The organism is Corynebacterium sp. UD i78, assembly GCF_056280545.1.
Window position 1 is genome coordinate 1,830,479 of sequence record NZ_JBWCED010000001.1, and the last position, 57,179, is coordinate 1,887,657.

50 protein-coding genes, 1 tRNA gene and 1 pseudogene (2 of these 52 running past the window's edge) are annotated in these 57,179 nt (G+C 67.9%); 21 read left to right on the forward strand and 31 right to left on the reverse strand.

What is annotated here, in order from left to right; all coding sequences use genetic code 11:
* Both ACZ9GM_RS08625 and ACZ9GM_RS08630 read right to left on the reverse strand, forming a co-directional pair.
* Positions 1-212: the 5' end (the start) of a YhjD/YihY/BrkB family envelope integrity protein gene (locus ACZ9GM_RS08625; RefSeq protein WP_476037647.1), read on the reverse strand. It extends 904 nt beyond the left edge of the window; 212 of the gene's 1,116 nt are visible here — the first part of the coding sequence; its start codon is at positions 210-212; its stop codon lies off the left edge, out of view.
* 285 nt (positions 213-497) lie between these two features.
* Positions 498-1,142 carry a hypothetical protein gene (locus ACZ9GM_RS08630; RefSeq protein ID WP_476037648.1) on the reverse strand — a complete coding sequence of 215 codons (645 nt, stop codon included), beginning with the start codon at positions 1,140-1,142 and terminating at the stop codon, positions 498-500.
* A 365-nt stretch (positions 1,143-1,507) separates the two neighbouring features.
* Between ACZ9GM_RS08630 and ACZ9GM_RS08635 the strand changes: the two genes are divergently transcribed.
* A complete protein-coding gene (locus ACZ9GM_RS08635; RefSeq protein WP_476037649.1) occupies positions 1,508-2,074 on the forward strand; it encodes a hypothetical protein in 567 nt (188 codons plus the stop codon).
* Between the two features lie 30 nt (positions 2,075-2,104).
* Positions 2,105-2,977 (forward strand): N-acetylmuramoyl-L-alanine amidase, encoded by an 873-nt coding sequence (locus ACZ9GM_RS08640; RefSeq protein WP_476037650.1) that lies wholly within the window; start codon positions 2,105-2,107, stop codon positions 2,975-2,977.
* Here the strand turns inward: ACZ9GM_RS08640 and ACZ9GM_RS08645 are convergent.
* The 3 genes from ACZ9GM_RS08645 to ACZ9GM_RS08655 form a co-directional block, all read right to left on the reverse strand.
* Complete coding sequence (locus ACZ9GM_RS08645) at positions 2,889-3,521, reverse strand: hypothetical protein (RefSeq protein ID WP_476037651.1); 633 nt, start codon at positions 3,519-3,521, stop codon at positions 2,889-2,891. The two genes, ACZ9GM_RS08640 and ACZ9GM_RS08645, sit on opposite strands and share 89 nt — an antisense overlap.
* Positions 3,522-3,648: 127 nt before the next feature.
* Positions 3,649-4,656 carry a tryptophan--tRNA ligase gene (gene trpS, locus ACZ9GM_RS08650; protein WP_291474013.1) on the reverse strand — a complete coding sequence of 336 codons (1,008 nt, stop codon included), beginning with the start codon at positions 4,654-4,656 and terminating at the stop codon, positions 3,649-3,651.
* Between the two features lie 11 nt (positions 4,657-4,667).
* A complete protein-coding gene (locus tag ACZ9GM_RS08655) occupies positions 4,668-5,597 on the reverse strand; it encodes a LysR family transcriptional regulator (RefSeq protein ID WP_291474014.1) in 930 nt (309 codons plus the stop codon).
* A gap of 203 nt (positions 5,598-5,800) precedes the next feature.
* Here ACZ9GM_RS08655 and ACZ9GM_RS08660 point away from each other — a divergent pair, with 203 nt between their 5' ends.
* Positions 5,801-6,646 carry an SLAC1 family transporter gene (locus ACZ9GM_RS08660; protein WP_476037652.1) on the forward strand — a complete coding sequence of 282 codons (846 nt, stop codon included), beginning with the start codon at positions 5,801-5,803 and terminating at the stop codon, positions 6,644-6,646.
* Here ACZ9GM_RS08660 and ACZ9GM_RS08665 read toward each other — a convergent pair whose 3' ends face one another.
* The 3 genes from ACZ9GM_RS08665 to ACZ9GM_RS08675 are packed head-to-tail and all read right to left on the reverse strand — an operon-like array spanning position 6,647 to position 9,837.
* Positions 6,647-7,489, reverse strand: coding sequence for an SDR family oxidoreductase (locus ACZ9GM_RS08665; protein ID WP_476037653.1), 843 nt, complete (start codon positions 7,487-7,489; stop codon positions 6,647-6,649).
* Positions 7,490-7,535: 46 nt separating this feature from the next.
* Positions 7,536-8,510 (reverse strand): exodeoxyribonuclease III, encoded by a 975-nt coding sequence (locus ACZ9GM_RS08670; RefSeq protein ID WP_291474017.1) that lies wholly within the window; start codon positions 8,508-8,510, stop codon positions 7,536-7,538.
* Between the two features lie 10 nt (positions 8,511-8,520).
* Positions 8,521-9,837, reverse strand: a complete 1,317-nt coding sequence (locus ACZ9GM_RS08675) for an MFS transporter (protein ID WP_476037654.1) — start codon at positions 9,835-9,837, stop codon at positions 8,521-8,523.
* A 403-nt stretch (positions 9,838-10,240) separates the two neighbouring features.
* On the opposite strand from ACZ9GM_RS08675, the gene ACZ9GM_RS08680 reads away from it, so the two are divergent.
* From ACZ9GM_RS08680 to ACZ9GM_RS08705, 6 genes are all read left to right on the forward strand, one after another.
* Positions 10,241-12,481: an NADP-dependent isocitrate dehydrogenase gene (locus ACZ9GM_RS08680; protein WP_476037655.1), complete on the forward strand. Its 2,241-nt coding sequence runs from the start codon at positions 10,241-10,243 to the stop codon at positions 12,479-12,481.
* 384 nt (positions 12,482-12,865) lie between these two features.
* A complete protein-coding gene (locus tag ACZ9GM_RS08685) occupies positions 12,866-13,591 on the forward strand; it encodes an ATP-binding cassette domain-containing protein (RefSeq protein ID WP_476037656.1) in 726 nt (241 codons plus the stop codon).
* Positions 13,592-13,637: 46 nt separating this feature from the next.
* Positions 13,638-14,786, forward strand: coding sequence for a SufD family Fe-S cluster assembly protein (locus ACZ9GM_RS08690; RefSeq protein WP_476037657.1), 1,149 nt, complete (start codon positions 13,638-13,640; stop codon positions 14,784-14,786).
* Positions 14,787-14,949: 163 nt separating this feature from the next.
* Positions 14,950-16,290 carry an O-acetylhomoserine/O-acetylserine sulfhydrylase gene (locus ACZ9GM_RS08695; protein WP_476037658.1) on the forward strand — a complete coding sequence of 447 codons (1,341 nt, stop codon included), beginning with the start codon at positions 14,950-14,952 and terminating at the stop codon, positions 16,288-16,290.
* Positions 16,291-16,299: 9 nt separating this feature from the next.
* Positions 16,300-17,421 (forward strand): homoserine O-acetyltransferase MetX, encoded by a 1,122-nt coding sequence (gene metX, locus ACZ9GM_RS08700; RefSeq protein ID WP_291474022.1) that lies wholly within the window; start codon positions 16,300-16,302, stop codon positions 17,419-17,421.
* Between the two features lie 112 nt (positions 17,422-17,533).
* Positions 17,534-17,619: transfer RNA gene (locus tag ACZ9GM_RS08705), tRNA-Leu, on the forward strand.
* 73 nt (positions 17,620-17,692) lie between these two features.
* On the opposite strand, the gene ACZ9GM_RS08710 is transcribed toward ACZ9GM_RS08705, so the two are convergent.
* From ACZ9GM_RS08710 to ACZ9GM_RS08750, 9 genes and pseudogenes are all read right to left on the reverse strand, one after another.
* Positions 17,693-18,679 (reverse strand): sulfate/molybdate ABC transporter ATP-binding protein, encoded by a 987-nt coding sequence (locus tag ACZ9GM_RS08710; protein ID WP_291474023.1) that lies wholly within the window; start codon positions 18,677-18,679, stop codon positions 17,693-17,695.
* The gene (locus ACZ9GM_RS08715; RefSeq protein ID WP_291474024.1) at positions 18,676-19,482 is read right to left on the reverse strand and encodes a sulfate ABC transporter permease; all 807 of its coding nucleotides are present in this window, start codon (positions 19,480-19,482) and stop codon (positions 18,676-18,678) included. The genes ACZ9GM_RS08710 and ACZ9GM_RS08715 overlap by 4 nt, the downstream gene beginning before the upstream one ends.
* Positions 19,479-20,264 carry a sulfate ABC transporter permease subunit CysT gene (gene cysT / locus ACZ9GM_RS08720; RefSeq protein ID WP_476037659.1) on the reverse strand — a complete coding sequence of 262 codons (786 nt, stop codon included), beginning with the start codon at positions 20,262-20,264 and terminating at the stop codon, positions 19,479-19,481. Before cysT ends, ACZ9GM_RS08715 begins: the two co-directional genes overlap by 4 nt.
* Complete coding sequence (locus ACZ9GM_RS08725; RefSeq protein ID WP_476037660.1) at positions 20,261-21,418, reverse strand: extracellular solute-binding protein; 1,158 nt, start codon at positions 21,416-21,418, stop codon at positions 20,261-20,263. Before ACZ9GM_RS08725 ends, cysT begins: the two co-directional genes overlap by 4 nt.
* A gap of 142 nt (positions 21,419-21,560) precedes the next feature.
* Complete coding sequence (locus ACZ9GM_RS08730; RefSeq protein WP_476038334.1) at positions 21,561-22,508, reverse strand: TIGR03571 family LLM class oxidoreductase; 948 nt, start codon at positions 22,506-22,508, stop codon at positions 21,561-21,563.
* Between the two features lie 26 nt (positions 22,509-22,534).
* Positions 22,535-22,906: a DUF3017 domain-containing protein gene (locus ACZ9GM_RS08735; protein ID WP_291474027.1), complete on the reverse strand. Its 372-nt coding sequence runs from the start codon at positions 22,904-22,906 to the stop codon at positions 22,535-22,537.
* A 6-nt stretch (positions 22,907-22,912) separates the two neighbouring features.
* Entirely contained in the window at positions 22,913-23,770 is an 858-nt protein-coding gene (locus tag ACZ9GM_RS08740; RefSeq protein ID WP_291474028.1) for a bifunctional methylenetetrahydrofolate dehydrogenase/methenyltetrahydrofolate cyclohydrolase, read from the reverse strand.
* Between the two features lie 20 nt (positions 23,771-23,790).
* A pseudogene (locus tag ACZ9GM_RS08745) lies at positions 23,791-24,274 on the reverse strand (tRNA (cytidine(34)-2'-O)-methyltransferase).
* Between the two features lie 26 nt (positions 24,275-24,300).
* Positions 24,301-25,599 (reverse strand): M18 family aminopeptidase, encoded by a 1,299-nt coding sequence (locus tag ACZ9GM_RS08750; RefSeq protein ID WP_476037661.1) that lies wholly within the window; start codon positions 25,597-25,599, stop codon positions 24,301-24,303.
* A 121-nt stretch (positions 25,600-25,720) separates the two neighbouring features.
* On the opposite strand from ACZ9GM_RS08750, the gene ACZ9GM_RS08755 reads away from it, so the two are divergent.
* Positions 25,721-27,055, forward strand: a complete 1,335-nt coding sequence (locus ACZ9GM_RS08755; protein WP_476037662.1) for an HNH endonuclease signature motif containing protein — start codon at positions 25,721-25,723, stop codon at positions 27,053-27,055.
* Positions 27,056-27,216: 161 nt separating this feature from the next.
* Here ACZ9GM_RS08755 and ACZ9GM_RS08760 read toward each other — a convergent pair whose 3' ends face one another.
* Both ACZ9GM_RS08760 and ACZ9GM_RS08765 read right to left on the reverse strand, forming a co-directional pair.
* Complete coding sequence (locus ACZ9GM_RS08760) at positions 27,217-29,046, reverse strand: alpha/beta hydrolase family protein (protein ID WP_476037663.1); 1,830 nt, start codon at positions 29,044-29,046, stop codon at positions 27,217-27,219.
* Positions 29,047-29,055: 9 nt separating this feature from the next.
* On the reverse strand, positions 29,056-30,318 hold the full coding sequence (locus tag ACZ9GM_RS08765; protein WP_476037664.1) for a circularly permuted type 2 ATP-grasp protein: 1,263 nt from the start codon (positions 30,316-30,318) through the stop codon (positions 29,056-29,058).
* Between the two features lie 51 nt (positions 30,319-30,369).
* Between ACZ9GM_RS08765 and ACZ9GM_RS08770 the strand changes: the two genes are divergently transcribed.
* A complete protein-coding gene (locus ACZ9GM_RS08770; protein WP_476037665.1) occupies positions 30,370-31,770 on the forward strand; it encodes a C1 family peptidase in 1,401 nt (466 codons plus the stop codon).
* A gap of 46 nt (positions 31,771-31,816) precedes the next feature.
* Positions 31,817-33,169, forward strand: coding sequence for a C1 family peptidase (locus ACZ9GM_RS08775; RefSeq protein WP_291474155.1), 1,353 nt, complete (start codon positions 31,817-31,819; stop codon positions 33,167-33,169).
* An 18-nt stretch (positions 33,170-33,187) separates the two neighbouring features.
* On the opposite strand, the gene ACZ9GM_RS08780 is transcribed toward ACZ9GM_RS08775, so the two are convergent.
* The gene (locus tag ACZ9GM_RS08780) at positions 33,188-34,282 is read right to left on the reverse strand and encodes a CE1 family esterase (RefSeq protein ID WP_291474034.1); all 1,095 of its coding nucleotides are present in this window, start codon (positions 34,280-34,282) and stop codon (positions 33,188-33,190) included.
* Positions 34,283-34,396: 114 nt separating this feature from the next.
* Here ACZ9GM_RS08780 and ACZ9GM_RS08785 point away from each other — a divergent pair, with 114 nt between their 5' ends.
* Positions 34,397-35,749 carry a lipase family protein gene (locus tag ACZ9GM_RS08785; RefSeq protein WP_476037666.1) on the forward strand — a complete coding sequence of 451 codons (1,353 nt, stop codon included), beginning with the start codon at positions 34,397-34,399 and terminating at the stop codon, positions 35,747-35,749.
* Here ACZ9GM_RS08785 and ACZ9GM_RS08790 read toward each other — a convergent pair.
* Positions 35,709-36,158: a hypothetical protein gene (locus tag ACZ9GM_RS08790; protein ID WP_476037667.1), complete on the reverse strand. Its 450-nt coding sequence runs from the start codon at positions 36,156-36,158 to the stop codon at positions 35,709-35,711. The genes ACZ9GM_RS08785 and ACZ9GM_RS08790 overlap by 41 nt on opposite strands.
* Before the next feature lie 217 nt (positions 36,159-36,375).
* Here ACZ9GM_RS08790 and ACZ9GM_RS08795 point away from each other — a divergent pair, with 217 nt between their 5' ends.
* Positions 36,376-37,350 (forward strand): MinD/ParA family ATP-binding protein, encoded by a 975-nt coding sequence (locus ACZ9GM_RS08795; RefSeq protein ID WP_291474036.1) that lies wholly within the window; start codon positions 36,376-36,378, stop codon positions 37,348-37,350.
* A gap of 103 nt (positions 37,351-37,453) precedes the next feature.
* Here the strand turns inward: ACZ9GM_RS08795 and ACZ9GM_RS08800 are convergent, their stop codons facing one another.
* Complete coding sequence (locus ACZ9GM_RS08800; RefSeq protein WP_476037668.1) at positions 37,454-40,717, reverse strand: error-prone DNA polymerase; 3,264 nt, start codon at positions 40,715-40,717, stop codon at positions 37,454-37,456.
* 152 nt (positions 40,718-40,869) lie between these two features.
* On the opposite strand from ACZ9GM_RS08800, the gene ACZ9GM_RS08805 reads away from it, so the two are divergent.
* From ACZ9GM_RS08805 to ACZ9GM_RS08820, 4 genes are all read left to right on the forward strand, one after another.
* A complete protein-coding gene (locus ACZ9GM_RS08805) occupies positions 40,870-41,775 on the forward strand; it encodes a MetQ/NlpA family ABC transporter substrate-binding protein (protein WP_476037669.1) in 906 nt (301 codons plus the stop codon).
* Positions 41,775-42,809, forward strand: coding sequence for a methionine ABC transporter ATP-binding protein (locus tag ACZ9GM_RS08810; RefSeq protein WP_476037670.1), 1,035 nt, complete (start codon positions 41,775-41,777; stop codon positions 42,807-42,809). Before ACZ9GM_RS08805 ends, ACZ9GM_RS08810 begins: the two co-directional genes overlap by 1 nt.
* Positions 42,806-43,501, forward strand: a complete 696-nt coding sequence (locus tag ACZ9GM_RS08815; RefSeq protein WP_291474039.1) for a methionine ABC transporter permease — start codon at positions 42,806-42,808, stop codon at positions 43,499-43,501. Before ACZ9GM_RS08810 ends, ACZ9GM_RS08815 begins: the two co-directional genes overlap by 4 nt.
* 144 nt (positions 43,502-43,645) lie before the next feature.
* Positions 43,646-44,317 (forward strand): AMIN-like domain-containing (lipo)protein, encoded by a 672-nt coding sequence (locus tag ACZ9GM_RS08820; protein WP_291474040.1) that lies wholly within the window; start codon positions 43,646-43,648, stop codon positions 44,315-44,317.
* A gap of 2 nt (positions 44,318-44,319) precedes the next feature.
* Here ACZ9GM_RS08820 and ACZ9GM_RS08825 read toward each other — a convergent pair whose 3' ends face one another.
* Genes ACZ9GM_RS08825 through ACZ9GM_RS08835 form a run of 3 tightly spaced genes read right to left on the reverse strand, consistent with a single transcriptional unit; the run spans position 44,320 to position 48,025 of the window.
* Positions 44,320-45,645, reverse strand: coding sequence for a sucrase ferredoxin (locus ACZ9GM_RS08825; protein ID WP_476037671.1), 1,326 nt, complete (start codon positions 45,643-45,645; stop codon positions 44,320-44,322).
* Between the two features lie 11 nt (positions 45,646-45,656).
* Positions 45,657-47,291 (reverse strand): Y-family DNA polymerase, encoded by a 1,635-nt coding sequence (locus ACZ9GM_RS08830; protein ID WP_291474042.1) that lies wholly within the window; start codon positions 47,289-47,291, stop codon positions 45,657-45,659.
* Positions 47,288-48,025, reverse strand: coding sequence for a hypothetical protein (locus ACZ9GM_RS08835; protein ID WP_291474043.1), 738 nt, complete (start codon positions 48,023-48,025; stop codon positions 47,288-47,290). The genes ACZ9GM_RS08830 and ACZ9GM_RS08835 overlap by 4 nt, the downstream gene beginning before the upstream one ends.
* Before the next feature lie 411 nt (positions 48,026-48,436).
* Here ACZ9GM_RS08835 and ACZ9GM_RS08840 point away from each other — a divergent pair, with 411 nt between their 5' ends.
* The gene (locus ACZ9GM_RS08840) at positions 48,437-48,874 is read left to right on the forward strand and encodes a hypothetical protein (protein WP_291474044.1); all 438 of its coding nucleotides are present in this window, start codon (positions 48,437-48,439) and stop codon (positions 48,872-48,874) included.
* Positions 48,875-48,905: 31 nt separating this feature from the next.
* On the opposite strand, the gene guaA is transcribed toward ACZ9GM_RS08840, so the two are convergent.
* The 3 genes from guaA to guaB are packed head-to-tail and all read right to left on the reverse strand — an operon-like array spanning position 48,906 to position 53,262.
* Positions 48,906-50,495, reverse strand: a complete 1,590-nt coding sequence (guaA, locus tag ACZ9GM_RS08845; RefSeq protein ID WP_291474045.1) for a glutamine-hydrolyzing GMP synthase — start codon at positions 50,493-50,495, stop codon at positions 48,906-48,908.
* A 52-nt stretch (positions 50,496-50,547) separates the two neighbouring features.
* Positions 50,548-51,705, reverse strand: coding sequence for a GuaB3 family IMP dehydrogenase-related protein (locus ACZ9GM_RS08850; protein WP_291474046.1), 1,158 nt, complete (start codon positions 51,703-51,705; stop codon positions 50,548-50,550).
* A gap of 27 nt (positions 51,706-51,732) precedes the next feature.
* Positions 51,733-53,262, reverse strand: a complete 1,530-nt coding sequence (gene guaB, locus ACZ9GM_RS08855) for an IMP dehydrogenase (RefSeq protein ID WP_291474047.1) — start codon at positions 53,260-53,262, stop codon at positions 51,733-51,735.
* 135 nt (positions 53,263-53,397) lie between these two features.
* On the opposite strand from guaB, the gene ACZ9GM_RS08860 reads away from it, so the two are divergent.
* Positions 53,398-53,817 (forward strand): DUF5319 domain-containing protein, encoded by a 420-nt coding sequence (locus ACZ9GM_RS08860; RefSeq protein ID WP_291474048.1) that lies wholly within the window; start codon positions 53,398-53,400, stop codon positions 53,815-53,817.
* A 22-nt stretch (positions 53,818-53,839) separates the two neighbouring features.
* On the opposite strand, the gene ACZ9GM_RS08865 is transcribed toward ACZ9GM_RS08860, so the two are convergent.
* Positions 53,840-54,676: a hypothetical protein gene (locus tag ACZ9GM_RS08865; RefSeq protein WP_291474049.1), complete on the reverse strand. Its 837-nt coding sequence runs from the start codon at positions 54,674-54,676 to the stop codon at positions 53,840-53,842.
* Positions 54,673-55,272 carry a sigma-70 family RNA polymerase sigma factor gene (locus tag ACZ9GM_RS08870; protein ID WP_291474050.1) on the reverse strand — a complete coding sequence of 200 codons (600 nt, stop codon included), beginning with the start codon at positions 55,270-55,272 and terminating at the stop codon, positions 54,673-54,675. The genes ACZ9GM_RS08865 and ACZ9GM_RS08870 overlap by 4 nt, the downstream gene beginning before the upstream one ends.
* Before the next feature lie 425 nt (positions 55,273-55,697).
* Between ACZ9GM_RS08870 and ACZ9GM_RS08875 the strand changes: the two genes are divergently transcribed.
* Positions 55,698-56,045, forward strand: coding sequence for a WhiB family transcriptional regulator (locus tag ACZ9GM_RS08875; protein WP_291474051.1), 348 nt, complete (start codon positions 55,698-55,700; stop codon positions 56,043-56,045).
* Between the two features lie 231 nt (positions 56,046-56,276).
* Here the strand turns inward: ACZ9GM_RS08875 and groL are convergent, their stop codons facing one another.
* On the reverse strand, positions 56,277-57,179 hold the 3' portion of the coding sequence (gene groL, locus ACZ9GM_RS08880; protein WP_291474052.1) for a chaperonin GroEL. The gene runs 714 nt beyond the window's last position; the window shows 903 of its 1,617 coding nt (coding positions 715-1,617); its start codon lies off the right edge, out of view; the stop codon is at positions 56,277-56,279.

Below are 57,179 nucleotides of genomic sequence, written 5' to 3' on the forward strand. Positions count from 1 at the left end.
ATCAGCGGGAAAATCGACAGCACCGAGAAGTAGGTGATACCCGCGGCATAGTAGTTTCCGCCCTGCTCCCCGTACCGGTCGTTCATGTGCATGACGTGGTCGAGCCAGGGCCATTTCGCCCGGAACTTCTCCACGGCGGACTGCTTCTCTTCGGCGCCACCGTCGCCGTTGTCGTCGGTGCCTGTGGTCGTGACTTCAGTGCTGGCGGCCATCGGTACATCCTCACGGTCGTCTGATCTAGGGGCAGTTCTCCACACTAATGCGGAAAACACCGGGCATACGTTGCAATTGGCACGGTACATCGATCACGACTGTTGCGTCGGAAGAAAGAACCGGGCGCACGACGATCAGGAGAACACCATGTCCGGCGTGGATGTCAGGGACCAGGACGACTTCCCGGTCACCGACCACTCCGACGGGCGGCTCGACAATCTGCGGGCGCCCTCGGACGAGTACGACCGGCCGCGCCTGGCGATCGGGGTGCCGGAGCCGTCCCGTCAGCAGGGCGAGGAGTACGAGGTGTCGTTGTTGAGGAGGCGGGCGTTGCCGCCGCCGTTGCGCTCTGCGGTGCACAGTGCCGCCAGGTCATCGCCGTAGTCGATGACGAACGCGTAGACCGAGGCGCCGCTCTTGGGCTCTGCAGGGCGCAGTGACGGGCAGTCGCCCGGCTCCATGAGAATCGCGTCCGGCCACTGTGTCCGGGAGTCTGTCATCTGCTGGTCGAAGTTCTGGGCGTCGTCCATGACCGAATTCACGATAAGGACGCCGCGTCCGTCGCAGGCCAAGGGGCCGGAGCCGGAGGGGGCGTCCTCCGGGGAAGGGTCCGGGGAAGACTCCGGAAGCGGTACGGCCGTCGGCGTCGTGGTCTCCACGGCCTGTTCCTCCGGAGCCACCGTCACCGTCGTGAGTGTGGCCGGAGCGTCCGACGTGACTTCGGGTGATTCGGTAGATGTCGTCGCGGCGGTGTCACTGTCGTCTGAGTCATTGCCGGTCAGTGCCCACGCACCGACCACGACAAGCACCACCACAACGAGGACGGCCGCCACGGTCGCCAGGGCCTTCCCCCGGCGTGGACTCCCCTGCGACTGTTGCTGAGGGGCATTCACCCACGGGTTGGCGGGAGTCTGCCGACTGTCGTTCATATGGTCTCCTTCATCAGTCTTCCTCAGGGTATCCGAGGATCATCCCGGGCCCTGGCGTATCTCTCAGATTCTGCGCCGGGGTTTCACAGACACAGAGCCCCCAGAACCTGGGGCTCACCGCAGACTCACCCGAATAGAAGAAACCCAGGTAACGGTCTATTCTTCTTCCTGACAACCCCTGGTTTCATGACCTCACCTAACCCCACCTAACCCCACCTAACCCCACCTACGGATGGGCACACACGTCGATGAGCAACACGAATCCCTTTTACCCCCAGCAGCCTCAAGGACAATTCTCCCCTCAGGGCCAGTTTCCTGCTCCCTTCTGTTCCCCACAACCGTCACGACCGGCCTGGTTGATCCCTGTGATCGTCGGCGTCACTGCACTGGTGGTCGTTGCAGCTCTCGTCGTCTGGTTGGTCGCGTCCGGCGGTGATGACAAGGACTCTGCGGCACCGGCCCAGACCACGGTCGTCGTCATCACCGAACAGTCTGATTCTTCCGACCCTGACCCAGACTCCGGTAGCTCTTCGATGCCCACGGCAGTGCAGTCCGCTCCGTCGTCCGACGGGAACTCAGGTGGCAGCTCCAGCGGCTCCGCCAGTTCGGGAAGCAGTTCCGGATCGGGCAGCATCGGCAGCGGGTACTACGGTGCAGGACTCAACGTTCAGCAGGACTGCGGATCCACCGGGACCTCGGCAAGCTATGTCCTCACCGGTGCCGGCACCGCACAATGCGACTTCGCCCGCGATGTCGGCGATGTGCTGTCCGGGACCACGGTCCACGAAGGATCATCGCGGAACATCACCGTCTACAGCTACAACCGCAGCGAGAACGTCGACCTCTCCTGCCTCAAGGCTCAGGACAGTGACCGGGATTTCCTCTGGAAGTGCACGACCGAGTTCAACAGTATCGTTTACGTCTATCCCTGATCACCCGACCTGCCCGCAGAAAAGAACCTCATGATCCTCAAGACCCGACTGACTGTCGGTAGCGCCCTCGCAATCTCACTGCTGGCACTCTCCGCCTGCACCATCGGTGATGTCGAGACCTCCGACGACGGTCCCACCATCGTGACCGTCACCCGGTCGTCATCTGACGACTCAGATGCCGCGCCCTCACCTACCCTGGAAGCTGCCCAGGAAAACGCCCGGGAAAGTGATCCTCCCTTGTCCGCACCCGCCGGAAATCTCGCCGCACTCGCAGACCGCACCGTCTACCTCGACCCGGGCCACGCCGGTACTGCCCCACCCGCGGAGCTCACGGCCGACGACGGCCGGGGCGGCACGAAATCGTGCAACACCTCAGGCACGGCATCCGACGACGGGTGGCCGGAACACACCTTCACCTGGGAGATCGGTCAGCAGCTCCGGGCCATCCTCGAGGACGCCGGGGCCACCGTCCTACTGTCCCGGACCGATGACGTCAACCGCGCCGACTGCATCGACGAGCGGACGTACAAGGAGAACGCCTCAGCGGCGGACGTCATCGTCAGTCTCCACGCCGACGGATCCGGGCCCGGGAACACGGGGTTCCACATTTCCGCGGTCACCGACCCTCTGCCGCAGAACCTGTCGGAGGAGTCCTCCCGGCTGGCGTCCACCGTGCGGGACACCATGGTCGCCGCCGGGCTTCCCACCTCCAACTATCTCGGGGTCGACGGACTGAACCCGCGCGCCGACCTCTCCGGACTCAACCTCTCGACGAAGCCGAAGATCCTCATCGAGTTCGGCAACATGCGTGACCTCAATGATCTGGCGGCGCTGCGGTCCCCGGAAGGACGCCAGCAGCGCGCCCAGGCGGTGGCGGAAGGCATCGCCACCTACCTGGCCTGATCCGGTCGCCCGGACTTCTCCACCGGTAGTCGGCGACGAACGGAATCGTCTCGTCGAAGAGCTTCTTCAGGTTGGACGATCGGTCGCCGTCTTCCGCGCCGGACACGACGACCGAGACCAGGGCTGCGCTGTACTCGTCGCGCAGTTCCTGGACACCGCGTCGTCCTCGCGGGCCCTGGTTGTCGGGCTCCTGGAAGTCGATCTTCCCGGCGTGGGCGAGGTTGACCTTGCCCTCGATGTCGGAACGGTCCAGGGTACGGTTCATGCCCTCGACGCCCTCGTTGATGGCGTCGGTGATCTCGGCTTCGCCGCCCTGCTCTTCTTCGGCATCGACGGTGTACAGGACGGGCAGATCGATGGTCCGCTCCGCAGAGATCCTGTCCTCGCTGAGGTCGTCGAGGGAATCCAGGGAACCTGGGACGGTCGACGATGCGGCTGCCAGGGACGAGGAGGGGCGAGGAGGGGCTTCGTCAGCGCCGGTGAACGGCACGCGTGTCACGGTCTGGATCGTGGAGTCGATCCGGCCGCCGGACGAGAAACTCACGCACCTTCACAAAAAGGCGCCCTAGTCTCAAACCGTCAGTGCAACACTGGTGGGAATGGAGGTGAACATCATGGCGAAGATTGGACGGCCAGGGCACCATGCGATGCCCCGAGCGCCCTGCAGCGCTCTACCGCAGCAGACCCATCCGCTCGTAGACCTTCGCCACCAGCGGCTCAGCGACGGCAGCGGCCTTCTCCGCACCCCGGTCGAGGATGCGCTTGAGCTCCGCCGGATCAGCCATGTATTCGTCGTAGCGGGCCTTCAGCGGCGTGGTGAACGCCTCGAGGGCGTCGGCGGTGTCCACCTTCAACGCGCCGTACTGCGCACCTGTGGCCTGGTAGCCTGCCACGATCTCGTCGATCGACCGGCCGGTCAGTGCGGACTGGATGACCAACAGGTTCGACACGCCCGGCTTGTTGTCTCTGTCGTAGCGGATCTCACCGTCATTGTCGGTGACCGCGGACCTGATCCGCTTGGCGGAGGTCTTCGGTGCGTCCAGCAGGTTGACGATGCCCTTCGGGTTCTCTCCCGACTTGCTCATCTTCGCCGTCGGCTCCTGCAGGTCGTAGATCTTCGCCGCACCCTGCGGAATGAACCCGTCCGGCACCACGAAGGTCTCACCGAAGCGCGCGTTGAACCGCTCGGCGAGGTTGCGGGTCAGCTCCAGGTGCTGACGCTGGTCCTCGCCCACCGGCACGAGCTGCGGGCTGTAGAGGAGGATGTCCGCCGCCATGAGCATCGGGTACATGAACAGGCCGGCCGAGGTACGCTCCGCGCCGCGCTTGGAGGACTTGTCCTTGAACTGCGTCATGCGGGACGCCTCGCCGAACCCGGTGAGGCAGGTCAGCACCCACGCCAGCTCTGCGTGCTGCGGAACCTGGGACTGCACGAAGATCGTCGACTTCTCCGGGTCGATCCCGAGCGCCAGCAGCTGGGCGACCCCGGCCGTGGTGCGGTCGCGCAGCTCCGTCGGATCCTGGTCCACGGTGATGGCGTGCAGGTTGGGGATGAAGTAGAAGGCGTCGTAGTCGTTCTGCAGGTCGATCCACTGCTTGACCGCTCCCAGGTAGTTCCCGAGGTGGTAGGAGTCCGCGGTGGGCTGGATTCCGGACAGGACGCGCTGCATTTCACTCATGACCAGCAACCTTACATCGGTGACCCGACCGCTCCACCGATTCCCTCCCGGGCGATGTCCAGCAGCGCCGCGGCGTCCCTCTCCAGGGCGCCGTGACGGGGGAAGACCGCGCGGATCAGGCGGCGGAACGTGGCGTCCTGCACGGGGACGCGGACCAGTTCACCCAGCTTGAGCTCACGGGCGACCGCACGTGCCGCGATGAGCGTCGGCTCCCCCATCCCCGTCACCGCCGCCCGCTGTGCCGACAGTGACCCGAACTCACCGGCCGGGGTGGCGACCGTGCCGAGGACGTCCTCGACGACATCACGTGACCCCGAGCCTGCCTCGCGCATGATCAGCGGCGTCCGACGCAGTTCCGCCGCCGTCACCCCCGGACCCGTACGCACATCACGCTGCGCCCAGGCGTGGGACGCCGGGACCACGAGAATAAGGTCGTCCACCCCGACCACCGCAGAATCCAGGCCGTGACTGACCGTCGTCCCCTCGACGAAACCGAGCGGGCAGTCCCCGTCGGAGACCGCCTCCCCCACCGCTGCCGAGTTGCAGGGACGCAGCAGCAACCGGACCTGCGGATTCTGCTTGTGGAAGCGGGCCGCCCACGACGGGAAGTACAGTTCGGCGACCGTGTTGGAGACCGCCACCGGCAACGACCGGGCGGCGTCTGGACGGGCGGCCCCGGCGATGACACGGGAAAAGCCGCCCACCGCGTCGAGGTACTCGTGCGCGGCATCGAGGACCGCCCGCCCCCGTTCGGTCGGTTCAGATCCGCCGATACCACGCCGGAACACCTTCACCCCCAGGGTCCTCTCGGCGGACGCCACCCTCGCACTCACCGTCTGCTGGCTGAACCCGAGAGCGCGGGCCGCCGATGCGATGCTGCGGTGCTCGTCGACGGCGATGAGTGTGACGAGCTGGTCGACCGGCGGCACGTTGGGGTACATGCTCGCATTGTACCCCCGACGGTGAAACTCGTTATCCCTGGTCAGAACGAATACGGATTAGCGTGAAACCCATGTCCGTGAAACACACCACCGCCCGGGTCGCCGGATCTGCACCAGGCCCGGCACAGAGTCCGGGACCGGTCACTGCACCCGTGGCGGCACCGGCACTGCCCGGTCCGGGGGCCGCCTGGGGAGGGGCCGTGATGGGACTGTCTGTCACGGGGTCCCTGCTCGGCATCCGTCTTGCGGCCCCGCTCGGCGCCGCAGTCACCGTCCTGGCGGCCGGTGTCCTCCTCATCCTGGTCGCCGGTGCGGTGAGGGCACCACGGTTCAGCGACATCCCTGCCTGGTCGATGATGACGATGGGTGTCCTCGCTCTCGGATCCGCTGTGGACACCACGTTCGGCTGGTCCGGCGCACACGCCGTCACCTGGGTCCTCGGTTCGGTTGCCGCTGTGGTCGTGCTGATGGTCCAGGGCGTCCGTTTCCTGCGCGGTGAGGTACCCGCGACCTTCCCCGGCGTCCTCCCCCTCGTCACCCCGATGGTTGCCGCGACCAATGCCGCCCAGCTCGGCCACCCGCTACCCGGCGTGCTCTGTTTCGCCGCGTCCCTGCTGACTGCTGTCCCCGCCTTCGCGCGCGTGTACCTCTGTGCCGGACGCCGCCCGCCCGCCGAGACCGCGGCGGCCACATGGATCCCGCTCGGGGTGGTCGGCCAGAGTTCCGCTGCGGCACTGCTGCTCACCGACGGGGCCACGGTCGGCGTCGTCTACGCCGTGACAGTGCTGTGCCTGGGATTTCCCGCGGCGGGCTGGGCGGCCGTGAACCACTGGGGCGCACTCCTCCACCGTCCGATGCCGAATCCCTCGTGGTGGGCCGCGACCTTCCCGGTCGGCACCTGCAGTCTGGGGACGCACACTCTCGCGGCAGTGACGGGCGTGGCGTGGGTGGACGCGGTGAGCGCCGGGCTACTCCTGTTTCTGTGCATCCACGTGGCGCTGGCCGCCATCGGTACCGCGTCCGCCGTACGTCGGCGGCACCTCGGCTGATCAGTCCAGGAAGATGTCCCGGTGCAGTGCGGAGTCCGGGGTCCCAGGAACCGCGGCGTAGCCCGACAGGTCGGTGACACCATGCTCGGCGAGCAACTCCTCCATGATCAGCGACTGCCCGGTGATCTCCCGGGAATCCGTGGTCAGCAGGGCGTAGGCGGAATCCGCGGCGATGTCCGGGGTACGGGAGACACGCATCATCTCGTCGCCGCCGAGGGCGTACTTCACCGCGGCGGTGGCGACCGTGGTGGCCGGCCACAGCGCATTGGCGGCGATGCCGTCGTCGGCGAACTCGGCGGCCAGGCCCAGGGTGGCCATGGTCATCCCGTACTTCGCCAGGGTGTAGCCGGTGTGCGCGCCGAGCCACTGCGGGGTGGTGTTCAGCGGCGGGGACAGGGAGATGATGTGCGGGTTCTCCGCCTGCTTCAGGTACGGCACGGCCGCCCGGGAGAGCATGAAGGTACCGCGGACGTTGACGTCCTGCATGAGGTCGTATTTCTTCTCCGCCAGGTCCAGCGTACGGGACAGGTCGATGACGCTGGCGTTGTTCACCACCGCGTCGATCCCGCCGAAAATCTCGACGGTCGTGGCGACGGCGCGGGCGATGTCCTCGTCGTTGCGGACGTCACCGTGGATCGGCAGGGCCTTCCCGCCCGCCTCCTCGATGGCGTCGGCCGCGGTGTGGATGGTGCCCTCCAGCTTGGGATGCGGGGTGTCGGTCTTCGCGAGGACGGCGACATTCGCGCCGTCGCGGGCGGCCCGCAGCGCGATCGCCAGGCCGATGCCGCGGCTACCGCCGCTCATGAGGATGGTCCTGCCTGCCAGGGTTGCTGAGTTACTCATGCAGGCAACCCTAACCGCCGGGAGGACGCGGCGGGGCGACTTCCGCCTAGTTGTACTCCACCAGCACCGGGGAGTGGTCGCTCCACCGCAGGTCGTAATCGGGTGCCTTGTCCACCCAGGCCGCGACAGCGCGCTCGAACAGCGGGCGGGTCGCGATCTGGTAGTCGATGCGCCAACCGGCACCCGTGTCGAAGGCCTTCCCGCGCCAGGTCCACCAGGAGTACGGCCCCTCCTCCTCATCGGCATGCAGCTGACGCAGCACATCGAACCACTGCGGGTCACCGGACGCTCCCCCGGCCACCCGGGCTCGGGCCACCTGCCCCGGCGTGTAGTCCACTGCGCCGAAGAAGTCCCCTGCCCCACCGGCCGGATTGCCGTTGCGTCCCGCGTCCGTGGCGTCCCCGACCTGCGTCGTGGCGTCCGGGAAGGTGCCCAGCAGGGAGTCCATGAAAGCGCGCTCGTCGGGCAGGAAGCCGGACTTCTTCCGGTTGGGACGCCAGTTCTTCAGGTCGGCGCGGCGGTGGCAGATGTTCCAGTCACCGCCGACGACCATCTCCTCCCCGCTCGCGGCACGGGCGGCGAGGTAGGGACCGAGGACATCGAGGAAGCGGTACTTCTCATCCTGCTTGGTGGTGTTCTCCGCGCCGGAGGGCAGGTAGACGCTGGCCACGGTGATGCCGGCGGTCTTCGCCTCGATCCACCGCCCGGCGTCCCCGAACTCCTCGGCACCGGGCATCTCACCGAACCCGACCTGCACGTCGTCGATCCGCGCGCGGGAGAGGATCGCGACACCGGCGCGCCCCTTCGCCGCCGCCTCGGCCTGCACCAGGTGCCAGCCGGACGCCAGCGCCGGGGCGAGCGTCGCCTCGGTCTGCTCCGGGGTGGCGCGGACCTCCTGCAGCAGGACGATGTCCGCCGGGGTGGCGTCCAACCAGGGGAGGATGCCGTGATTGAGTTCATTGCGCTGCTTTGCGGCGGCGCGGATCCCGTTGACGTTGACGGTGGCGACGGTGAGGCTCATGCGCACCACCCTAACCGGCGGCAGGCACCTCCCGGGCCAGCTGCCTCCGGTAGAGCAGATGGGTCGGGACGAAGATCACCAGACCGGCCAGCGCGAGGCCCGCTCCGGCCAGCGCGGGTGCCGAATAGGAGTACCCCGCGCTGATGACCGCGCCACCGATGGCCGCACCGGAGGCGTTGGCGATGTTGAACGCCGACTGGTTCATCGCGGCGGCGAGATTCTGGGCCTTACCTGCGACATCCATGAAACGGGTCTGCATGACGATGACGAGGATGCCGCCGCCGACGGAGACCAGGCCGAACATCAGGATCGCCAGCGGGGCGACGGTACTGGCGAAGTAGAAGCCGACCAGCATGACGATCATCGTCAGGAACGCGCCGACGATGGATCGGGGGATATTGCGGTCGGCGAGGCGTCCACCGACCATGTTCCCGATGACCATGCCGATGCCGTAGACCATGAGCACGAACCACATCATGTTCTCGGGGTAGTGGGCGCGCTCGGTCATCGTCCAGGAGATGTAGGTGTAGACGCAGAACATGCCGCCGAAGCCGATCGCCCCGGACAGCAGTGTCAGCCAGACCTGTGGGTTCACCAGGGCGCCGGCCTCGGTACGGGGTCGGGTGACGGGCATGAGTGTCAGGTGCGGCATCGAGATCCACAGCCCGGTCAGGGTCGCCAGGCCGATCAACGCGACGACGCCGTATGCCGCCGCCCAGCCCAGCACTGAACCGATCCACTGTGCCACCGGAACACCGACCACTGTCGCGGTGGCCAGTCCCAACGAGATCCGGGCGATGGCCTGACCCCGTTTGCCGGGCTCGGCCATGGACGCGGCGATGAGGTTGGCGACGGCGAAGTAGGCGCCGTGCGGGAAGCCGGCGATGAACCGCGCCACCATGAGCAGTCCGTAGGAGTGGGCGAACATGCTCAGACCGTTGCCGAAAGTGAAGGCCACCATGAGGATGATGATCAGCCGCCGTCGGGGGATGCGTCCGGTGAGTGTGGTGATCAGCGGAGCACCGACGACGACGCCCATGGCGTAGGCGGTGACGACATGGCCGGCCTGAGCTTCGGTGATGCCGAAGTCGTCGGCGATGTAGCTCAGCAGACCCATCGAGACGAACTCGGTGGTGCCGATGCCGAAGCCGCCGAGGGCCAGGGCGAGCATGGCGATGGGCCGACGGCGGCGTCCCATCTCGGTCTGCCGCGGCAACGGGGTGCGGTGCGGGTGCGGGACGTGGAGAAGCCGTCGACGGGGAGCGGTCGTGGTGTCGGTGTCAGGGTCGGTGTCAGGGTCGGTGGATGACGGGAAAGAATCAAGCATTAATTCATCACCTTTTAGAGCGGAAAAGTGGAGGTCGGGATTCGGTGGTGACGGCATCCCGGGCGACAGGAGTTCGGACCGCGAACGTTGAGGGGCCTCGGGGAAGCACCTATGCGACCACGTCCGGGCGGATACCGCAAGCCCACGCCGGTCGTGTGTGACGTGTCAGTCACACGGCGACGGACCGCGATCCGCCCACTGTGACCTGCACGACAGTTATGTGTACGCCACCGCTCGTCTACCTCCCCCGGAGAGAGTGGCGTCCATTACTTTGCCGTATCATAGGTCCCGTGGATTCCGGCGACATCGATCGCCACCGAATGACATGCGAATACACGGGCATTAACTGAGCACCGTATCGGTTGACCGCCCACAGCAATAGAACACAAGGGAGTACCTGCCCATGGCCAAAATCATCTACACGCGTACCGACGAGGCACCGCTCCTTGCGACCTACTCTCTGCTGCCCGTCATCGAGGCCTTCGCCGGTACCGCCGGCGTCGAGGTCGAGACCCGGGACATCTCGCTGGCCGCCCGCATCCTCGCCGCCTTCGACGATCTGCTCCCGGAGGAGCAGCGGGTGGACGACGCCCTCGCAGAGCTCGGCGAGATCGCGAAATCCCCTGACGCGAACATCATCAAGCTGCCGAACATCTCGGCATCCGTCCCCCAGCTCAAGGCAGCCATCGCCGAGCTGCAGGCCGACGGCTACGCGCTCCCGAACTTCCCGGACGAGCCCGCCACCGACGAGGAGAAGGACGCCCGCGCCCGCTACGACTCCGTCAAAGGCTCCGCCGTCAACCCGGTCCTGCGGGAGGGCAACGCCGACCGCCGCGCACCGCAGGCCGTGAAGAACTTCGCCCGCAAGCACCCGCACACCATGGGTGCCTGGGACAAGGATTCCAAGACCAACGTCGCGACCATGACCGAGGGCGACTTCCGTCACAACGAGAAGTCCGTGATCATCGACGGGGACGACACCCTGCAGATCCGCCTCGTCGCCGCCGACGGCACCGTCACCGTACTCAAGGAGTCCCTGCCGGTCCTCGACAAGGAGATCGTCGATGCGACCGTGCTGCACGCCGCCGCGCTCGACGGCTTCCTCGCCGCCCAGGTCGCGCGTGCCAAGGAGGAGGGAATCCTCTTCTCCGCACACCTCAAGGCCACCATGATGAAGGTCTCCGACCCGATCATCTTCGGCCACGTCGTCCGCGCCTACTTCGCCGATGTCTTCGCGCAGTACGGTGACGAGCTGTTCTCCCACGGCCTCAACGGCGAGAACGGCCTCGCCGCGATCCTCTCCGGCCTCGACGAGTTCGAGGATCAGAAGCTGGCCGACGAGATCCGCGCCGCCTTCGACAAGGGCTTCGCCGAGGGCCCGTCGATCGCCATGGTGAACTCCGAGAAGGGCATCACCAACCTGCACGTCCCCTCCGACGTCATCGTCGACGCCTCCATGCCCGCCATGATCCGCACCTCGGGTCACATGTGGAACAAGGACAACGAGGAGCAGGACGCTCTCGCAGTCCTCCCGGACTCCTCCTACGCCGGTGTCTACCAGGTCGTCATCGACGACTGCCGCAGGAACGGCGCCTTCGACCCGACCACCATGGGCACCGTCCCGAACGTCGGCCTCATGGCGCAGAAGGCCGAGGAGTACGGCTCCCACGACAAGACCTTCAAGATCCCCTCCGACGGCACCGTCGAGGTCGTCAACTCCGCCGGCGAGGTTCTCATGTCCCACACCGTCGCCACCGGCGACATCTGGCGCGCCTGCCAGGCCAAGGACATCCCGGTCCGCGACTGGGTCAAGCTGGCCGTCAACCGTGCCCGCTCCACCGGCTGGCCCGCCATCTTCTGGCTGGACGCCACCCGCGCCCACGACCGGAACGTCATCACCAAGGTCGAGGAGTGCCTGAAGGACGCCGACCTCGTCGGTTCCACCGAAGGCCTGGACATCCGCATCCTCTCCCCGGAGGAGGCCTGCCAGGTCTCGATCGACCGCATCCGCGCCGGCGAGAACACCATCTCCGTCTCGGGCAATGTTCTGCGTGACTACCTCACCGACCTCTTCCCGATCATGGAGCTGGGCACCAGCGCCAAGATGCTGTCCATCGTCCCGCTGATCGCGGGTGGCGGACTCTTCGAGACCGGTGCCGGCGGATCCGCCCCCAAGCACGTCCAGCAGCTCATCGAGGAGGACTACCTCCGCTGGGATTCCCTGGGTGAGTTCCTCGCCCTGGCCGAGTCGCTGCGCAAGCTGGCCGAGACGGACAACAACCCGCGCACCCCGGTCCTGGCGGACGCCCTGGACAAGGCCACGGAGAAGATCCTCAACGAGGACAAGTCCCCGGCCCGCAAGATCGGTGAGATCGACAACCGCGGCAGCCACTACTACCTGGCCGCCTACTGGGCCCGGAACCTTGCCGAGCAGACCGAGGACCCGGAACTGGCCGAGATCTTCGCCCCGGTCGCCGACGAGCTCGAGAAGCAGTTCGAGACCATCAAGGTCGAGATGCGCGGCGGTCAGGGCACCTCCGTCGACCTCGGCGGCTACTACTGGCCGAACGACGAGAAGACCACCAAGGTCATGCGCCCGTCGCAGACCTTCAACGCCGTCATCGACGGGCTCGCCGCCCGCTAGACTGCGCCTTCAGCGTCCTTCAGCGTCCTTCAGCGTCCTTCCCTGACGCACCCGGAACCCCGGGGTACCTGCCCTCCACGGCACGGTGCCCAGGGGTTCCGTCGTATGCGGACCCGTTCCCCGTGGCCGCCAAACAGGGGTATATACAGGGGTGACGTTTAAAAAGGCATGGCTCGCCTAAAGATCACCCGTCAATGGCCCCAGATAGGGGTGTACGGCCATGATCACAGTCCGTTTCGGGGGTGATCAACCGTAGAATCAGAGGTGAAGGACACAGAAGGTCGGGAGAAATCCCACAACCGTGATCGGCGGACACAGTTACCGGTTCCACCGGACCGTTCCCGCCGGCAGAGAACTCCGACAGAAAGCCGGGTGCAGGACATCATGACCACTCCCCTCCTCGAGTTGAAGAACGTCAGCATCGCCGCCGTCGATGATGAAGGCGTCGGACACACCATCTGCCACGACGTGAACCTCACGATCAACGAGGGCGAGCGTCACATCCTGCTCGGCCCGAACGGCTCCGGGAAGTCCACCCTGCTCGCCGGCATCATCGGCCTGCACCCATTCCGGATCACCGCAGGCACCGCCACACTGCGCGGCGAGGACATCACCACCCTGGAGATCGAGGACCGTGCCCGTGCCGGCATCGGACTCGCCTTCCAGCGTCCTCCCGCCCTGGCCGGGGTGTCCGTCGACCGACTCGCCGCCGCCATCGGCGCCGGTGACCGGCTGGCGGAGGTCGAGCAGGAGCTCGGCCTCGACCATCTCGGCGACCGCGACGTCAACTGCGGTTTCTCCGGCGGTGAGGCCAAGCGCTTCGAGGTCATGAAGCTGGCCCTGCAGGGGCCGCAGCTGTGCCTGTTCGACGAGCCGGAGTCCGGTGTCGACATGGAGCAGGTCGGTGTCGTCGGCCGCGCCGTGCGCGACCTGCTGAGCTCCTCCGACGACCAGGCACGTCCCCGCGCCGGCCTCATCATCACCCACACCGGATTCATCCTCGACAGCCTGGACGCCACAGTCGCCCACCTCATGGTCGACGGCACGATCGTCTCCACCGGCGAGCCCCGGGCAATGTTCGACCGCATCCGCGTCGACGGTTACCGCTGACACACCACAACACACCACAACCCACAACAGAAAGGACGCGATCACCATGACCGCCCCGGCCACCACCCGTTCCACCGTCGAAGAGTTCACCGCCGCCGTCGGCCCCGAGGCAGCCACCCCTGAACTGCTCACCCAGGTGGGCTGGGAGGATCCTGCCAAGCGCGCCTCCACCACCATCGTCCTGGACCACGGTTACACCACCATGGACTCCTCCGACCCGGATGTCATCGTCATGCCCCTGGCGGACGCCCTCCTGACCTACCCCTGGGTACAGGACCTCATGTGGAGTCTCATCAGCCCCGACGAGGACGAGATCCTCCGACGCGCCTTCGAGTCCACCCGCACCCCGCTGGGCACCTTCACCTGGGTGAAGGACAACGCCAAGGTTGAGATGCCGCGGCAGTCCTTCACCGTGATGACTGTCCCGCAGGAACGCCAGTTCGTCCACGACATCACCGTCATCGGCAAGAACGCCGAGGTCGACTCGGTCTCCGGCGCCGCGGTGGCCCCCGGACTGACGCGGGGCAGTCACGTCTCCGTCGGCGAGACCTTCATCGGCGACGGCGCGAAGCTACGCAGTGTCGACGTGGACCGCTGGGGCCCGGAGATGTCCGTGCACACCTACGACCGAACCACGGTCGGCGAGGGCGCGACCATCAGTTCCGTGTCCATCGCGGTCTCCGCCCTGAAGGAGGCCCGCTCCACCTCGGTCACCGAACTGGGCAAGGACTCGCGCTGCACCTCGCACTCCATCGTCTTCGCGCCGGAGGGCACCGACCGTGAGATGGAGGACGTGACCGTCCTGACCGGACCCGGTGCCCAGGCCGAGATGGTGGCCCGCATGGTCTCCGACGGCGGGCGCATCAGCAACGCGTCCACCCTGACCTCGACCGCGCCGGACGTCAAGGGCTTCCTCGAGTGTGACGGCCTGCTGCTCCGCGACGGCGGCGGCATCAACTCCGTCCCGTCACTGGACGCCAGGATCGCCCGCGCCCAGCTGTCCCACGAGGCGTCCGTCGGCATGATCGACGACGAGAAGCTGGACTACCTCAAGTCCCTCGGTATGGACGAGGACTCCGCCCGCGACCTCATCGTCCGGGGCTTCCTCAACCTGGAGGACAGCCGGATCCCGGCCTCGGTCCGCGACCGCGTCACCGAACTGGTCTCCGCTGCCCGCGGTGCCGAGAAAATGTGACACCCTGCCACACCTGAACAGCTCGGTCTACCTGCATCACCCGCCTGAACTGGGGTTATGCGAGAAAGTAGACCGAGCTGTTTGCTGTCCGGCAGATTGTGGTCTATCGTTCTGTGCAGCAAAACTGAGCACTACGACATGATCCTCACCGAAGGGACACCACATGGCAACGAAGTACGACAACAGCAACGTCGACGACTGGGGCTTCGCCTCCCGTGCCGTCCACGCCGGTCAGACCGTCGATTCCGACACCGGTGCCCGCAACCAGCCGATCTACCTGTCGGCGTCCTACGTCTTCAACTCCGCCGAGCACGCCAGGCAGCGGTTCGCCCTCGAGGACCTGGGCCCGGTCTACGGCCGACTGACCAACCCCACCCAGGAAGTCCTGGAGAACCGGATCAACTCGCTGGAGGGCGGCGTCCACGCCGTCGCCTTCGCGTCCGGCCAGGCCGCCGAGACCGCCGCGATCTTCAACCTCGCCGGCGCCGGTGACCACATCGTCACCTCCGCCCGCCTCTACGGCGGCACGGAGACCCTCTTCTCCGTCACCCTGGCCCGCCTCGGCATCGAGGTCACCTTCGTCGAAGACGCCGACAACCTCGATGCCTGGCAGGACGCCGTCCAGCCGAACACCAAGGCCTTCTACGGCGAGACCTTCGCCAACCCGCAGGCCGACGTCCTCGACATCCCTGCCCTCGCCGAGCTGGCCCACAAGAACAACGTGCCGCTGATCGTCGACAACACCGTCGCCACCGCCGCCCTGGTCCGCCCGATCGAGCTCGGTGCCGACATCGTCGTGGCGTCCCTCACGAAGTTCTACACCGGCAACGGTTCCGGCCTCGGCGGCATCCTCGTCGACGGCGGCAAGTTCGACTGGACCGTCGAGAAGGACGGCCGGCCGGTCTTCCCGGGCTTCGTCACCCCGGACCCCGCCTACCACGGCCTGAAGTACGCCGACCTGGGCGCTCCCGCCTTCGGTCTCAAGGCCCGCGTCGGTCTGCTGCGCGACACCGGCGCCACCCTGTCCCCCTTCAACGCCTGGGTCACCATCCAGGGTCTCGACACCCTCGCCCTGCGCGTCGAGAAGCACAACGAGAACGCGAAGAAGGTCGCCGAGTTCCTCGACGCTTCCCCGCTGGTCGCGAAGGTGAACTACGCCGGTCTGCCGTCCTCCCCGTGGTACGCGGTGAAGGAGAAGCTGGGCATCGAGTACACCGGTTCGGTGCTCTCCTTCGACCTGGCCGTCGACGACGCCTGGTCCGATGATGCACAGGCCAGGGCCTGGACCTTCATCGACGCCCTGAAGCTGCACTCCAACCTCGCCAACATCGGCGACGTGCGCTCCCTCGTGGTCCACCCGGCGACCACCACCCACTCCCAGTCCGACCAGCACGGCCTGACCCGCGCCGGCATCAGCCGCGCCACCGTCCGCCTGTCCGTCGGCATCGAGAACATCGACGACATCCTCGCCGACCTCCAGCTCGGCCTCGACGCCCTGGCATAGGCTGACACCGTGAGCCTCGACCCCGCCCTCCTCCCCACCCCGTACGACTCGACAACCCTGCCGATCGGCGACTTCAGGACCGAGGCCGGGGTCGACCTTCCCGGTGCCTCACTCCGGTTGTTCGCCTACTACGAAGGAACCGCGCAGGACGCCGCGTCCCGCCCCGTGATCGTCATCGAGCATGCGTTGACGGGCGACGGGGACGCCGCGGACTGGTGGACGGGCATCATCGGCCCGGGACTCGCCCTGGACACCTCGAAGTACCTCGTGCTCTGCGCGAACTGTCTCGGCGGCTGCCAGGGGTCGACAGGGCCCGCCTCGGAGCACCCCGACGGCGGGTTCTGGGGTTCCCGGTTCCCCGCTCTGTCCATCCGTGACCTGGTCGAGGCCGAGAAGCAGCTCATCGTCGATGTGCTGGGGATCGACCGGATCCGTGGCGTGGTCGGCGCATCCATGGGTGGCGCACGGGTGCTGGAGTGGACGTTCATGTATCCCGAGCATGTCGAGGCGGCCCTGCCGATCGCCGTGTCCGCCCGGGCGTCCGCCTGGCAGATCGGGATGCAGTCCGCACAGATCCGCTTCATCACCGGTGACCCGTTCTGGCATGCCGGGGACTACCACGGCACCGGACATGCCCCGGTCGCCGGACTGGGCCAGGCCCGACGCATCGCACACCTGACCTACCGCGGTGAGCTGGAGATCGACGAACGCTTCGGCACCGACCCGCAGAAGAACGAAGACCCCTACGGTCCCTACTGGTCCCGGGACCAGCGGTTCTCCGTGGAGAGCTACCTGGACCGACAGGCCGAGAAGCTCGTGGAGCGGTTCGACCCGGGTTCCTACGTCATCCTCACCGACGCGCTGAACCGGCACGACATCTCGCGGGGACGCGGCGGGCTGAACCACGTGCTGGGGACCTCCCAGGTGCCGACGATGGTGGCTGGCGTGGACACGGACATCCTGTACCCGTACCACCAGCAGGAGCACCTGTCGCGCAACCTCGGTGACTTCATCGGCCTGTCGAAGATCACCTCCCCCACCGGCCACGACGGCTTCCTCACGGAGACCCGTCAGATGACGGTGATCCTGGAGAGGTTCCTCACCAAGGCCGAAATCCTGGCGGAGCGGTAGACCTCCCACCTGCGGCGCATCACAGAGTTGCGATTCTTTCCCCGGTCGCGCTAGTATATGCGAGTCTTCAGGGCAGAGAATCTCCGGTTTTCCGTGCTGGAAGTCCATCCATGTCCGGGTGGCGGAATGGCAGACGCGCTAGCTTGAGGTGCTAGTGTCCTATTAACGGACGTGGGGGTTCAAGTCCCCCTCCGGACACAGACAGAACCCGCCGCAGTGAACTCACTGCGGCGGGTTTCCTGCATTCGCGGACGGATGCCGGCAGCCGCCCCTACCCCAGCTCAGTCGCCCTGGCGTAGACCTTCTCCCCTACCGTCGAGTCTGTCAACCCCAGCGCATTCGCGTCACCCCTGGTGATCTGCGCGGTAAACGGGGCCCCCGTCATGGCGTCCTTCAGCTCGACACGCACCTCGAAGCCGAGATGTGCGACCCGCTCGACGACCGCCTCACGCACCGCCGTCGCCGGCACCTCGTTACCCGGCACCGCGAGGTCGGCCGTCAACCCGAGACGGATGTCATGGGGACGCACCGTCTGCCCGTCCAGTTCCGTGACATGGCCGAGGAAGGCCTGGACGAACGGGGTCCCCGGCCGGTCGTAGAGCTCCGAGGGCTCGCCGATCTGCTCGATACGTCCTGCCGAGAGCACCGCGATCCGGTCGGCGACGTCGAGCGCCTCCTCCTGGTCGTGGGTCACCAGCACGGTCGTCACCGTGAACTCCTCGTGCATGTGGCGCAGCCAGGACCGCAGGTCCTCACGGACCTTGGCGTCCAGCGCACCGAAGGGCTCGTCGAGCAGCAGGACGCCGGGGTTCGGCGCCAGTGCCCTGGCCAGTGCCATGCGCTGCCGCTGGCCACCGGACAACTGCCCCGGATAACGGGTCTGGTACCCGGCCAGACCGACGATCTCGAGCAGTTCGTCGACGCGTCTGTCGATCTCCTGCTTCGGACGCTTACGCACCGTCAGACCGAAGGCGACATTGTCGCGCACCGTCATGTGCTTGAAGGCGGCGTAGTGCTGGAAGACGAAGCCGATGCCACGGTCCTGCGGCGACAGACGGGTCACGTCACGCCCGTCGATGATGACGGACCCGGAGTCCGGTTGCTCCAGGCCGGCGATGGTGCGCAGCAGCGTGGACTTGCCGGAGCCGGAGGGACCAAGCAGTGCTGTCAACGACCCCTCCGGGATATCGATGGAGACATCGTCGAGGGCCTGGAAATCGCCGTAGGTCTTCACGGCGTGGGAGACGGAGATGGTCATTTCGCTACCTGCTTCTTCTGGAGTGCGGTCATGATGACGAGGACGATGACAGCGACGAGCATGAGCAGTGTCGCTGCGGCGTAGGCCCCGTAGACGTTGTGGTCGTCGATGTAGCGGGAGTGGACGAGGAGGGTGAGCGTCTGCCCACCACCGGCGAATCCGGAGGCGACCATGATCACCGCACCGAACTCGCCGAGCGACCGGGCGACGGTCAGTGCGATGCCGTAGGACAGGCCCCACCGGATCGAGGGCAGGGTGATCCGCCGGAACGTCTGCCAGCGGCCCGCGCCCAGGGTGGACGCCGCCTGCTCCTGCTCGGTGCCGATCTCGTGGAGCACCGGCTCAACCTCCCGGACGATGAAAGGCAGGGTGACGAAGATCGTCGCCAGCACCATTCCGGGCAGTCCGAAGATGATCTGGAACCCGGTGGACTCGATGCCGCCGAACCAGCCACCGTGACCCCACAGCAGGATCAGGGATACACCGACGATCACCGGCGAGACGGAGAACGGCAGGTCGACGATGGCCTGGACGATGTTCTTCCCCGGGAAACGGCCGCGGACCAGCCCGAGTGAGACGACGATGCCGAAGACCACGTTGAGCGGTACGACGATCACCACGATAAGCAGCGATGTCTTCAGCGCCGAGATCGCGGCGGGCGTGGTGATCCACTCCCAGAACTGGGGCAGCCCGGGCGACAGGGCACGCCACAGGATGGTGCCGACCGGCAGCACGACGAGGACGCCGATCCACACCAGAGCGAGGATGCGCAGCGTGAGAGCTGTCTTGCGTGAGAGCGTCATGCGCGCTGCTCCTTTCGGGACCGGCCTTCACCGACGATGCGGAGGACCAGCAGGACGAGGAAGGTGATGCCCAGGAGGGCCACCGAGACCGCCGCCGCGGCCTGCGGCACATCGGACTCGATCTGCTCCTGGATGTACTGGGACGCGACCTGCGTCTCACCGGGGATGTTCCCGCCGATGAGCACCACGGACCCGAACTCGCCGAGTGCGCGGGCGAAGGCCAGGCCGGTACCGGAGAGGATCGCGGGGATGAGGGCGGGCAGGATGATGCGCCGGAAGATCGTGGCGTTGCCCGCACCGAGGGACGCTGCGGCCTCCTCGACGTCACCGTCGAGCTCGATGAGCACCGGCTGGACCGCCCGGACGACGAACGGCAGGCAGACGAAGGCCAGTGCGATGACCAGCGCAGGTCGGGTGGCGTTGAGAGTGATGTTGAAGGGACTGTCCGGCCCGTAGAGGCTCAGCAGCACCAGCGACGCCACGATGGTCGGCAGGGCGAACGGCAGGTCGATCAGCGCGTCCACGATCCTCTTGCCGGGGAAGTCGTCGCGGACCAGCACCCAGGCGACCAGTGTTCCGGTGACCGCGCTGATCAGGCCGACCACCGCGGAGACGAGCACCGTCACCCGCAACGCGTCGAGCGCCCCGGAGGTGGTCACGGCATCCCAGAAGGCGGGGACGCCGCCCTCGAAGGCCTGGGTGGCCAGCGCCGCCAACGGCAGCAGCACGATGACGGACAGCCAGAGAACGGCTGTGCCCATGCTCAGTTTCGAGGCTCTCATTCATCTCCTCCGTAGATCTCCGTGATGGCACCGTCGGTACCGAAGAGGACGGCGTCCACCAGGGCCCAGCCGGTCTTGGACTCTGTGCCGTCCCCACCACCGGCCAGCTCCGGAAACAGGTCCGTGAACTGTTCGGCGAGGTCGTCGATGGTCCACACATTCTCCGTGGGCCGGAAGGCGTCGCGCTGCTCCGGGGGCAGGGCGTCGATGACGGGTGTCTCACCGTCCTCGTTGAACAGGTCGGAGCCGGGCCGGAAGCCCTGGGATGCCCAGCGGGTCCCGGCGTCCTCGCTGAAGAGGTAGTCGCGGAAGTCGGTGGCCGCGTCATCGTCACCGACCTCATCCCCGGTCACGACGGCGACCGGGTTCTCGATGCGGAAGGTGTCGGTCGGGTTGAGGTAGCTGATGTCGTCGCCGTCACGGGCCAGCAGGATCGCCTCATTCTCGTAGGACAGCAGCACATCACCCTGGCCCTGCTCGAAGGCACTGGTGGCTTCACGGCCGGATTTGGGTCGGACGTGGATGTGCTGGTGGACCAGTTCGCTGACCTTCGCGAGCGCTTCGTCGTAGGCGTCCGTGGCGTCCTTCCCACTGTCCAGGGCCTGGAAGTACCAGCCTGCATAGGGCGCGAGGAGGTTCCACTTCGCCGAGCCGGAGGACGCCGGGTTGGGCGTGATGATCTCGATACCGGGGGCGAGCAGGTCGTCCCAGTTCTCCAGGTTCTCCGGGTTGGCGGCCCGGGTGACGAAGGAGACGACGGAGCCGAAGGGCACGGAGCGCTCCGATTCGTCGTCGGGGACGTTCTCCTTCCAGTCCTCGTCGACGAGGCCTTCCTTCACCAGCCGGGTGATGTCCGGTTCGAGGGAGAAGTTCACCAGGTCGGCCGGGACGTGCCGGGCGACCTTGCGGGACTGGTCACCGGAGGCACCGTAGGACTCGGCGAACCCCGTGTCCTCCCCCGCGGGGGTCTGCCGGTAGCCGGCGATGACAGCCTCGAAGCCGGGCTTGGGCACCGAGTAGGCGACGAGGTTCACCCGGTGGTCGCCGGAGGAGACATCGGTACCGTCGGGGTCGTCGGTGGTGCCACCGGGCAGGGCGAAGATGACGCCGAGGGCGACCACGCCGGTCGCGGCGAGCACTGCTCCTGTCTTCATGCATCCTCCTGTAGATACTCAGACAGACTGCTCTGTCTACAACAGGAGGGAACGTTATCCGGGCATCAGTGGCCACGCCGCGTCATCGGACGGGCATGAATGAAACTATTGACAGATCGTGGCAGTACGTGTTACCCACGACCTACCCCAGCGCGCGGAACTCCGGGACGACGTGCTCGGCGAGCTCCGCCAGGGCGTCCTCCACCGGCCGGTTGCCGTGGCGCAGGCTGATCATGATGTGGTTCAGCCCCAGCTCCTGCTGTGAATGCAACAGTTCCAGCAGCGCGTTGCGGCCCAGCCGGAACCCGAAGTCGCGTCCCTCCGCGGGATAGGACGGGTCCTCTGCCAGGTCGATCCACAACGACTCCCCCACCGGCCGGAACCCCACCCCCTGCTCCTCACAGGACGCCCGCCACCTGTCGACCATGACCTTCTGGTCATGCAGGTTGCGGTGGTACGTCAGCCAGCCGTCGGCGTGCGCGGCGTTGAACTCGGTGGTCTGCAGGCAGGACCCCACCGCGAGCACCGGGACGCCGGCTGCGGTGGGCTTCGGCACGACCTCTGCGCCGCCCATGCGTCCCCTCGACCACGTCACCGGACGCATCCGGGTCTCCCATGCCTTGCGTAGCACCGACAGGTTCTCCCGGAAATCCTCACCGCGGGTGCCGTTGTCCATGCCGAACGCGGCGAACTCCTCCGGTCGGTCACCGGAGGCCACACCCATGAGGAAGCGCCCGCCGCTGAGCCGGTCCAGCCCGGCCGAACGCTTCGCCAGCAGCAGCGGATGCGCCAGCGGAAGCACCAGCGCCGCGGTCCCCAGGGCGATGGTCGACGTCTGCGACGCCAGCCAGGTCAGGTACATGAAGGGGTCGTGGATCTGACCGACGTCGCCGAAGGTCTCCACATTCAGCGGGATGTCGCGGCACCACACCGCGGCGAAACCGGCGTCCTCCGCGGCCTGTGTGAGCGCGACCTGCCGCGCCAGGTCGCCGTCAGGTGTCACCGGGGACAGACCGAGAGTCAGCTCGCCGGGCGCGAAAGTGCGCCGCCAGCCGGGCAGTGTCGTCGGCGGGTCCTCCGACAGGCGCATGATCTCGGGGAGTTCACGCACCGTGATCAGCTTCCCAGGGAGTCGACGGACCAGGCGGTGGCCAACAGCAGGACACCGACGATGAGACAGAAAGCCGAGTCGAACCGGCGGGAGCGGACGGCGAAGACTCCGAGGATCTTCGAATCCACCCACCAGCGGATCAGGCCGAGCCAGATCATGCCGGCACCGACGGCGAGTGTGCCGCGGCGCCAGTGCTCGGTGAGGATCAGCACCGCACCGGCGATGATCGCCACGAAGAAGAAGATGACGGAGAGCATCTGCAGGTTCCGGGTGACCCGGGACGCGGGCTGGTTCACGTCGTGCGGGTTCGCCAGCAGCGCACGCCGCTCCTCGTCGGTCAGCGGCACCAGGTCCGCGCGGTCTCCCTCAGTGGCCACGGCAGGTCAGGCCTGCGCCGCGAGCCGCTCGGCGCGCTCGACGACGTTGCCGACCAGGAAGGCGCGGGTCAGCGGGCCCACACCGCCCGGGTTCGGGGCGACGGCACCGGCGACCTCCCAGACGTCTGGATGGACGTCGCCGGTCAACTTGCCGTCCACGCGGGAGACTCCCACGTCGAGCACGGCGGCGCCCGGCTTGACCATGTCGGCGGTGAGCATGTGGGCCTTCCCGGCGGCGGCGATGATGATGTCGGCGTCGCGGGTCTCCTTGGCCAGGTCCTTCGTACCGGTGTGACACAGGACGGTGGTGGCGTTCTCGGAGCGGCGGGTGAGCATCAGACCGATCGGGCGGCCGACGGTGACACCACGGCCGATGACGACGGCCTTGGCGCCGTTGATCTCCACGCCGTAGCGGCGCAACATGCTGATCGCACCGTTGGGGGTGCAGGGCAGCGGGGCGGGCTCGTTGAGCACGAGCTTGCCGAGGTTCACCGGGTGCAGGCCGTCAGCGTCCTTGGCGGGGTCGATGCGCTCCAGGACCTCGTTCTCGTTGAGGTGCTCCGGCAGCGGGAGCTGGACGATGTAACCGGTGCAGGCCGGGTCAGCGTTGAGCTCGTCGATGACGGCGTTGAGCTCGTCCTGGCTGACAGTCGCCGGCAGATCCCTGCGGATACTGGTGACGCCGATCTTCTCGCAGTCCCTGTGCTTCATCTTCACGTAGGAATGGGAGGCGGGGTCGTCGCCGACAAGCACCGTCGCCAGGCCCGGGGTGATCCCCTTCGCCTTGAGCGCGGCCACCCGCTGCGCGAGGTCCTCGAAGATCTCACCTTGGTACAGTTTTCCGTCCAGCTTCATCGCAGTCACGCGGTCTACCTTATCGCGCCCTACACCGCACCCGGGAAACCCGCCTGGCGCCAGGCTTCATAGGTGGCGACGGCGGCGGCGTTCGCGAGGTTCATGCTGCGCCGGCCGGGCAGCATCGGGATACGGACCTGCTGCGTGACGCGCGGGTCGTCCAGCGCCTCCTGCTCCAGTCCGGTGGGCTCGGTGCCGAAGAGGAGGACGTCGCCGGGTTCGTAGGTGATGTCGGTGAACCAGGTGTCCGCGTGGCGCGGTGAAGGCGAAGACGCGGTGGCCGCCCCCATCGGCGAGTTCCGCCAGTGCGGCGTCCCGGTTCTCGTGGAGCGTGACGGACGCCAGGTCGTGGTAGTCCAGTCCGGCGCGCTTGACGTGCTTGTCGTCGAAGTTGAAGCCGAGCGGCCCGGCGAGGTGCAGCGCTGCACCCGTGCCGGCGCACTGTCGGATGGTGTTACCGGTGTTCCCCGGGATGACCGGCTGGTCGAAGAGCACGTGGCAGAAGGGGTTCACGGGGATCGCGGAGTTCACGGCGTCGCTCACAGTTCCCACCACGCCTTCAGCGCCTCAGCGAACCAGGCGAGGTCCTTCACCCCGGCCATCTCCCGGGCGGAGTGCATCGACAACAACGGGATGCCGACATCCACGGTGGGGATGCCGAGTCTGGTCGCGGTGATCGGGCCGATGGTGGAACCGCAGGGAACGTCGTTGTTCCCGGCGAAAACCTGGTCAGGGACACCTGCGGTAGCACAGGCGCGGCGCCAGGCGGCAGCGGTGACGGCGTCGGTGGCGTAGCGCTGGTTGGCGTTGACCTTGAGCACCGGACCGGCGTTCATCACCGGGCGGTTCACGCCGTCGTGCTTGCCCGCGAAATTCGGGTGGACACTGTGCGCCGCGTCCGCGGACACGCAGGCCGACCGGGCGTACATCGCGCGGGTCGCTGCGGCGTCCGCCCCGAGCGAGGACGCCACGCGCACCAGCACATCCTCCAGCACCGGACCCGCGGCGCCGGAGGTGGTGGCCGAGCCGATCTCCTCGTGATCGAAAGCAGCGAGGACCCGGATGTCCTTCCCCTGGCCGGAGGCCGGGGACGCCGCCAGCAACGCCTCGAGCGAGGTGAAGACACTGGAGAGGTTGTCCATCCGCCCGGCGGCGAGGAAGTCCTCCCGGGCACCGAAGATCCCGCCGTGCTGGGCATCGACGGTGATGAGGTCGTGGGCGACGATGTCGTCGGCCTCGACTCCCGCAGCCTGCGCCACCACATCGAGAATCGTCGGGGTGTCCTCCCCGACGGCGAAGACCGGCTGCATGTGCAGCTGACGGTCCAGCTTCAGGTCGGCGTTGACGTTGCGGTCGAGGTGGATCGCCAGGTGCGGGACGCGCAGCACGGGCCCGGTGGCGACGAGTTTCTCGGTGCCGTCGGCGAGCACGACGCGTCCGGCCAGCCGCAGTTCCCGGTCCAGCCAGGACGCCAGGATCGCCCCGCCGTAGATCTCGACGGCGGCCTGCCTCCAGCCGGCGGTGCCCGGGAGATCACCGATCGGCTTGAGCTTGAGGCCGGGCGAGTCGGTGTGGGAGCCGATGATGCGGAAACCACTGGTGGCGGGGTCAGCACCCTGCGGAACATCCCAGGCGATGAGTGCCCCGCCGCGGACGATGTAGTGCCCGCCGGGCCTCACGGCATCCACTCCCCACGGCGTCCGCTCGTCCTCGCGGACGTAGCCGGCGTCCTCCAGGCGTCGGGCGACCTCGGCGGCGGCATGGTAGCTGGAGGGGGACGCGGCAATGAAGTCGGCGAACCGGCGGGCGAGGGTGGCTGCTGGGGCAGAGTCGGTCATGGGGACCAGTTAACCACCGGGGCCGCCGTGGAACCCGACCACCTCCCTGGTATCGATCATGTGTTCTATTCAGCGACCTGTTCCGGAATTCCACGTCCGACCCCCTCATAGAGTCCATGTCATGACCGCACCACCGGCACCACCACCTCCCCAGGACGGCATCGACATCGTCGACCTCGCCTTCCATGACATCTACTTCGCCCCTGTCCCGGCACCGTTTCCGCAGTGGTCCCTGGAAACGGCCACGGACCTGTTGTCCGAAGCCACCCGCGCGCACAACCGCGCCCTGCTCGTCATGGCTGCCGAGTGCACCCCGGAGCCGGACGCGGATGTCGAGGCGCATCTCAGTGAGCTGAGCGCCCGTCTCTCCCTGCCCCGGCACCGCGCCGAGATGCTCACCGACATCGGACTGTTCCTTCGGCGCTTCCCGGTTCTCGCCCGTCGCATCGCCGGCGGATTCCTCGGCCCCGACCATCTCACGATGCTCGCCCGGTCCGTCACCGGTGTCTCCCCCGAGGATGACCGCGACGTCGAAGGTGATCTCCTCATCCTGCTGGCTCCCCGGCGCGACGGACTGTCCCTGCCCGGCGTCGCGGCGCTGCGCAACCGGGTCCGTCGGATCATCACCGAGCGGGACGCGTTGGCCCGTCCACCGGAGCCCGGAGAAAGGACGACACCGGCAACCGGCACCAGGCAGCGCCGGGTGGACGTCGCCGGGGGATACGATCCCGGCACCATCGTCATCACGGCGACCCTGCCCACGGAGGAAGCGGAGGAGTTCACTCTCATCCTCGACGCGGTCGGTCGGAAGCTCGGCTGTTCCCGGGCCGACGCGCTGATGCACCTGGCCCGCGGCACCGCGGACGTGCAGGTCACCCTCAATCTCTACCGTGACCCGGAGTCGCCGGTCGCAGCCACCCAGGCCGGGACATGGCTGGATGCCGCAGCCACCGACACGTTCATGGAGCGGGTGTCCCACCTGCGCATTCTCGCGCACGAGTCCACCGGGACCTACACCCCCACCGAGGCGATCGTCGCCTTCGTCAGGGGCAGGGACGGCACCTGCCGTCACCCCGGCTGCGACGTGCCCGCCGACCGGTGCCAGATCGACCACATCATGCGTCACCAGGGCGGTGGCCCCACCGCCACCCGGAACCTCCACTGCCTGTGCCAGCGCCACCACCTCATGAAGACGATGGGATGGCAGGACATCACCATGGCGCCCGACGGGACGGAGATGTGGACAAGCATCGGGGACGGTCACGTCTACCTCACCGAACCGACCGGCCCACTGGCCGCCTACGCCCGGTCCACCTTCTCCTCCCGGGCCACCCGGCGGTACCGCACCCTGCGCGAGCACAATGAACGGCGACTGGCCGAGCAGCACCGGGTACGCGACGCCGTGACTTCTGTTCAGGACGCCACGGCCCAAGACTCAGAGGAGGTGCCGTTCTAGCGGGTTCCGGAGGGAAAACAACTACGCTGCCTCCACTCCCGCCACGCAGACCCGACCGTTCTCGACGCTCATGTCGACCCGGGCTCCGGTAATGGTCAGGTACCATTTACCGCGGTCCCAGTCATGGGTGGCGATGGTCTGCGCGTCCGCGTCAGGACAGGTCAGCACACCCCGTGAGCCGTCAGCCAGTCGACCATCGCAGCGGCGATACGCTGCCGGTTCACCGGCCGGACGAAGACGTGCCCCTCGTCCTCCAGCTCCAGTGCAGCGGTCGGCACACCGCGCTGCGCCAGTGCCGCACTCATCTGCAGGTACTCGCTCGGCGGCACATTCGTGTCGTGCAGCCCGTGGATGAACAGCACCGGCGTCGTCGCCGCCCCGGCCCCCGAGACAGGCATACCCGACAACCTGACCAGCGGAGACACCGCCTTCAGCAGCTCCCCGTCCTGGATCGGGTAACCGTACTTCGGGAACGCCGCAGAGGCGATCCACGGCTCCGTGTCCCGGTAGAAGGTCTCCAGGTCGCTCATCCCGCACGCGCACACCGCCGCCCGGAACAGGTCCGGGAACCACGTCACCGCCACATTCACCAGGTAGCCGCCGTAGGACCGACCGGAGACCGCCAGGCGTGACCGGTCGGCCAGTCCGGCGTCCACCAGGAAGGACGCCGAGTCCTCGAGGTCCCTGATCCCGGCGAACCTCCCGTAGCGGTTGTCGGCGTGCTGGAAGGCACGGCCGTCCCCGGAGGAGCCGCGGACATTCGGCGTGAACACCGAGACGCCGGCGTCGATCACCGCACGCAGCACGTCATGGTGCCCGGGACGCGACTGCCCCTCCGGCCCGCCGTGGAAGTGCAGCAGCATCGGGGCAGGCCCCGTCACCGGCGCACCGTCGGACCCGACGGCCCGGTACAGCCAACCGGACAGTTCCACCCCGTCATGTGCGCTGTAGCGCAGCAGTTCCGGCTCCCCCAGCAGCCGGACATCGCCGTCGACAGGTACCCCGGTCACCGGTGTCATCCTGCTGGTGCGGGTGTCCACCAGGTAGACCGTCGGCGGGGCGTCCGGACTCTCCACCGTGCACACCAGCGACGCCCCGTCATCCGTGATCCGCAGCCCGTGCGCCACCATCCCCGGCAGGGTCACCTCCCGCCGCGCGGTCACCCGCTGGTCGGGGTCGAGCCGCAGCACCTCCAACGCGGAGCGCCCCGAGAGGTTCCACAACACCGCACCGGCCTCCTCGGAGCCGCTGATGCAGAACTCGTCAACATCGGCCTCGCGGTAGTGGATGAGCTCGCGGCTGCGCATCACCCCGTGCTTGGCGTGGATGCGCAGCACCCGACGCCGGTCGCTGTGATGATCCGAGCACACGAGCATCACCGGTTCGCCGTCCTCGCGCGGCGGCAGAATGCACCCGGCGTCGGTGGTCGCCCCGGGTTGTGGCGGCAGGAGAGGACGCCACGACCCGTCCGGCCCGATGAGCAGCAGTTCCCGGTTCGCCCGCGGCCCGACCCGCATCAGGGCGTGGCCGGCGTGCGCGGCGACGAGTTTACCGTCCACGCGGCGGTCGATGACCTGCACCGACCCGTCGACCGGGCTGACGAGGCGTCCCTCCGCCAGTCCGTCCTCACGCACGGCGTCCACGGCGAGGTTGCCGGCGTCCCACTCGACCAACGAGGTCTTCGCGTCGGTGTCGTCCCGCAGCAGCACCGCCGAATCATCCCCGGGATCGGTGGAGACCAGCCAGATCTCGGTGCGCTCGGTGCCCTCGGGGGCGATCTCCACGGCCAGCCAGTGGGCGTGCGGGGAATAGCGCACCGCCACCGCAGGGCCGGACGCCGGGATGCGGATCCGCCGGGCGTCCCCCAGGACCCCGTTGACGAGCGGGGCCTGCATCGCCACGGGCAGCCCCTCAGGATCGGCGTCGTCACGCAGGATGAAGGCGAGCGCGGATCCGTCGGGGGCGATGTCCGGGGCGGTGGTGTGTCTCACGCCTGCAGGCTACCGGAGAGGATCAGCGGTGAGAATCCACGTGTCCCGCCCACCGCCGCCCCGCGAGGAGTTGACGACCGTCGACCCGGCAGGTGCCACGCGGGTCAGCCCCACCCGCACCGTCGTGGCGCCCCCGGAGTCCAGGAGGCTGAACATCCGCAGGTCGACATGTCGGTCGGTGCCGTCGAGAGCGGGCAGCGTGGACAGCTCGACCCGCTCCTGCCCGATGAAGGACGCCGGGTCGGCGAGGATCTCCGCCCGGCGCGCCGCCAGCTGCGCCCGGGTGCACTCCGGTCCGACGGTGATACCCGACCCGCCGTACCCGTCGACCGGTTTGACGACAAGCTCATCCAGCCGGTCAAGGACCGTCAGGCGCTGCCCGGGATCGGCGCACAACCATGTCCTGACCTGCTGCAGCGCGGGCTCCTCCCCCAGGTAGAAACGCACCATCTCAGGTACGGAGGCGTAGACGGCCTTGTCGTCGGCCAGACCGTTGCCTGGCGCGTTGACGATACGGACGGTCCCGGCGGCGAGTGCGTCGCCGATCCCCGGGACCCCCGCTGCGAGGTGCGACTCGGTCACCCGCAGGTACACGAGGTCGACCAGCCGGTCGCCGTCCAGGTCCCACAGCACCGGCGTCCCGCGTTCCACGACCTCCAGCTGGTCACAGGTCCGTGGTGCCAGGTCACCGGTCTCGGCGATGATGCGCTGCTCGTCCCAGGACGGATCGTCCTCACCCGCGGTGAGCAGCACAGCGTGGTCGGACGCATCCCGCACGGCGTCACACAACATCTCCAGTGCACCGTCCGTCGGCACCAGCCGGTCCCCCATCGCCTCAATGAGCTCCGGGTGGTGTTCCTCCGTCACCTGCCGCGCGGCCAGGGCGAAGGTGAGGCCGGAGGGCATCCGGAGATTGTCCTCCAGCACCCGCCAGTCGGAGATCTGCTGCTCAGTCCCGGAACACACCAGGTCAGCACCGGTGACACAGGCCCGGATGGTTCCCCCGGGAACCCGGTGGCCCAGTTCGGTGTAGCCGGGGGCACGGCGGATCACCGCGGCGTCCATCCTTCCCGCCCGGACGATCCCGGCGTCCTCCGGGGAGGTCGCACCATAGACGTCGGCGAGGAAGTGGTCGAGGGCACGGGCGCGCTGCTCGACCCCGGCGGCGAGTCCGGTCCACACGGTCTCGTCGATGATCCGGGGCAGCGGTTCGATGTCGAAGGGCTGCCCGTTGAAGGTCATGCCGTGTCCGGCGGGATCGGGGAGCATCATTTCACCAGGGTAAACCCGGCCGACGGGCCCTGCAGCGCGTATAACGGACACATGCCTGATTTCTCCCTCTCTGCCGGGGTGCTCACGGAACTCCGTGACGCCGCGGCGTCCGACCCTGCGCTGCGCGTCGCAACCAATGCCGTGACCTCGACAGACATTGACAGTGTCACCCTCAACCGGGCTGCGGTCACCGCCGTTGACCCGACGACCGAGGTGAAGCTCGATTCCCTGGGCGTCACCGACCAGAAGCAGTCCGGCCGCTGCTGGATGTTCGCCGGGCTCAATGTCTTCCGCCACCGCGTCGCCGAGAGCCTCAATGTCGAGGACTTCGAGTTCTCCGAAACCTACCTCCAGTTCTACGACAAGATCGAGAAGTCCAACCACGCGCTGCGACGCCTCGACGAACTCTTCCGTTCCGGCGTCACCGACCCCGACGACCGTCTGGTCAACAGCCTGCTGTCCCACGCCGCGGACGACGGCGGATGGTGGAACTACCTCGTCAACCTCATCGGCAAGTACGGTGTCGTGCCCAAGGAGGCGATGGGCGAGACCTTCAATTCCGGCGACACCGGGCAGATGGACGCCCGGCTGCAGACCGTGCTGCGCGCCACCGCCTGGAAGATCCGGGACGCCGTCCTCGCCGCCGGAGACGCTGTCAGCGCCGGGACCACCGAGCCGATCATCGATGCCGGGTTGAAGGACGCCCACCGCGTCCTCGCCACCCACCTGGGCCTTCCCCCGGAGAGGTTCGTGTGGCAGTACCGCGACAAAGACAAGGAGTTCCACCGCGAAGGAGAGTTCACCCCGCTCGAGTTCCGGGACCGGGTGCTCTCCGAGGAGTTCACCGGCGGACTGGAGAACTACGTCTGCCTGGTCAACGACCCCCGCGAGGAGAACCCCTACGGTGCCGCGTACAGCGTCGCCGAGGAGACCAACATGTGGGGCACGGCGGACACCTCCTTCATCAATGCCGAGGTCAGCGAGCTCAAGCGCATCGCGAAGGCCAGCATCGACGCCGGCGAGCCGGTGTGGTTCGCCTGTGACGTCAACCGTCAGTTCGCTGCCGCCCTGGGCATCTGGTCCGCCGACCTCTACGAACGCGACGCCCTCTACGGCACCACCACGGTCTCCGGACCCGGCACGACCAAGGCCGACCAGATGCGTTCCCGGGAATCCCTGCCGACCCACGGCATGGTGCTCACCGGCTACGACAACGAGGCCGGAACCTGGCGCGTCGAGAACTCCTGGGGCACGAAGAGTCACGGTGGGCACGCCAAGCTCGCCGGCGCCGGCTCGATGAAGGGCTACGGCACCATGAAGGACGCCTGGTTCGACGACAACGTCTTCCAGATCGCCGTCCACCGTCGACTGCTCGGGGACGACTTCCCCGGCCTCGACGCCCTGGACCGTGGCGAGACCACTGTCCTGCCGATCTGGGATGCGATGGCCTGAGTGGTGATGAGTGGTGATGAGTGAGAAGAGTGAGAAGAGTGAGAAGATGAACGGAATCAACACAGACACCCTCGCCGGATTCGCCGCGGACCTGGCGTCCGACGCGTCCTGGAGGGTCGCCCGTAATGCCGCGACGGCCGCGGACGTGCAGAAACTGACCCTCGACCGGGAGATCCTGGCGTCCGCCGACCACTCCATGTCGGTGAAGCTGGACCAGTGGACCGTCGCCGACCAGCAGCGCTCCGGTCGGTGCTGGCTGTTCGCCGGACTGAACTCCGTGCGCGGCGACGCCATGGACGAGACCGGCATCAAGGACCTCGAGTACTCGCAGTCCTGGCTGCACTACTGGGACAAACTGGAGAAAGCGAACTACCTGCTCACCGCGATGGTCGAGCTCGCTGACCGACCGCTCGACGACCGGACTGTCCAGCACCTGCTGGACCACCCGGCCGAGGACGGCGGGCAGTGGAACATGTTCGTCGCGCTGGTCGAGAAGTACGGCATCGTCCCGAAGTACGCCATGCCGGAGACCTGGTCGTCCTCGCATACCGCGAAGATGAACCGCGACATCTCCACCGCCACCCGCACCGGCGCGCTGCGGATCCGCGCCGAGATCGCCGAGGGTGGTGACGGGGCGACCGCTCACCGCGCCGCGCTCGGTGAGGTCCACCGGATCCTCACCGCCCACCTGGGCGTCCCGCCGGAGGAGTTCGTCTGGCAGTACCGCGACAAGAACGACGAGTTCCACCGCGAGGGCACGCTCACCCCGCTGGAGTTCGCGGCGAAGTACGTGCCCGCCGACCTCGGCGAGTACGTCTGCCTGGTCAACGACCCGCGCGACTCCTCCCCCTACGGCGAGAAATTCACCGTCGAGTACCTCGGCAATGTCGTCGGCGCCGCCCCGGTCACCTATCTCAACGCCCCGTCCTCCGTCCTCAAGGACGCCGCGGTCGCCGCGCTCCAGGAAGGACGCCCCGTCTGGTTCGGCTGTGACACCGTCGCCCAGTCCGACCGCGACAAGGGCGTCTGGGACGCACACCTTCACGACTACACCGGCTTCTACCAGGTGGAACTCGGTGTGGAGGCGCTCGACAAGCAGGCCCGTGTCCTCACCGGCGAATCACTGATGACCCACGCCATGGTCATCACCGGCGTGGACCTCGACGAATCCGGTACCCCGGTCAAGTGGCGTGTGGAGAACTCCTGGGGTTCCAAGAACGCCGACAAGGGCTTCTGGACGATGAACGACACTCCGGGCAGCTCATGGTTCGACGAGTACGTCTTCGTCATCGCCGTCCACCCCGACCGGCTGCCGCAGGAGTACCGGGACGCCTGGGCCTCCGACGCCACCCCGCATGTGCTGCCCGCATGGGACCCGATGGGGGCGCTGGCCGACTAGCTGTTTCCAGCGCTCCGGCTAGCGCGCGGCGAGCCGGTGCGAGCTGACGAACGCCCAGACCTCGGTCGTGGCGTCCAGCGAGTAACTCGTCGCCTCCGCGGTGTCACTGGCAGCGGTCCCCTCTGCACCGCCGGAGGTGCCCGTCGAGTCACCTGGCCAGGTATGTCCACCGTCGCCGACCCGGAGGTGGACCACGTCGCGTCCGCTCCGGCACATCGGCCACTGCACCCGGCGCACGTCACCGGCCAGGGCCGTGGACACCGGGTCCGGGGAACAGCCGTTGCGCGCAGCGACCGCCTCCGCCCGCTCGCGGGCCGGCTGGTAGGTCGTGCCGTGCCGGCTTCCTCCCGCGTACCCGATGGTCTCGTCCTGCACCCCGTGGATGTCCAGGAAAGAGGTCGCCGGATTCTCACAGTTGCCGCCGGTGCCCGGGTAGTAGGCGCCGGAGACCGAGGCCGTCGCCGCGAAGATCTCGGGGGCACGGCACGCCAGCTTCGCCGCGAACCCGCCGCCGTTGGACATGCCCGTGGCGTAGATCCGCGAGGCGTCCACGTTGTAGGTGCTGTTCACCGCAGCGAGCATGTCCTTGGTGAAGCCGAGATCCTCACCGTCGGAGGTCTTCGCGTAGGGCGCGCCCTCCCAGGCGTCCCCCACGCCCTGCATGTAGACGACGATCGCCGGCAACTTGTCCAGTGCGGCGAACTTCTGCATGTCGGCCGCGGTCTGGTTGTAGCCCGGGTAGGCGAAGAGCACCGGGGTCGGCGTGTTCGGGTAGTAGTCCTTCGGTACCGAGAGGATCGCGGTGCGGTCCCTGTCACCACTGTGCAGCGTGATCGTCGTGGAGTCGCCGGGGGCGGGGCCGTCGAGCTTCTTCCCCTCACCGATCGGTGCTTCTGCGGCACCGGTCGTCGTATTGTCCGAGCCGGTGATGGCGGCGGACTCGGCGATCCGCTGGTTCCGGTAGGAGTCCAGCACTTCCGGGGCCTCCCCGACCGCCGACTGCGAGGAGACGACGGCCACCCCCGCCGTGAGGGCGAGCGCGAGGACGCCCCCGGAGATCCGGAGGCGACGGTTGCGGAGTCCTGGGCAGGAAGGGCGGTGAGTGGGGTACACCCCACCGTTCTATCGACTCACCGGTGCCAGGTCAACGTGCCACGCTCAGACCTGGTGAGAGCATTCTGTTCATTATGCGGACATTGTGATTTCGAACACTATATTATTCCTCTCATGAGCATCTTCCGCCGGTCCTCCGCCGCTGTCCTCTCCGCCACCGCCGTCACCGCCCTCGCCCTCGGCACCGTCGCCGCCGCAGGTGGCGCCGTCGCCGCCCCGGGCGTCCCACCGTCGATGGTGGACGCCGACCCGTCCATCGCGCAGCCCGCGTCCGACTCCTTCTACACTCCACCCTCCGAGATCCCCGATACCCCGGGGTCGCTGATCCGCTCGCAGTTCGCCCCGCAGCTGCTCGACGCTTTCGACGTGGGGGACGCCCCGGGTCGGGCCGACAAGATCCTGTACACCTCCACCACCCAGGACGGTGAGAAGGTCGCCACCAGTGGTGTGGTCCTGGAACCCACCGGACAGTGGACCGGTAAGGGTCCGACCCCCACCATCGTCTTCGCCCCGGGCACCCGCGGTGCCGGCGACGACTGTGCCCCCTCCCGTGCAGGTGCCCAGTTCGCCGGGGTCAACCTGTCCAACGCCGCGGTGAACCTCAACTACGAGTACCCCTTCTACGCCGCCGCCTCCGCCATGGGCTACCGCGTCATCGTCGCCGACCTCATCGGCCTCGGTACCCCGGGCCAGCACACCTACGTCAACCACACTGAGGAGGGCCACGCCGTCCTCGACGCCGCGCGCGCCGGCCTCGCCCACTCCGGTGCTCCCGCCGACTCCCCGGTCGCCTTCTACGGCTACTCCCAGGGTGGTGGTGCTGCCGCCGGTGCCGCCGAGCACGCGGCGTCCTACGCTCCGGAGCTGAACGTCAAGGGCACCTTCGCCGGTGCCCCGCCGGCCGACCTCGAGTCCGTCGCCGGTGCTATCGACCAGCACGCGATCACCGGTGTGCTCGGCTACGCACTCAACGGCGCCATGGCCCGTCACCCGGAGCTCGCCCCCCTGCAGGATGAGTACTTCAATGCGGAGGGCAAGCGTTTCATGTCCTCCACCGCAGACGAGTGCATCGGAAACTCGGTCTTCAACTGGGCACTGCGAGACACCCGCACCCTGACCAAGGACGGCCGTTCCTTCGCCGAGATCGTCCGTGACGATGAGCGGCTGCGCTCTGTGCTTCTCGACGACAACTACAAGCTGGGCTCGCGGGAGCTGAACGCCCCGATGCTCATGGTCAACGGCCGCAACGACGACACCATCCCCTGGTCCCAGGCCCGCGACACCGCCGCCGACTACTGCTCCTCCGGTGGCACCGTGAAGTTCACGACCGACGAGACCCCGTCGATCCTGCCGAAGTTCGTCATCAACCACGCGGTGCCGATGATCACCCAGGTCGGCACCGGTTTCCAGTACATCAACGACCGCTTCAACGACGTCCCGGCACCGAACAACTGCGGCCAGTTCTAGGAGTTGGTCCCCGTTCCACAGTGGCTTCAGGCAGTGGATCAGGGTCAGCACCGGCGGCGTCACCTGCAGGTCCCGGAACTCCGGGGTCGATGCGGTAGGTGGGGATCTGCCCGAGCGCGCGTGCTTTCCGGCGTCGGGTGATCTCCGACGAGGACGCGGCGACCGTACTGACTCCACCGGCCAGTACCGAGGTATCCGCGTCGTCGACGAAGTACTCCAGCCCCCGCTGCGCCACCGCCGTCCACCCCGACACCACCCAGTGCGGATGCTGCACATGGCACAGCCTCGCCCTGGTCAGCGCGTCCGGCTCATTCGCCGGACCACATGGGTGCGACTGCGCGCCGAGTGAGACGAGTGTGGCGTCCCGCAGATTCTGCTTCGGCACCCACAGGCCGTTGACCTGCCCCATGTGTCTCTGCCACCGATTCGGAGGTCGCCTTCCGCCCGACCTCCTCGAGCCGTACCGGTCGCGGTCACTGCACCACATGCAGCGGGGCGAGGTGCTCCAGGCCGGTCCGCCTGTCCAGTTCCGTCCCCTGGTACCCCGTGGTTCCGCTGCTCCCCGTTCTCCTGTTTCTTCCCCGAAATGCTTTCCCTGTCGATCACTGTACGGTACGGTCGTGAACATGACCGGGGGAATAAGCAACGGGGATTTGTCGGGAAATGTGTCGGATGCGCTGGGTTCGCAGGCGCTCTTGGGAGCGGTGGACGCTTCGCCGCCGGACGGTTGGCGGCGTGTGCTGCACCGCCTGTCACGTGGCCGGGTGAATCCGGGTGAGTCGCAACGTCAGATCGAGGCGCGCGAACTCCGGGAGAGGATAAGGACGCCACTGCGCGGCGACTACCGGATCGCCGTGATGAGCCTCAAAGGTGGTGTCGGCAAGACGACGACCACGGTGGCGCTCGGCGGGATCTTCGCCTCCACCCGCGGTGACCGGGTCGTGGCGGTGGACGCCAACCCGGACCTGGGGACGTTGGCCCGACGGGTCGTGGACACGGACGGTGCGCCGACGGTCCGGGATCTGCTCGCAGTTCCGGACGCCTCGCGGTACCCGCAGGTGAAGGCGTGCATGAGCCAGGCGTCGAGCAGGTTGGAGGTCATCGGTTCCGACCGGGACCCGGCCGTGTCGGAGGCCTTCAGTGAGGATGACTACCGGCGCACCGTCGACATCCTCCAACACCACTACAACATCATTCTCACTGACTGCGGTACCGGCCTGATGCATTCGGCGATGACCGGGGTGCTGGATCTGGCGCACACGCTGGTACTGGTGACGTCGCCGGCGCTCGACGGAGCGCAGTCCGCCGAGGCGACGCTCGACTGGCTGGAGGCGCACGGCCACGGGACACTGGCCGCCAATGCTGTCGTCGTGGTCTCCGGGGCGCATCCGGGGCAGGCGTCGGTGGATCCGGGGGTGCTGGCCACACACTTCGAGTCGCGCACCCGGGCGGTGTGCACGGTGCCCTTCGACCGGCACCTGTCCGAGGGCGCGGTCGTGGACCTGGATCGGCTGCAGCCGGCGACCACGGCGGCGTTCCGGGAGCTGGCGGCGGTTGTCGCGGAAGACTTCGCGTCCTGGCACCGGCACGCAGCAGTGTGACCGGCTGGACTCACGTAGTCACGTATGCAGTCAGAGCGCAGTCAGGGAAAGTGTTACCAGTTCCGGCTGGTGACACCTTTCTGATCCGATGACGGAGCCCACGTCACCGGAAGTCGCGGGAGCGGCCGGCGAGGGCCTGGGCCTCCCCCGCCTCCAGCACCTCGAGGCGGTCGGCCCGCACCGTCGCCGCGCCGTTGCCGTTCTCCACGATCCCGCGCACCATGAGCATCCGCGCACCCGAGGCCACCTCACGCTGCGAGCGCCACAGTCCCGGCGACACCATCACATTGACCAGCCCGGTCTCGTCCTCCATGCCGAGGAAAGTCACCCCACCTGCGGTCATCGGCCGTTGCCGGTGCGTCACCACTCCGGCGACGAGGATGCGGCGTCCGTCCTCCACCGACAGCAGCGAGGACGCCGGCACCACAGGGAACGGCCCCGGCCAGGCGTCCAGCCGCTCCCGGAGCAGCCGCACCGGATGCCCGTCGGTGGTGACCCCCGTCGCGGCGATATCGGCCGCGGCCAGCTCGAAGGCACTCATCCCCGGCAGCGCCGGGGTCGACGCCACGGACGTCCCCGGCAGCATCCCGGGCCGTTCCGTCGCAGCCTGGCCCGCGGCCCACACCGCCTGACGCCGTGTCAGCCCGAGGGAGTCGCAGGCTCCGGCGCGTGCCAGTGCCACGACCCGGTCCACGCCCAGCCCGGCCTCACGCGACAGGTCAGCGACCGTCTGGAACTCACCGACCCGGTCACGGGCCTCCACCAGGTCAGACGCCGCCTCGTCCCCGAGTCCACGCACGGATGCCAGCCCGGGGCGGATCGCCCACACCGCAGCGTCGCTCCCGGCGTCCTCCACCTTCTCGACACCGGCCTCCACACCGGAGACGTTGACGTCCACCGGTAGAACAGGGACGCCGTGGCGCCGGGCGTCCGAGATCAGCGACTGCGGTGAATAGAAGCCCATGGGTTGGGCGCGCAGCAGCGCCACGCAGAACTCCGCGGGGTGGTGGCACTTGAACCAGGCGGAGAAGTAGACCAGCGAGGCGAAGGACTGTGCGTGGGACTCCGGGAAACCGTAGGACGCGAAGGCGATGATCTTGTCCCACAGCCGCTCCGCCACCTCCCCGACCAGGCCGTTGAGCTCGGCACAGCCGGCGAGGAACCGGGAACGCATCCGCTCCATCTTCTCCGGTGAGCGCTTCGAGCCCATGGCGCGGCGCAGCGTATCCGCCTCAGCCGGGCTGAACCCGGCGGCGACGACGGCGAGCTGCATGAGCTGTTCCTGGAACAGCGGGATGCCCAGGGTGCGCTTCAGCACCGGTTCCAGGCAGGGATGGTCGTAGGTGACCTCCTCCTCGCCGTTGCGTCGCCGGATGTAGGGGTGCACCGAGCCGCCCTGGATCGGGCCGGGCCGGATGAGCGACACCTCCACCACCAGGTCGTAGAAGGTCCGGGGTTTCAGCCGCGGCAGGGTCGCGAGCTGGGCACGGGACTCGACCTGGAACACGCCCACCGCGTCCGCCCGCGAGAGCATGGCGTAGACCTCCGGGTCGGTCGGGGTGAGCTGCCACAGTTCGATGCGTTCCCCCGTCGTCTCCTCGACAAGGTCCACACAGTGGTGCAGCGCCTCGAGCATGCCGAGGCCGAGCAGGTCGAACTTCACCAGGCCGACGGCGGCACAGTCGTCCTTGTCCCACTGCACCACCGAACGGTCGGTCTTGCGCGCCCATTCCACCGGCACGACGTCAGCCACCGGCCGATCGCAGATGACCATGCCGCCGGAGTGGATCCCGAGGTGGCGGGGCTGGTCGACGAGCTGGGACGCCAGGTCGGTGACCACCTCGGGCGGGTCCTCCACCTTGCGCGACCAGGCGTCCACCCGTCCGGGGTCGTGGCCCAGCGCCCGGGCGGCGTCCCGCAACGCACCTTTGCGCCGGTAGGTGATGACATTGGCGACCTGGGCGGCGTTGTCGCGACCGTACTGACGGTAGACGTACTGGATGGCCTCCTCGCGGCGGGTCGATTCGATGTCGAGGTCGATGTCCGGCGGGCCGTCCCGCTCCGGGGAGAGGAACCGTTCGAACAGAAGGTCGGCGGCGACGGCGTCCACGTTGGTGATCCCGAGGGCGAAGCAGACCGCGGAGTTCGCCGCCGAGCCGCGGCCCTGGCAGAAGATGTCGGAGCGTCGGCAGAAGTCGACGATGCCGTGGACGATGAGGAAGTAGCCGGGGAAGCCGAGGCCCTCGATGACCTCCAGTTCGTGGTCGATGACCTCCCATGCGCGGGGATTGGCGGCCCGGCTGCCGTAGCGTTCCTCCCCTCCCCGGCGGGTGAGCTCGACCAGCCAGCCCATGTCGGTGTATCCCTCGGGCACGTCGGCGTGCGGCAGTTCCGGGGCGACGAGGTTGAGGGTGAAGGTGCACTCGGCGGCCACCTCCACACTGGTCGCCACGGCCTCTCGCAGCCAGGCACAGTCTCCGGCCATCGCCAGCATCTCCTCGCCGGAGTGCAGCCAGGAGCCGCCGAGCGGGTGGGTCACAGGTGCCGCGTCATGGACGTCGAGGCGGTCGTGCAGCGCAGCCTTCGCCCCGGCCAGCCGGGAGGACGCCGGGGTCGGGCAGGTGGCAGCGGTCGACACGATCTCGCGCAGGCCGTGGGAGACGGCGAGGTCGTGGAGGGCGGCGTTGCGGTCGGCGTCCGCCGGACTCATGGTGAGCTGCAGTTCAATGACGCAGTGTGCGGTCCCGAAGGAGTCGATGATGCGGGACGCCGCGTCCCGGTTCCGGTGGTCGATGAGGACGAGCCAGTGGCCGTCTGCCTGCGCGGCGAGGACCGGCAGGTCAGGGTAGGTCAGTGTCTCCTTGTCGCGGTGGCCGCCGGTGCCGAGGTGGGCGTCGGTGAGGACGTGGGACAGTCGCCGGTAGCCTTCCTGGCCACGGCACAGGACGGTGAGCGGTGCAGTGTCGATGTTGTCCCCGGTGCCGTCGAGACTGAGCTCGGCACCGAAGACGGTGGCCAACCCCTGTTCAGCGGCGGCGGTGGCGAAGCGGGCGGCACCGTAGAAGCCGTCCCGGTCTACGAGGGCCAGGGCGGTGAGACCGAGACGTCGGGCGGTGGCGACCATGTCGTCGGGCTCACCGGCACCACGGAGGAAGTTGTAGGACCCTGCCGCATGGAGCTCGGCGAAGGGGATCGTGGAGGACGCCGTCTCCGGGGCGTCCTGCCGTGTCTTCCACAACGTCTCGCGTCCTCCCTCACCGAAGCCGACGGCGTGGAGCGGGCCGGCGTCCTTCCCGGAGAGCAGGCGCTCCAGCCGCGACCAGCTGAGGGCTGCGTGGTTGCTGAAACTGCGCGGACGGTCGTTCACATGTTCGATACTAGCGCGGAGCTGCCGGATTTCCGTCCACCTCGAACGGAACTCAACTAGACAGAGCGGTTCATTACGCGGTACTACTACTACAATCGTCCCGACACCGTCCGGGTACTGACGTTTCCGGCATCACCAGCACAGGAGAACCCATGCACATCCGCCGCAACCCGCTGATCCGCACCGCGGCCGCAGTCACCGTCACCCTCGGCCTCACCGCCGGGGTCACCGCCTGCGCGTCCGATGACAGCGACAGTGGAACCATCGTCATCGGCTCCACCGAGGCCAGCCAGAGCCAGTGGAAGGTCTTCAAGGAGAAGGCTTCCGAGGCCGGCCTCGACGTGGAGGTCACACCGTTCAGCGACTACAACATGCCGAACAAGGCCCTGGACGAGGGCGACCTGGACGTCAACCAGTTCCAGCACATCCAGTTCCTCGCGCAGTACAACGTCGAGTCCGGTACCGACCTCAAGGTCCTCGGCGCCACCGAGATCTTCCCGATGGGCATCTACTCCAAGGAGGCCAAGACCGTCGAGGACATCGAGAAGGCCGGCGAGGTCGTCATCCCCAATGACAACACCAACGGTGGCCGTGCCATCTTCGTGCTCGAGAAGGCCGGTCTGGTCACCCTGAAGTCCGATGACGTCGTCGCCCCGACACCGGCGGACATCGACACCGCCAAGTCCAAGGTGAAGGTCAATGCCGTTGCCGCCGAACAGACCGCCATCGCCTACAACGACGGTGCGATTGCCGCGATCAACAACAACTTCATGATCAACGCCGGCGTCACCCCGGATGACGCGATCATCAAGGATGACCCGGATGACGAGGCCGCCGCCCCGTACATCAACGTCTGGGCCGCCCGCGCCGATGACGTCGACAACGAGGACTACCTCAAACTCGTCGAGATCTTCCACGACCCCGAGGTCCAGAAGGCCGTCCAGGAGGACACCTCCGGTTCCGCCGTCGAGGTCACCGGCAAGTCCCAGGACGAGCTCAACAAGATCCTCGAGGACACCGAGGAGCAGTTCCGCGAGCAGGGAACCAGCGAGGACTGATGAGCACCGGCACCGAAGTAGAATTCCGGAACGTCAACAAGACGTTCCGCCAGGGCAAGAAGGAGATCGTCGCCCTCGACGACGTCTCCATCACCGTCTCCGGCGGGTCCATCGTCGGCATCATCGGCTACTCCGGTGCCGGCAAGTCCACCCTGGTCCGTCAGATCAACGGGTTGGACGTCCCCGACAACGGTGAGATCCTGCTCGACGGCAAGAACATCGTCGGGTACTCCGAGCGCAAGCTCCGCGAGGTCCGCAGCGACATCGGGATGATCTTCCAGCAGTTCAACCTGCTGACCTCCCGTACCGTCGCCGGTAATATCGCCTACCCCCTGAAGCTGCGGGGCATGGACAAGGCCGGGCGCGAGACCCGGGTGAAGGAGCTCCTCGAGTTCGTCGGCCTGGCCGACAAGGGGAAGTCCTGGCCCGAGCAGCTCTCGGGTGGACAGAAGCAGCGTGTGGGCATCGCCCGTGCACTGGCGACCAACCCCTCCCTGCTGCTCGCCGACGAGGCGACCTCCGCACTGGACCCCTCCACCACCCACGAGGTGCTGGAGTTGCTGCGCAAGGTCAACGAGGAGTTCGGTATCACCATCGTGGTCATCACCCACGAGATGGAGGTCGTCCGCACCATCGCCGACGCGGTCGTCGTGATGCAGAACGGCCGCGTCGTGGAGCAGGGCAGCGTCTACGACGTCTTCTCGAACCCGCAGACCGACACAGCGGCGAACTTCGTCGCCACGTCCCTGCGCAACACCCCGGACCTCGTGGAGGCCTCCGACCTCAACACCGGTGTGGGACGTCTGTTCACGGTCACCATGAAGGAGGGCGCCGGATTCTTCCACGCTGTCTCCGAGGTCGAGCGGGCGGGCGTGTCCGTGAACATCGTCCACGGTGGTGTCACCACGCTGCAGTCCCACTCCTTCGGTCGTCTCACCGTGCGGATGACCGCCGAGGATGACGCCGGGAAGGACGCCGTGGAGAACTTCTACCGCGCCCTGTCCACCACGACCGAGATCGAGGAGATCCGATGACTGACACTCTCGACACTCTCGTGCTCGCCAAGGACACCGACTGGGACTATCTGTCCCCCATCTTCCAGGACGCCATCGGCGAGACGCTGTACATGGCGATCTGGGGTCTGGTCGGCGGTGGTCTGGCCGGCCTGATCATCGGCATTCTGCTGTACACCACCCGCAAGGGCGGCGTGCTGGCCAACCGGCCGACGTTCTGGACCCTCAACGTGCTGGTCAACATTGTCCGGCCGGTCCCGTTCATCATCCTGCTGACCGCCCTCGGTCCGCTGACGAAGGTCGTGGTCGGATCGATCCTCGGCATCAACGCCGCAACTTTCGCGATCATCATCGCCGCCGCCTTCGGCGCCGCCCGTATCGTCGAGCAGAACCTCGTGAGCATCGACCCCGGTGTGATCGAGGCGGCACGGGCGATGGGCGCGTCGCCGCTGCGGATCATCTTCACGGTGATCATCCCCGAGGCGCTCGGCCCGCTGATCCTCGGCGCGACGTTCATGTTCATCGCCATCGTCGACATGTCCGCCATGGCAGGCTACGTCGGCGCCGGCGGCCTGGGCGACTTCGCCATCCAGTACGGCTACCGTGCCTTCGACAACAACGTCACCTACGTGACCCTGGTCGTGATCATCGTCATCGTCCAGATCGCGCAGCTCTTCGGTAACTGGCTGGCGCGCAGGATCATGCGCCGCTAGAGCAACCGTTTTCTTCCGGCATTCAACCCCGCCAGGTCGTTCACACCGACCCGGCGGGGTTGTCTGCTGTCGGTGGGCATGACCTGACCAGGGGCCGTATCCGGGGGTGTCCTGTCTATGGCCGGCGAAACTACCGTGGAAACCATGAACATCTACCGACCGACCAGAATCTCCGGGGCACTCGCGTCCCTGGTGGTCGTCGGTGGGCTCCTCGCCTGTTCCGGTGACGACGGGACAGACGGGGACGCCACCACCACCGCAGACCCCACCGACACCGTGACGCAGACGGTCACGGACAGGGTGACGGACACTCCGGAGGACCCCGGCACCACAGACAACCCGGGCTATCCCGGTGACGGTGACGACACCGACGACTCCGAGGAACCTTCTCCCCCATCCCAGGGGCCACCTGAGGACACGATGCCCGGCCCCGGGACCCGGCTCGACATCACCGAGGTCCGCGCCGGCACCCACGACGGCTACGACCGCATCGTCCTCGAGATGGACGGCACCGGCACCCCGGGTTCCGCCCTGCGTCTCACCGAGAACCCCACCGCCGACGGTTCCGGCTTCCCTGTGGAGTACACCGGCGCCCAGGCACTTACCGTCGCCGTCCACGGCATCACCTACAACGGCGTGGAGCCCTCGGTCACCGGCATCCCGGCAGGCTCCGTCGCCTCAGTGAAGGCCATGGGCGCCTTCGAGGGGACCCAGCTCCTCGTCATCGGCCTCACCGACGGCGACATCACACTCGACGACATCTCCGCCACCACCCTGGACGACCCCACCCGCCTGGTCATCGACATCAGGCGGTGACGTCAGGCAGTGACGTCAGCGGCCAGCTCCACCACCTCGGTGGCGACCCAGGACCGCCCCTCCTTCGGCTTGTCGCCGCAGGAGGACATCACCGGGTAGCAGCGCTGCGACTCCAGGGTCACCCGCCATGAGCGGGCGTCCTCGCCAGTTCCCCGCGCCACCAACAACGGGGCGTCCTTCCGGCTCTTCGTGGGACGCCGCTCCCCTGCCCCACCGGCGACACCGGTCCTCGCGTAGGCGCTGTACTTCCCGTACCTGCTGTACCTGCCGTAGACGCCGTGGGCGACCGCGGCCTCCTTCACCGCCCGCTCGTAGTCGTAGACGGGCTGGAAGTACCCCTGGCGCTTGAGCGCCTTGAGTTCCTCGTAGCGTCCGGTGATCTTCATCTCGATGCGCTGGGTCATCAGTTCCCCGGCCCGGCGGCGCAGCTCTTCGGGCACCATCGCGGCGACGGCCGCGTAGGTCTCTGCGGGGTCAGGGGTATCAGTGGCCGACGTGGCCGGGGTGGTGGCCCGCTCCGGTTCCTCCGACGCGACCGGAGCGTCCAGCGGATGCTCGCTGTACTCCAGGTACGGCGCCACCTGCAGCTCACCGGGTGCCGCAGGATCCCCCGCCTCAGCCAGCACCGCGGCGACGGCGAGTTCGGCGACCTGGGCTCGGGAGTCGAGCGTCCCACGGCCACGGTTGCCGGTGACCGGGAGTCGCCCGGCGAGGACATCGTCGAGCATGGCCGACGCGCCGGGGAGGTCGAGGGTGCCGAAGGAGTAGTTCCACGGCAGCAGGATCATCGACGGGGCGAAGCGGTGCCCCTTGGTGTGGGAGGACTCCCACGCGATCTCCGGATAGGCCCGGTGCAGCCCACCGGCCAGCGGACGCCCCTTCACCGCGCAGCACATGTCGCGCTTGCCGTGGGTGCAGACCAGCAGCAGCGGGTGGTCGACCCGCACAGCCCCGGGCACCGAGCCGGGCGTGGACAGGTCGACCTGCAGCAGATCCTCCGGGCTTCCCAGTTCGAGGTACTCGAGTGTCGGAGGCTCGGCGGTCGCGTCGGCGATGTAGAGGGCCACGCGGTCCCGCTCCTGCTGCCCGGCCCGGCCGGGACGCCGGATGAACTGCAGCTGGGCGCGGTAGGTCTTGAGGTACCGCTTGATCTGCCCGGTGAGTTCCTTACCGAGCGCCTCGCCATCGAGGATGTCCCTACCCCACCCGCGGGTGTACTCCAGGGCGAGGATGAGGCCGCCGGACTTGGCGGTGCCGGGCAGCGGCTCCACGGTCACGTCGGAGCACGACTGCGACGTGCCTGACCGGGGATTTCGTATGGTGGACATACCTGCAGATTCTAGTAGCTCCCCTCGATGATCCAGGAACTGTCACGGCACAGCAGCAGATGCGCCCCGGGTTCGTCGGTCGCGATCTGCAGCCGGGCGTAGCGACGGGCGGAGGGCGCGTCCCACCAGCGTTCATCGACCGGCCACGGTCCGGCCCAGCCGGTGACGGCCACACTCCTGCCTCCCCGGTCACTCCGATCACCACGCACCAGCCGGTCCGGGGCGGCACTGAGCAGCCCACGTCCGCTGACCTGCACCTCCGCACCGGTCCCGTCGAGCAGGTGGACCTTCCCGCCTCCGGACGCCAGCAGCCCGGGCAACGGTGCAGGCACCGCGCCCTCCCAGTGCCGGGTGGGCAGGGCCTGCACCTCCTCGGGATCCTCCTCGCCGTAGGGCACGGTGACGACACCTCCGGTGACGGTGTACCCGCCCCGGTGTACCGGACGCAGCACCGCCCGGGTACCGATGAGTGCCTGGGCCCGGGCGGCGGCGGCCCGGGCGGCACGGATACCGTCGTCTGGTCCACCCCACAGGGTCTCGACGACATCCCCGGCCGGGACGCACTCGACCGGGATCAGGGTGACCGAACGGATACCTGCGGCGTCCGCTGTGCCGTCGCTGCTGTCACTGCTGTCACTGCTGTGGTCACTACCGCCGCCGCGCCCGTTGACCCTGGTCAGCCACCCGTCGAGCTGCCACCGGATCCGCTGGGCGGTGTCCTCCTCCCCCAGCGGCTCCCGGCACCGCCACAGCCGTTCCACACTGGCCGGCCCGGCGTAGCTCTCCGGCGGCGCGAGCGTGGCCGTCACCGACAGTCGCAGACAGGCCGACCCGGCGGCGGCGAGTGCGGCGTGCAGTTGAGCTGCGGCCCGCCGGGCGAGGAAGGCGGCCGCCTCGGTCGAAGTCACCGGTTCATCCGGTTCCACGTGGACCTGTGGCTGCCCGGTGACCTGTACCGGAGAGACGGTGCGTTCGGGTTCCCCCGCGGCGATACGGTGCCAGGTGGCGGCGTCCGCTCCGAAGCGTCCGACGACATCGCGACGCGGCAGGGCGGCGAAGTCCGCGAGCGTGCGGATGCCCAGGTCGGACAAGGTCTCCACCATCACCGTCGGCGCACCGAGTACCGGTTCTGCGGTGAGAATGCCGACCGGCTGCGTGGCTACCCACGCCGCCGACGCCCCGGGGGCGAGCACAGTCCCGGTGAAGGACGCCCACACGGCCGTCACCAGGTCATCGGCGACACCGGGGACACAGTCCACACCGGCACGGGCGGCGGCGTCCACCAGCAGTTCCACCGCCTGTTCCTCGGAGCCGTAGTAGCGGGTCAGCGACCCGGCGGGCACAGCGAGCAGTCCGGGACGCAACGTCTCCACCGACGCGGTGACCTGCTCCAGGCCGGTGAGTACCTCCTCATGGGCGGTGGCCTCTGCCTCGGCGTCCTCTTCGGCGACGGTCAGGGACGGGCAGACGCCGAGAGCGTGCCGGGCCTTCATTCCGACCTTCACCCCGGCGTGCCGGGCGGCCCTGTTGGCTGCGGCGATCCGGTGGTTGTCGACCACCGCCGCCGGAGCGAGCAGGTCCCAGCCCTGCGCCCAGGCGATGACGTACACCGGCCAGTCCGGGAACCGCAGTGCGATGGTCCTCACAGCGCACGCTCCAGCAGACGGGAGGATGTCGCAGGCTGCGTCACGGACCCGCCGAGACTCTCCCGGAAGCTCACCGGCGGCTGGCCCTGACCGCGGGCCCGACCGGTGAGGGTCACACCACGGATCCGTCCGGAGCCCCGTCCCAGGCCGGTGACGCCGTCCACCCGCCAGTCGAGGTGCAGTCGGGCTCCCGGCCAACCACCGATGACCACGAGAGCACAGCTGCTGCGGCGCAACCGGGCGTCCACCGGGCGGGCTGCGGTGGGAGCCACGGGTTTCACCGTGTGGTGCAGGACCAGGTCCAGGCCCTCCACAAGGGTGCCGAGCACTGCACCGGTGTGCGGCGACGGGTCGGGGATGACGACAGTCCGGTCGAGGTCCCCGCCGGCCGCCTCCACCGCGGCGAGGGCGAGCTGCGGGTAGCCGACCACGGCCGCGCACCCGCCGGACGCGGTGACCGTGGCGAGGACATCGATGAGGGCTGCGGGGCAGTCGGCGGCGTCGGTGACCGCACCACGGGGCAAGCCGCCGCGGGTGAGGTGGCGTCCCAGCCAGGAGGGGACGCCGAGAGCGTCGGACGCCGGGGAGACCGGGTGGTCAACGGGGGTCACCTCCTGCAGCGGTCCGGGCGTCGGAGCAGCCTGCGGCTCCCCGGTGATGAGGGTGATCCGACGACGCAGGTCATCGACCACATCAGCGAGTGGAGCATCTGCCTTCTCCGCCACGTCAACCATGCCGACAACCTCCTTGTCACTTGTTCTGAACTGGTGATTTGCAGTCCCCACCGTTGTACCGTGGGCGCCGGACAGTGCCGTATCAGCCGGTATAGACCATCAAACACCCGTTCGATATACATCGTCAAACCCCCTTGTCACAGTCGGGGATCGTCCGTGGTTCCGGGGGCGCATGCACTTTCAACCGTTTCAGGAGAACACCATGCCCGCGCCACCCGACGCCTCAGCATCGGACCCGCCGCCACCGACCCGGCCGCCCGGGATCTCCCGAGAACTCCGGTGGAATCTCCACCCCCAACGGATGGACGCCCGAAGGTTCCGTCCCTGCCTGGGTCGCGATGAACGGCTGGCTGACCTCCCACCTCCCCGTACCTCACTTGAGCACCGGGCCCACCCGGTAGACTGCCGGGCATGGCGAACAAGGCACGGAAGAGAAAGGTCACCCCGACCCCCGCACCGGTCCCGGACACCCCGACCGAGTTGAGGATCGGAGCAGCCGCACTCTTCGGCCTCGGCGTCGGCGCACTCGCCACGCCCCTGGACCGCACCGTCCAGGCGGCCCTGCTCATCGGCTTCCTCGGCGCCGGCCTGCTGTGGATCTTCAGCCACCCCTACCGTCGTGACGTGCGCAAGGCCGTCGAGTCCCGGGGTCACCGCTACACCACGAAGTTCAGCCAGCTCATCCCGCTGCTGCCACTGTGGCTCGCCCTCATGCTCGTCCCCGGATTCGAGCTGGGCAACTGGTTCGCAGGCCTCGGCATCGCCGTCGTCGGCGCGGCCTACAGCTGGCTGATCATCCCCTTCATCGACGGCACACGGAACGCCGAGAAGCTGCCCGTCCGCAGCTGACCCGGGCCACACGCGTCAGCTCACGGACGCGTCATTCCCACTCGATGGTTCCCGGCGGCTTGCTCGTCACGTCGAGCACCACGCGGTTGACCTCGGCCACCTCATTGGTGATGCGGGTGGAGATCACCTCGAGCGTCTCGTAGGGCACACGGGTCCAGTCGGCGGTCATGGCGTCCTCACTGGACACCGGACGCAGCACCACAGGGTGACCGTAGGTACGGCCGTCACCCTGGACGCCGACGGAGCGGACGTCGGCCAGCAGCACGACGGGGCACTGCCAGATCGTGTTGTCCAGGCCGGCGGCGGTGAGCTCCTCACGGGCGATGGCGTCCGCCTCACGGAGGATGTCCAGACGCTCCGCGGTGACCTCACCGATGATGCGGATCCCCAGGCCCGGGCCGGGGAAGGGCTGACGGCCGACGATGACCTCGGGCAGACCGAGCTCGCGACCGACCGCACGGACCTCGTCCTTGAACAGCAGACGCAGCGGCTCGACGAGCGTGAACTCCACGTCGTCCGGCAGACCGCCCACATTGTGGTGGCTCTTGATGTTCGCGGTACCGGAACCGCCACCGGACTCCACGACGTCCGGGTACAGGGTGCCCTGGACGAGGAAGTCGACGCCGGCACCCTCCGGGGCGTCATCGAGGACGCCGGCGACGGCGCGCTCGAAGGAACGGATGAACTCCGCGCCGATGGCCTTACGCTTGGCTTCCGGATCGGAGACCCCGGCCAGCTTCGACAGGAACGCCTCGCGCTCGTCGACGGTGACGAGCTTGGCACCGGTCGCGGCGACGAAGTCGGTCTCGACCTGCTCCCGCTCACCTTTACGCAGCAGGCCGTGGTCGACGAAGACACAGGTCAGGCGGTCGCCGATGGCACGCTGGACGAGAGCGGCGGCCACGGCGGAATCCACGCCACCGGACAGGCCGCAGATCGCGCGTCCTTCCGGACCGACCTGCTCGCGGACGGCCTCGATGAGCTGCTCGGCGATATTGCCGGCGGTCCAGGTCGGCTCCAGCCCGGCGGTCTCGTAGAGGAAGCGGGCCAGCACCTCCTGGCCGTGCGGGGAGTGCAGCACCTCGGGGTGGTACTGCACGCCGGCCATCTGCTTCGCCGGGCACTCGAAGGCCGCCACCGGGGCACCCTCGGAGTGCGCTGTGACCTCGAAGCCTTCCGGAGCTGCGGAGACGGCGTCCCCGTGGCTCATCCAGACCTTGTGGGTCCCCTCGAAACCGGTGTGCAGCGAACCACCGTCGACGGTGATATCGGTGCGGCCGTACTCACGGTCACCGGTCTGCGAGACCGTACCGCCGAGGGCATGGGTCATGGCCTGGAAGCCGTAGCAGATGCCGAAGACCGGGACGCCGAGCTCCAGCAGACCGGGCTGCAGGGCAGGGGCGCCGTCGGCGTAGACGGAGGAGGGGCCACCGGACAGGATCAGGGCCGCCGGATTCTTCGCGGCGACGTCCTCGGCGGACATGGTGTGCGGGACAACCTCGGAGTAGATCCGGGCCTCACGGACGCGGCGGGCGATGAGCTGCGCGTACTGGGCCCCGAAGTCCACCACGAGGACCGGGCGTGGGTTACCCGGCGTACTGGGGTTCTCTGGGTGCGTCACGGTCCCCCACCTTACCGGACGCCCCCGCCCCGACCGCTACCAGGTCACCCGACTAGCGCACGACCAGCGGAGCCTTCTGGAAGCTCTTCAGGTCGGTGTAACCGCACTTGGCCATGGACCGCTTCAGGCCACCGACGAGGTTCTCCCGGCCGTAGGGGTTGTCGGTCGGACCGAAGAGCAGCTTCTCCAGCGGCAGGGCGTCCGTGGACGGGGAACCGAAGAGTCCGGTGACCGCGTCGACCTCGCCACGGGGCAGCTGCGGGTGGGCGGCGACCGACGGCCAGAAGTAGCCGTGTCCGCCGGAGCTCTCCGCCAGGGCCAGCGGCGCACCGAGGGACACCGCGTCCGCGCCACAGGCGATGGACTTGGCGATGTCGCCGGAGGACTGCAGCTCGGAATCGGCGATGACGTGGACGTAGCGTCCACCGGTCTCGTCGAGGTAATCCAGGCGGGCGGCCGCGGCGTCCGAGATGGCGGTGGCCATCGGCACGTCGATGCCCAGCGTCGAGGTGTTCGTCGTGGTGCCGGCACCGACGATGACACCGGCGACACCGGTGCGCATGAGGTGCTTGGCGGTCGAGTAGTCCACCACGCCGCCGGCGATGACCGGGGCATCGAGGGAACCGACGAAATCGCGCAGGTCCAGCGGCTCACCGTCGGAGTAGACGTGCTGGGCGGAGATCAGCGTGCCCTGGATGACCAGCAGGTCCAGACCCGACCTGATCAGGGCCGGGGCCAGTTCACGGGCGTGCTGCGGGGAGACTCGCACACCGAAGGTGACACCGGAGTCACGGACCTGGGCGATGCGCTCGGTGAGCAGACCGGCGTCCACCGGGACGGAATGCAGCTCCTGCAGCACCGCCTGGGCGGCGAAGTCCGGCTCCGGCACGCCCAACGGGTCATCCCCACCGGCCGCGGTGCGGACCTTCTCCAGCGCGCCCTCGAGGTCGGCCTGGCGACCCCACAGTCCCTCGGCGTTGATGACCGGCAGACCGCCGAGCTTCCCGAACTCGATCGCGAACTCCGGGGTGACCACGGCATCCGACGGGTGGGACATCACCGGGATATCGAAGCGGTAGGCGTCGATCTTCCAGGTGGTGTCCACGTCATGGGACGAGCGGGTACGACGGGACGGGACGATGTCGACCTGGTCGAGGCCGAAGACCCGACGGGCCGTGCGGCCCATGCCGATGCTGACCTGATCCTGCATGTGGTGATCCTTCTGATCCGCGCCTGGTTAGCGCTGGTAGTAGTTCGGGGCCTCGACGGTCATGGTGATGTCATGCGGGTGGGACTCGCGCAGACCGGCGCCGGTGATCTGCACGAAGTGTGCGTCATTGAGCTCGGCGACGGTACGGGACCCGGTGTAGCCCATCGCGGCACGCAGGCCGCCGACCATCTGGTAGACGATCGCTCCGGCGTCCCCGCGGAAGGGGATACGACCCTCGATGCCCTCCGGCACCAGCTTCTCCTCGCTGGTGACGTCGGCCTGGAAGTAGCGGTCCTTGGAGTAGGAACGCTGCTCGCCGTGCAGGCCACGGCCCTTCATCGCACCCAGCGAACCCATGCCGCGGTACATCTTGTACTGCTTGCCGTTGACCACGGTGATCTCACCCGGGGCCTCGGTCGTGCCGGCGAGCAGGGAGCCGAGCATCACCGAGGACGCACCGGCGGCCAGCGCCTTGGCGATGTCACCGGAGTACTGCATGCCACCGTCGGCGATGATCGGGACGCCGGCCTTCCGGGCGGGCACCGCAGCCTCGAGGATCGCGGTGATCTGCGGGGCACCGACGCCGGCGACAACGCGGGTGGTGCAGATCGAGCCTGGGCCGATACCGACCTTGAGGGCGTCCGCGCCGGCCTCGATCATGGCCTCGGCCGCGCCACGGGTGGCGAGGTTGCCGCCGATGACGTCGATCTTGTCGCCGAACTCCTTCTTCACACGGGCGACCATCTCGAGCACGCCGGTGTTGTGGGCGTGGGCGGTGTCGACGACCAGGGCGTCCACACCGGCGTCAACGAGGGTGCCGGCGCGGCGCAGGGAATCCTCACCGGTACCGATGGAGGCACCGCACAGCAGGCGACCGGAGCCGTCCTTGGCGGCGTTCGGGAACTTCTCGCGCTTGGCGAAGTCCTTCACGGTGATCAGGCCGGTGAGCTTGCCCGCGCCGTTGACGATCGGCAGCTTCTCGACCTTGTGCTGGCTCAGCAGACGCAGGGCGGCGTCGGCGGAGACGCCCTCCTCGGCGACAATGAGCGGCATCGGGGTCATGACGTCGGCGACCTTCGCGGAGAAGTCCTCCTCGAAGCGCATGTCACGGTTGGTGCAGATGCCGACGAGCATGCCCTCGGCGTCCACGACCGGCAGACCGGAGATGCGGTAACGGCCGCAGAGTGCGTCCACCTCGCCGATGGTCATGTCGGGGGTGCAGGTCACCGGGTCGGACACCATGCCCGCCTCGCTGCGCTTGACGATCTCGACCTGCTCCGCCTGGTCCGCGATGGACAGGTTGCGGTGCAGGATCCCCATGCCGCCCTGGCGGGCCATCGCCACAGCCATCCGACCCTCGGTGACGGTGTCCATCGCCGCGGAGATGATCGGCACATTGAGGGTGATGTTGCGGGTCAACTGGGTCTTCGTGACCACATTGGACGGGACGACGTCCGAGGCCGCGGGAAGCAGCAGCACATCGTCGAATGTCAGGCCGACTAGCTCCACCTTCCGCGGGTCGTCGCCTCCGGTGGTCACGTACTGAGCGTCGGTCATGCCCTTGAGTTCCTCCTGCATCCGTGGTTGTCGCCGGTCCCGCGCAACCGTGTACGCACCAGAATAACCCCCGGCGTCCACGCGTCCAGCATTGCCTCTACTGCGGTGCCGGAGCAGACCTGTACGGTGGACGGTGTGAACTACGATGACGCGCTGATGCCTCCGGACCCCTTCGCCGGGGACCCGAATGACCCGGCGTCGTTCCTGGAGCCCGACGACGACTATCCCGAAGGGCCGGTCTCCGACGAGGAGCGGGCCCTGCTGCGGGAGGACCTGACCAATGTCCGCCGCTTCCGCCAGCTGCTCGAGCCCCGCGGCGTCCGCGGGATCTCGATGCTGTGCGACGACTGCGACGAGCTCCACTACTACGACTGGCCGATCATCCTGGCCAACATCTCCACCCTCCTCAGCGGGGACGCCGTCCCGGTCCACGAACCCGGCGCCGCCCCCGACCCGGACTTCTACGTGTCCTGGGAGTACTGCGCCGGCTACGCGGACGCCGTCGACTGGATCGAGCAGGAGCACCGGGCCAGCAACCCCCGGTTCCGGTTCTGATCCCCCTCCCCTGCTGCTGCGACTAGGAGCCGGCGATGGCCCCGGCCGCAGCCTGGCCGGTGGTGCCGTCGTCGACCTTGTCGGTCGAGGGAACGCCCGGTTCCGACGGCACGTCGGCGTCGGACGTCCCACCCGGCGTCTCCGGCTCAGTCCAGGTAGGGTCCTCCCCCTCGCCGGGGGCCTCCGTCCCGTCCGGGTCGCTGGGCTCCCCGGACTCGTCCGTTCCTTCAGTGGGCTCCGTGGTCCCGCCGCCCTCGGTCGGGTCCGTGCTGCTCTCCGTGCCGGTGGACGAGCCGTCGCTCTCCGTGGCACTGGTGGTCCCGGACTCCGAGGGCTCATCGCTCGCGGACTCGGACGCGGAGGACGAGGACGCACCGGGGGTCGAGGACCGCTCGGACCCGGACCCCACGACCGTCTCATCCTCCGGGTGGTTCTGCCGCCCATCGACGACCTCGTTGCGGGCGGGGATGCCCGGGATCGCACCGTGGTAGGCGGCGACACCGAATCCACCGACGGCGATGGCTGCGGCCACACCACCGGCGATCACCATGCCGGTGACCGAGATACCGCCGGCCGCCGCAGCACGGCCGGTGAACCCCAGGCCGCGACGGTGACGCCCAGAGTCGATCGGGGTGACCGCCGCATCAGCGTCCAGCAGGGCGTTGATGTCCGGCGGGGTCACCGGGGCGGCGGTGTCCGCCGCGTCCAGCTCCGCACGGGCGTCAGCGAGCAGACCGAGAAGCCGGTCATCGGTCTCGGGTCGCTCCCCCGCGGCAACTGCGTCCAGCAGCCTGTCGAGCCTGATGACGGCGTCGGCATCTCCGGCGCCGTTCACGCTCTCCATGTCCCGGTCGTTCATTCCTGTGTCCTCGCATCCTCGTGCCCGCCGTCACGTTCCTCAAGGACCGCCCGCATCTTCGCCAGCGCCCGGAACTGTGCGACTCGCACCGCTCCGGCCGTCGAGCCGACCATGGCTGCGGTCTCCTCGGCGGAGTAACCGCCGAAGACCCTGAGGGAGACGATCCTGCGCGCCTTCTCTCCCAGCACATCGAGCAGGTCTGAGACTTCGTTACACGAACTCCGGTCAAGTGTCAGCGTTTCCGGGGTGTCCTGTGTGACTTCATTGTCCGGGATCTCGTCGGTGGGCACCGACAGGTCGCGTCCCTGGGAGCGGCGGGCGTCCACGATCTTGTTCGCGGCGATGCGGTAGACGAAGGCCATGAAGGGGCGCCCCTCCTCCCTGTACCCGGGCAGGGCCTTCGCCACGGCGAGGCAGATCTCCTGGGTGAGGTCCTCAGGGGTGGGGTACCGCGTGGCGGGGATGCGCAGGCGGCAGTAGCGGAGGACAGCAGGATGGATGATGTCGATGACCTGCTGGAGTGCTCTCCGGTCCCCGTTCACCGCTGACGGGACCAGCCGCGAGAGCTGTTCGTCCGTGTCGTCAGTAGCTTTCATCGTCCTGTCTTCGTCTGTCGCCCTCAACGCCCCCTCTCATGACAGGGCCACCGGTGAAAATTACCACAGGTCCGGCTGTGGAACGGCACCGTACGAACACTGAGCGAACGCCCGACAGCCGCTCAGAGAGAGCGTCGACAACATCGTTTCTGAAAGCACTTCCCCCCAGATCACCCCCGGAACGGGGTAGAACGTGACATTTCGCGCTGCCGCGGCCGGAAACCTGTCCTAACGTGTGTTTCCTGACGAAATACGGGACACACAGGGGCTACCCGGTTGCGGACACACGGTCCGAACATTCGACATCTTCTCAACAACAGGCTGTTACGTGACGTTCACGAACGGCGGCGAAGCTGTGGTCATCGGATCACGACAGCGTGATCCCGGGAAAGATCCGCACAGACCCCGACACGAGGAGAACCACCATGCCGCAGCCGAGCCAGCTTCCTGGACCGACCTCTGACTTCTGGGATTGGCAGCTCCGCGGTGCCTGCCGGGGTGCAGACTCCGCCGTGTTCTTCCACCCGGACGGTGAGCGTGGCCGGGCCCGTGCGATGCGTGAGCACCGCGCCAAGGCGATCTGCCGTGAGTGCCCGGTGCTGGCACAGTGCCGCGACCACGCCCTGGCCGTCGGCGAGGTCTACGGCATCTGGGGTGGGATGAGCGAGTCCGAGCGCGCCGCCGCCGACCGCCGACAGCGCACCGGTCGGGTCGTCGGTCGCGTCAGCGGCGGAGTCAGCCGCACCGCCCGCGAGGTCCGCGTCTCCGCGTAAGACGCCACCACCGGCTCTGCCCCACCCTGCGCCATCGCGTTGCGTCCTGCGCCATCCGGTTGTGACGGTTTCCTGCCGGGATCGACACAGCCGGATGGCGCAGAGCCGAACCGGATGACCGTCACGACAGCGATCAACGACCACGCACAGCAGAGAGGCACGGCCCCCGTTTCGGGGACCGTGCCTCTCTGCGTGTCCAGTGCCGGGCGAAACAGCCCGGCGACGCGACACCTAGTGGTGGTGACCGTGGCCGGCCGCGGCGGGGGCAGCCTCAGCCGGCTTCTCCACGACAGCGGTCTCGGTGGTCAGGACCATCCGCGCCACGGAGGTCGCGTTGACGACCGCGGAATGGGTGACCTTCACCGGGTCGATGATGCCCTGCTCCAGCAGGTCGCCGTACTCACCGGTGGCGGCGTTGAAGCCCTCACCGTTGGCGTGCTCAGCGATCTTGGAGACCACCACGGCACCGTCGAGGCCGGCGTTGTCGGCGATCCAGAAGGCGGGACGGCGCAGTGCACGGGCCAGAGCCTTCACACCGGTGGCCTGGTCGCCCTCGAAAGACGCGGCGTACTCGTCGAGCTCCGCGGCGATCTGCACCAGGACGGAACCGCCACCGGCGATCACACCTTCCTGGGCAGCGGCACGGGCGGCGTTGATGGCGTCTTCGATGCGCAGTTTGCGCTCGTTGACCTCGGTCTCGGTGGCACCACCGGCACGGATGACGGCGACACCTCCGGACAACTTCGCCAGACGCTCCTCGAGCTTCTCCCGGTCCCAGGTGGAATCGGTCTTCTCGATCTCGGAACGGATCTGGGTACGGCGGGCCTCGAGGTCCGCGGCAGTGCCGGCACCGTCGACGATGACGGTCTCGTCCTTGGTGACGGTGATCCGGCGTGCGGTGCCGAGATCCTCGATCTTCACCTCGGAGAGGTTGCCGCCGATCTCCTTGTCCACGACGGAACCGCCGGTGACGACGGCGAGGTCGTCCATGAAGGCCTTCCGGCGGTCACCGAAGTACGGCGCCTTCACGGCGACGGCCTTGATGGACTTCCGGATGGAGTTCACGACGAGCGTCTGCAGCGGCTCACCCTCGACGTCCTCGGCGACGATGAACAGTTCCTTGCCGGACTTGGC

Bases quoted from the DNA above. Each gene is read 5' to 3' on its own strand.
- ACZ9GM_RS08630 (WP_476037648.1), bottom strand. From the start codon at position 1,142: ATGAACGACAGTCGGCAGACTCCCGCCAACCCGTGGGTGAATGCCCCT.
- ACZ9GM_RS08640 (WP_476037650.1), top strand. From the start codon at position 2,105: ATGATCCTCAAGACCCGACTGACTGTCGGTAGCGCCCTCGCAATCTCA.
- trpS (WP_291474013.1), bottom strand. From the start codon at position 4,656: ATGAGTGAAATGCAGCGCGTCCTGTCCGGAATCCAGCCCACCGCGGAC.
- ACZ9GM_RS08655 (WP_291474014.1), bottom strand. From the start codon at position 5,597: ATGTACCCCAACGTGCCGCCGGTCGACCAGCTCGTCACACTCATCGCC.
- ACZ9GM_RS08660 (WP_476037652.1), top strand. From the start codon at position 5,801: ATGGGACTGTCTGTCACGGGGTCCCTGCTCGGCATCCGTCTTGCGGCC.
- ACZ9GM_RS08665 (WP_476037653.1), bottom strand. From the start codon at position 7,489: ATGAGTAACTCAGCAACCCTGGCAGGCAGGACCATCCTCATGAGCGGC.
- ACZ9GM_RS08670 (WP_291474017.1), bottom strand. From the start codon at position 8,510: ATGAGCCTCACCGTCGCCACCGTCAACGTCAACGGGATCCGCGCCGCC.
- ACZ9GM_RS08675 (WP_476037654.1), bottom strand. From the start codon at position 9,837: ATGCTTGATTCTTTCCCGTCATCCACCGACCCTGACACCGACCCTGAC.
- ACZ9GM_RS08680 (WP_476037655.1), top strand. From the start codon at position 10,241: ATGGCCAAAATCATCTACACGCGTACCGACGAGGCACCGCTCCTTGCG.
- ACZ9GM_RS08685 (WP_476037656.1), top strand. From the start codon at position 12,866: ATGACCACTCCCCTCCTCGAGTTGAAGAACGTCAGCATCGCCGCCGTC.
- ACZ9GM_RS08690 (WP_476037657.1), top strand. From the start codon at position 13,638: ATGACCGCCCCGGCCACCACCCGTTCCACCGTCGAAGAGTTCACCGCC.
- ACZ9GM_RS08695 (WP_476037658.1), top strand. From the start codon at position 14,950: ATGGCAACGAAGTACGACAACAGCAACGTCGACGACTGGGGCTTCGCC.
- ACZ9GM_RS08710 (WP_291474023.1), bottom strand. From the start codon at position 18,679: ATGACCATCTCCGTCTCCCACGCCGTGAAGACCTACGGCGATTTCCAG.
- ACZ9GM_RS08715 (WP_291474024.1), bottom strand. From the start codon at position 19,482: ATGACGCTCTCACGCAAGACAGCTCTCACGCTGCGCATCCTCGCTCTG.
- cysT (WP_476037659.1), bottom strand. From the start codon at position 20,264: ATGAGAGCCTCGAAACTGAGCATGGGCACAGCCGTTCTCTGGCTGTCC.
- ACZ9GM_RS08725 (WP_476037660.1), bottom strand. From the start codon at position 21,418: ATGAAGACAGGAGCAGTGCTCGCCGCGACCGGCGTGGTCGCCCTCGGC.
- ACZ9GM_RS08730 (WP_476038334.1), bottom strand. From the start codon at position 22,508: ATGCGCCTGTCGGAGGACCCGCCGACGACACTGCCCGGCTGGCGGCGC.
- ACZ9GM_RS08750 (WP_476037661.1), bottom strand. From the start codon at position 25,599: ATGACCGACTCTGCCCCAGCAGCCACCCTCGCCCGCCGGTTCGCCGAC.
- ACZ9GM_RS08755 (WP_476037662.1), top strand. From the start codon at position 25,721: ATGACCGCACCACCGGCACCACCACCTCCCCAGGACGGCATCGACATC.
- ACZ9GM_RS08765 (WP_476037664.1), bottom strand. From the start codon at position 30,318: ATGATGCTCCCCGATCCCGCCGGACACGGCATGACCTTCAACGGGCAG.
- ACZ9GM_RS08770 (WP_476037665.1), top strand. From the start codon at position 30,370: ATGCCTGATTTCTCCCTCTCTGCCGGGGTGCTCACGGAACTCCGTGAC.
- ACZ9GM_RS08775 (WP_291474155.1), top strand. From the start codon at position 31,817: ATGAACGGAATCAACACAGACACCCTCGCCGGATTCGCCGCGGACCTG.
- ACZ9GM_RS08785 (WP_476037666.1), top strand. From the start codon at position 34,397: ATGAGCATCTTCCGCCGGTCCTCCGCCGCTGTCCTCTCCGCCACCGCC.
- ACZ9GM_RS08790 (WP_476037667.1), bottom strand. From the start codon at position 36,158: ATGGGGCAGGTCAACGGCCTGTGGGTGCCGAAGCAGAATCTGCGGGAC.
- ACZ9GM_RS08795 (WP_291474036.1), top strand. From the start codon at position 36,376: ATGACCGGGGGAATAAGCAACGGGGATTTGTCGGGAAATGTGTCGGAT.
- ACZ9GM_RS08805 (WP_476037669.1), top strand. From the start codon at position 40,870: ATGCACATCCGCCGCAACCCGCTGATCCGCACCGCGGCCGCAGTCACC.
- ACZ9GM_RS08810 (WP_476037670.1), top strand. From the start codon at position 41,775: ATGAGCACCGGCACCGAAGTAGAATTCCGGAACGTCAACAAGACGTTC.
- ACZ9GM_RS08815 (WP_291474039.1), top strand. From the start codon at position 42,806: ATGACTGACACTCTCGACACTCTCGTGCTCGCCAAGGACACCGACTGG.
- ACZ9GM_RS08820 (WP_291474040.1), top strand. From the start codon at position 43,646: ATGAACATCTACCGACCGACCAGAATCTCCGGGGCACTCGCGTCCCTG.
- ACZ9GM_RS08825 (WP_476037671.1), bottom strand. From the start codon at position 45,645: ATGTCCACCATACGAAATCCCCGGTCAGGCACGTCGCAGTCGTGCTCC.
- ACZ9GM_RS08835 (WP_291474043.1), bottom strand. From the start codon at position 48,025: ATGGTTGACGTGGCGGAGAAGGCAGATGCTCCACTCGCTGATGTGGTC.
- ACZ9GM_RS08840 (WP_291474044.1), top strand. From the start codon at position 48,437: ATGGCGAACAAGGCACGGAAGAGAAAGGTCACCCCGACCCCCGCACCG.
- ACZ9GM_RS08850 (WP_291474046.1), bottom strand. From the start codon at position 51,705: ATGCAGGATCAGGTCAGCATCGGCATGGGCCGCACGGCCCGTCGGGTC.
- guaB (WP_291474047.1), bottom strand. From the start codon at position 53,262: ATGACCGACGCTCAGTACGTGACCACCGGAGGCGACGACCCGCGGAAG.
- ACZ9GM_RS08865 (WP_291474049.1), bottom strand. From the start codon at position 54,676: ATGAACGACCGGGACATGGAGAGCGTGAACGGCGCCGGAGATGCCGAC.
- ACZ9GM_RS08870 (WP_291474050.1), bottom strand. From the start codon at position 55,272: ATGAAAGCTACTGACGACACGGACGAACAGCTCTCGCGGCTGGTCCCG.
- ACZ9GM_RS08875 (WP_291474051.1), top strand. From the start codon at position 55,698: ATGCCGCAGCCGAGCCAGCTTCCTGGACCGACCTCTGACTTCTGGGAT.